This is a genomic window from Burkholderia sp. HAN2018, from assembly GCF_024704855.1.
In the GTDB taxonomy this organism is placed as follows: domain Bacteria; phylum Pseudomonadota; class Gammaproteobacteria; order Burkholderiales; family Burkholderiaceae; genus Burkholderia; species Burkholderia cepacia.
The window spans coordinates 1-57,225 of sequence record NZ_QOBB01000014.1; the positions used below are offsets into that span (position 1 = coordinate 1).

Here is a 57,225-nt window from a genome sequence, read left to right on the forward strand (position 1 = left end):
GCTCGGGCGCACGCTCGAGCGCCGCGGCGGCACCCGGGCGCGTCGAGCGCACCGACGCGCCGCCCCATGCGCCTTCCGGCGCGCCGAGGTTCACGGTCGCGGCCAGCGCCTTAAAGTTCTTGCCCCACGAGCCCGACCACGGCAGCCCCGTCAGGATGAACGCCACCGTGCCGGCCGCGAGCCAGATGCCGGCCGTCGCGTGGAGGTTTTTCCACAGCGGCCGGCCGCGCAGCGACAGGTCGGGCCGCAATGCGCGCCCGACGCGCGCCGTGCCGCGCGGCCACCACAGTGCGATCCCGGTGCCGATCATCACGAAGGTCCAGCACGCGGCGAGCTCCATCAGCAGTTCGCCCGTCTTGCCGAGCAGCAGCTTGCGATGCAGCATCCGGTCGATCTGCATGAAGCGGTTCTCGACGCTCAGCGTGCCGAGCACGTTGCCGTCGTACGGGTTCACGTACACGCTCTCGCGGCTGCCGTCGCGCAGCCGGAACACGTATTCCGCGCTGCGGTCCGGCGCGGTCGAGACCTGGACGGAAACCGGCGTCGCGCCGGCCGGGATCGCGGTGCGCGCGCGCGCGAGCAGCAGGTCGGGATCGAGGCGCGGTGTGGCACGCGGCTCGACGACGAGCCGGTGCGGATACAGCAGCGGCTCGATCTGCGGCTGGAAGCAATACAGCGTGCCCGTGATCGCGAGGATCACCAGGAAAGGCATGACGAACAGGCCGGCATAGAAGTGCCAGCGCCAGAGCGTCCGGTAACCCGCGTGGGCGGAATGGGCGGGCGAGAGGGCCCGCTCGACGGTGGTCGACATGGTGTCAGCTCCTCGTGTTCGTTGAGCGGCCACGCCGGCGCGTGCCGGCGGACGTCAACGTGCGTTGCGCCCGCCTGCACGCAGCGACGGAGCGGGCGGCGCGGCGCCATGCGCGGACGGTGCGCATGACGGCGTCGCCCGCGCGGTGCGGGCAGGCGGATGAACGCTTGAATCAGGTCGTATGAGACGAACGGCGTGCAGGCCCGTGCACATCGATGTGCGCGGGCCGCGAGGCGGAACCGTCAGCAGAACAGGGGAGGCGCGCGGGAAGGCGGGCGATCGTCGAAGATCGATCGCACGAACGGAAGAGAGGCGACGTGAATCCGGAAGCGCCGCGGTACGGCGGCCGGAAACAGCAGCACCAGCAGCACGAACGACGCGAGCGCCGTGAACAGCGCGGCGCCGAATGCGCACAGGCTGTCGCCGCCTCCGGCAGAAGCCGGGTTGTCGGCGTGCGCGTCATGCTTGAGCGCATCGGCGAGCGCGAGCGCATCGTTGGCCGGCGTGATCGGCGCGCCGGCATCGAAACGGGCAGCCAGCGCGGCCACGTCGACGATCAGCGGGCCGCGGCCCGAACACAGCACCACCGAGCCCGCATCCGGACCGTCCGGATCGAGCATCACGGCGCCCGACATCAGCGCGCGGGACAGCAGCGTCACGAGGAGGAACCCCCACAGAAGCTGTCGCGCGACGCCTGGCCGGAGCAGGAAGCGGCGAAGTGCGTTCATGGCGCGCGATTGTACCTCCGTTTGCGGTGCGGGGCCGCTCGTCGCGCTGATGCACGGCATCAGCCCGGCGTGCTGCCGGAAGCGGATGCGGCGCGCGCGCGGCGGCTATCCGGAACCGGGCGATCCGCTTTCCGGCGGCGCGTTCGCCGGGCCGTATGACCAGGAGCCGTCCGCGCGGGCAGTGAGCACGTTGCCCGAGCGCCGGTCGTAGAGATGCCACTGTTCGTCGGCCGGGTCGTCGCCGTACGGCCAGGTCGTCAGCTTGCCGCCTAGGTCGAAGTCGAACGCCCACGAGCCCGGCTGGGCGCGCGGCGCGATCGATTGCAGGATCTGTCCGTCGAGACGTTGCGCGGCGGCGGCGATGTCGCCGGAGCGGGATTCGCTATGCGCGAGTTCGAGACCGTCGAGCGCGATCGACCAGTGGCAGTAGCAGATCCACAGATGCCCGCTGCCGGCGACCGTCACGTGCCGCGACGCGAGCCTGTCCCGGGATGCCGCGGACAGGCCGGGCGAGCCGGCGAGCGGCTCCCTGACATGCAGCGCGGGCTGCCCGAATTCGAACGTGAGAAAGCTGCCCTGGCCTTTCGTCACGGACCAGGCCGGGGTGTCGCAGATGGCCGGCCAGATCCGGTCGAAGTCGGCGGCGTTCACGGCGTGCGTCTCGCGTCGGCGAAACCGGCCCGGGTGTCGTTCGCGGTGTCGTCATCGCCGGCGAGCAGATCGGACAGGTCGGCGGGCGACATGCGCCGCATCGCCCACTCGACGTCGCGATCGTAGCGGCGATCGTTCGGGTCGAGATGCTTTTGAGCCTTGCGCCCGTAGCGTTTCACGAACACGCCGAGCGCGCCGGCCAGCCGGGATGTCCGGTTCCTGATGCTCATGCGGCGAGATTATCGGGCATGCGCGCGAATCGGGAATGGCCGCCGCGGCCGTGCTTGCCGCCGGCGGCAGCCGCTGCGTCGTGCCGGCTCAGGCCGGATACGCATCGTCGACTTTCAGGTTCGCGAGGCGGAACAGCGTGCGCAGCGTCTGCGGATGAATGTCGCGATGCGCGGCGAGCGACGTCAGCATGAAGTCGAGCACCTTCGCGTAGCGGAGCAGCACGAGGCAGCGCGCGAGATCGGGCGTGCGGCCGCGCATGTCCTCGGCGAGGTGGACCATTTCGGTCGACAGCGAGCGCGCCATCTCGAGTTCCATCTGCTGTTTTTCGGTCCAGTCGGGCAACGGCTGTTCGAGCAGTTTCGCGAGAAAGAGCTGGAACGACGTGTCGGACGAATTGGGCAGCGCATCCATGAAGGGCCTCGTTGCTTGCGCGAATCGTTCGGGCGTATCCGCTGGACGCGCCCGAGGGTGGGTTTGTGTCCGCGCGATGACCGGCGCGGCTGTCTCGCCCGAATGGAACGCAGGTTCCGTACCAGCTCGGCGGGGCGATTGTCGAGCAATGTCGAGCGACGGGGCGATGCAGGGCGGCGAGTCCCGCCGGTACTGGATCGTGGCGGCGATCGAGGAGGCCGTCTACCTGCGCGGCGCGATGCATGTCGGGTGCGCGGGGCGGTCCGGCGAAGCGAAATGCTTCACGGATGTAACGTAACGCGGGGATAAATTGCGTCGCGCGTTCCATGGCGGGCCGACGAAACGGGCAGCCGCGCGCCTGCCGCCTGCGCCTGTCAGGCGTTCGGCCGGCCGGAGGCGGCGCTGCGGGATGGCCGCCGCGGCCGGCGAAAACCGGCGGCGAATGTGACGGGTGTTTCAAAACCGAGACGGATTCGCCCACGGCGAGCCGGCTGCACGACCTGTCCAACTGGCCCAGCGAATTGCCGGCCAATTGTCCATGGGCAGACGGCGCGCGTTTGCCAACAATGCGCTGATCATCCCTGCGAGGTTCGACATGAGCGTCCACGCTTTTTTCTCGGCCAACCTGCTGTTGGCCTACACGGCCTATTTCATCGGGACGGCCAGCCCCGGGCCGAGCAATCTCGCGATCATGTCGGTCGCCGCGAACCAGGGCCGCAAGGCGGCGCTCGCGTTTGCGCTCGGCGTGATTTCAGGGTCGATGGTCTGGGCGACAGTGGCGGCGCTCGGCGTGTCGGCCGCGCTGCTGGCGTGGTCGAAGCTGCTGGTCGCGATCAAGATCTTCGGCGGGTTGTACCTGATGTGGCTGGCATTCAAGTCGGGGCGCACGGCATGGTCGGGCAAGGCGGCGACGTCGCTGAACGCAGCGGGCGAGCAACGGCTGTCGCGTTTCTACGTACGCGGCGCAATGCTGCACCTGACCAATCCGAAGGCGATCCTCGTGTGGGTGTCGATCGTCGCGCTGTCGTCGAATGGCGCGGGCGCGTCGCACGGCGCCGTCGTGCCGGGCTGCCTCGTGATCGGGTGCCTGGTGTTCGGCGGTTATGCGCTCGTGTTCTCGATGAACGGCGCGCGCCGGCTGTACGTGCGCGGCCGGCGCGCGATGGAAGCGTGTCTCGCCGTCGTGTTCGGCGTGGCGGGGATTCGGCTGCTGGTGTCGAACGTGTAGTGCATGCGGCGGCCATGCGGGCGCACGGCCGCCGCAAGCGGCTCGCGAGTGAGCGAGCCGTGCCGCGCGGCCGCCGTACTCAGAAAATGAAGCCCGTGTTGATGAACTTCGACGTGTGATCCGACACGATCGAATCGAGCAGCTGCTTGCTGCTGTCGGTCTGCTTCGCCGCGACCATCGAGCGGATCGAGAACGCGCGCAGCGCGTCGCTCACCGACAGCGTGCCTTCCGCCGAATCCTTGCGGCCCGCGAACGGGAACACGTCGGGCCCGCGCTGGCACTGGCAGTTGATGTTCACGCGGCACACCTGGTTCACGAGCGGATCGACGAGCGCGCCGATCTGCACCGGATCGGAGCCGAAGATGCTGACCTGCTGGCCGTGATCCGACGTCGTCACGTAGTCGAGCGCCGTCTCGACGTCGTCGAACGGCGCGACCGGAATGATCGGCCCGAACTGTTCCTCGCGGTACAGTTTCATCCCTTCCGACACCGGGTACACGACGGCCGGATAGAACAGCGTCTTGCTGAACTCGCCGCCCGAATGGTTGACGACCTGCGCGCCCTTGGCCTTCGCGTCGTCGATCGCGTCCGTCATGTAGGCCGTGCGATGCATGCCGGGCAGCGGCGTGATGCTGACACCCTTCTCCCACGGCATGCCGATCTTCAACTGCTCGAGCGCGGCGGTGAAGCGCTTCAGGAATTCGTCGACGATCGAGCGGTGCACGAGCAGCATCTTCAGCGCGGTGCAGCGCTGGCCGTTGAACGACAGCGCGCCGAGCAGGCACTCCTTCACGGTGAGGTCGAGATCGGCGTCGGGCAGCACGATCGCCGCGTTCTTCGCGTCGAGGCCGAGGATCGCGCGCAGGCGGTGCGACTTCGGGTGCTGCTTCTTCAGGTGGTCGGCCACCTTGCTCGAGCCGATCAGCGCAAGCACGTTGATCTTGCCCGACGCGAGCATGTGCGGCACGACCACCGCGCCGGGCGCGTAGATCGTGTTGATCACGCCCTTCGGGAACGCGTCGCGGAACGCCTCGAGCAGCGGCTCGAACAGCAGCGTGCCGTATTGCGGCGGCTTGAACACCACGGTGTTGCCCATCAGCAGCGCGGGAATCAGCGTCGCGAACGTCTCGTTCAGCGGATAGTTGTACGGGCCCATGCACAGCACGACGCCGAGCGGCGTGCGGCGGACCTGGCCGATCGTGCCTTCCGCGATCACGAAGCGCGAGTTCGCGTTGTCGAGCTCCTTCAGCGCGTCGATCGTCTGCGTCATGTACGTGACGGTGCGGTCGAACTCCTTCTGCGAATCGGCGAGGCTCTTGCCGATCTCCCACATGATCAGGTTCACCACCAGTTCGCGCTGCGCGACCATCCGCTTGATGAAGTCCTGCATGCACGCGATGCGCTGCTCGACCTTCATCGTCGGCCACTCGCCGCGGCCCGAGTCGTATGCGCGCACCGCGGCGTCGAGCGCCGCGTCGCTTTCCGGCTCGCCCATCACGGGATAGCTGCCGATCTCGACCTGCTCGACGCTGCCGTCCGCCTGTCGCACACACACGGGCGACAGCACGGTCTTGGTCGCGCCGTCCCACGGGCGCAATTCGCCGTCGACGAGCGACACGCGCTGGTGGATCGGCGAAGTGAGCCGGTACTCGGCGGGGATGTCCTGAAAGGCGGGAAACAGCTGTTGCAGGGAAGCGGAATCGGGCATGACGGTCTCGTTTGACGGGGTGTCCGGGAAGGACGGGCGATGCGAATCCTGAGCTGAGCGATCCTCGATCCTGAATCGGCATGATGACGCGCGCACGACGAAGCGTCACGGGGAAACATGGCCGAATCAGCGAATGGAACCAGTTCCATTAAAAAGGAACGCCGGCATGAATGCAAGATTTGCCGAATCGTGCCGCATGCCTTGAAAGCATCCGGAAAGACTGTTGCCGAATGCTTGGTATAAGACGCCACAGGCACCCGCAAACGTTTCCCTGTGGCCGGATTGCGCGGATAATGGCTCGGCGCGGCGAAGAAAAAAATGAAGTGAACCTGAGAGCACACGGAGTGAAGAACAGAAGAAAATCCGCCGCACTGCCGATGCGAGGTCGGCTGCCCGGAGCGCCGGGTCGGGGTTGCCCGGTCCGGCGCGCACCGGACTTCGAATGCATGCCGTCTGCTTCGACGGATGCTTCGTGATCCTCTCCAGTCTCTTCGTCGTCAAATCCCGAATCCCGCCTGGCACCCGGTCCTTCATCGCCCGATGGGGGAGATGGAATTCTTTCGTTTAAATTACGTTCGGGCCGCACAAAAGCTCGAAACGGAAAGGTATTCGTCAGGAATACGGAGCGCTGAGCGCATGCACGTTGCGGGCAGGCGACACGTCGAAAAATTACTAAAAACACGAATCATTCTCGTTTAATATTTCGCTCCGTTACAAGTCGCGACAGAACGTCGCGGCTCGTTTCGAGCCGGTTCCGCCGGCCGGCAGCCACCCGCGCCGGCTGTGCGTCGGCCGGCGGATGCGACGGGGAGATCCCCCGCGCATCGTCTCCTTCACGGAACGCTTCGTCGGTCGATTCGCCGCGTGATGCGCGCGTTGGCCGGATGCGTTTTCGTTCGCCGTTTTTCCTTCAGCCCCTACGTTCACGATGAAACTCAACAAGAGCGCCTGCCATGCGCTTCTGATCGCCACGTCGCTGGCCGGCGCACGCACCTCGTTCGCGCAGGCGAGCGACACCGCGGCGACCCTGCCCGCGATCTCCGTCAATGCGGCTGCCGAGCATGCGTCGTACGACGGCGGCCACTCGCGCGCGGCGACCAAGACCGACATGTCGCTGATGGACGTGCCGCAGACGGTGAACGTCGTTCCGCACGCAGTGATCGAGGACCAGAACGCGACGTCGATGCAGGATGCGCTGCGCAACGTGCCGGGCATCGGTTTTTCGGTCGGCGACGGCCAGCGCGACCAGATCACGATCCGCGGCTTCAACAGCATCACGGACCAGTACGTCGACGGCATCCGCGACGACGCGCTGTATTACCGCGACCTGTCGAACGTCGATCGCGTCGAGGTGCTGAAGGGGCCGGCGGCCGTGCTGTACGGCCGCGGCTCGGCGGGCGGCATCGTGAATCGCGTGCTGAAGCGGCCGGAAGCGAACCCGGTGCGCGACGTGGGCGTGACGCTCGGCACGCGCGGCGAGCGGCGCGGCGAATTCGACCTCGGCTGGAACGCGAACGATGCGGCGCGTTTTCGCATGACCGGCGCGGCCGAGAACTCGAACAGTTTCCGCGACCAGTTCCAGCTCAACCGCCAGGCGATCGCGCCGTCCGCGCAGTTCAAGCTCGACCGCGACACGGTGCTGAACGTCGAATTCGACTACCTGCACGACCGCCGCACGTCCGACCAGGGCCTGCCCGCGTATCGCGGCCGGCCGGTCGACGTGCCGATCAACACGTATTACGGCTCGGCGGACGCGGCGAACAGCTCGTACAACGACATCTCCGCGAAGAGCGCGACGGTGTCGCTCGATCACCGCTTCAGCGATTCGCTGTCGTTTCACGGCGCGATCCGCGCGTACGACTTCTCGCTCGAACGCAAGAACTACGTGACGTACGAGCCGATCAAGACCGCCGCGCACCCGGTCGTGACGCTCGACCAGTCGACGCGCCAGCGCACCGACCACGGCATCGACGGCCTGTTCGAGCTCACGCAGAAGACCTCGCTGTTCGGCATGCGCCACGAACTGCTGTACGGGCTCGAGCTGTCGCAGCAGCAGAAGTTCGACACGATCTATAGCGTGTCGAAGGTCGCGACCTACGATCTGTTCAATCCGCAGCAGGTGATCCTGCCCGGCGTGCCGACCGGCGCGCGGGCGAAGACGAACGCGTCGACCGTCATCGGGCTCGCGGGCGTCTATGCGCAGGACCTGATCTCGCTGACCGAGCACTGGAAGGTGCTCGCGGGGCTGCGTTTCGACTACCTGAACCAGATCCGCCACGACTACACGTCGTCGAACGTCAACCTCGACCGTACCGATCACGCGTGGAGCCCGCGCGTCGGCCTGATCTACGAACCGCTCGACTGGCTGACGCTGTACGGGTCGTTCAGCCAGTCGTTCTCGCCGCTCGCCGATACGCTGATCAGTGCCGGCGCGTTCGCGAACGGCGCCGCGCTCGCGCCGCAGAAGACCACCGCGTATGAAGTCGGCTCGCGCTTCGACCTCGGCGGCAAGGCGACGGCGAGCGTCGCGCTGTTCGACATGCGCCAGACCAACCAGCAGATCGGCGACCCGAACAATCCCGGCTACGCGCTGCCGATCGGCACGCAGCACGTGCACGGGATGGAGCTGGGCTTCACCGGCGAGATCGCGCCGAAGTGGTCGGTGTATGCGGGTTATGCGTACCTGAACGGGACGGTCGACGGCTCGGCGCAATCGACGGCAGCGGGCGTCACGGTGGCGAGCAACACGCCCGGGCTGATGCCGCGCCACAGCGCGAACCTGTGGATCAAGCGCGAGCTGCCGTACGGCTTCTATGCGGCGGCCGGCATGCAGTTCCAGTCGGCGCGTTATACGTCGGCGAGCGATCTCGTCACGCTGCCGTCGTTCACCACGTTCAATCTCGGCGCCGGCTATCGCAGCAAGAAGGTCGACGTGACGCTCACGCTCGACAACCTGTTCGATCGTCGCTACTTCATTGCCGCGCACGGCAATGCCGACCTGTACAACATGCCCGGCGACCCGCGCACGCTCACCGCGACGGTGAAGTGGCATATGTAACGCTCGTCACGCGCATCACGCGGGCGTTGCGCGACAATGCGGGTCATCGTCACGATGGCCCGCCTTTCGCTCCCCATGATCCGCCAAGCGCTTGATGTATCGAACCTGACCGGCCGCGCCCGCACGTTGTGCGCCGTATTGTTGCTGGCGTGCGGCCCGGCCGCGGCGGGCGAGCAGCCGATCCTGGCCGATGCCGAGCCGGAATGCCACGCCGTGCATGTCGACCGGACGATCACGCTGTCGGGGCGTTACGCGGTCGATTACGACGACGAAGCGGTCGGGCCGGACGTGTGGTTCGAGGACGACGATGCGTCGGCGATGCGCTTGCCCGACCGCTCGCAACGTGCGGGCATGATCGTTTTCACGAACCAGGACGTTGCGCGACGCGGGCTGCGGCTGCCCGCCGCGCAGCCGCACGGCGTTTGCCTGCTCGACGGGCGCGCGACGCTCGTGATCCGCGATCTGTATACCGCGTGCCCGGGGCTGGAAACGCCCGATAGCGCGCGGCTGGTGAAAGTCGTCAAGGCCAGCGTGCCGGTGCGGCACGCCTGCAACGCCACCGCACGCTGACGCCACCGCGGCGTTACTCGACGTCCTCGTCATCCTCGTCATCCTCCAGATCGGCATCCTCCTCCACGCGCTCCGGCGCCGCATACGCGCTCGCCTGCTCGAGCAGCCAGCCGCGAAACAGCTCCAGCGGCTTGCTGTGGCTGAACTCCGTCGGATACACGAGGTAGTACGCCGAATCGCCGACCGTCGCCGCGTCGCACGGCACGACCAGGCCGAGCTGTTGCAACTGTTCCTCGACGAAGAATTTCGGCACGAGCGCGACGCCGAGCCCGGCCGCGGCCGCGCTGATCAGCATCGTGTGCAGCTCGTAGCGCACGCCCTGCATCGTGCGGATGTCCTCGACGCCGTGCGTCTCGAACCACTGCGCCCACGCGCCGGGGCGCGTCGTCGAGTGCAGCAGCGGGTAGGCGAGCAGATCCTCGACGCGCTCGACGGGCCGGTCGAGCAGCGCGGGCGAGCAGATCGGCACGACTTCCTCGCCGAACAGGTAGTCGGACGACGTACCGGGCCAGGTCGGCTTGCCGTAGTGGATCGCGGCCTCGAAGTGCGTGTCCTCGAACGAGAACAGGTCGGTGCGGCTGCCCATGTTCACGCGCACGTCGGGCGTGCGGTCGTAGAAGCTCTTGATACGCGGGATCAGCCAGTGCGACGCGAAGGTCGGCAGGACCGCCAGCTCCAGGTAACCGCCGCCGCTGCCGTGCGCGATGATCGACAGCGTGTCGCGGTCGAGCGCCTCCAGCGCGCGGCGCACCTGCGTGCCGTAGAGCTTGCCGGCGCGCGTCAGCACGACGCGCTGCTTCACGCGTGCGAACAGCCGCACGCCGAGGCTGGCTTCCAGCGTCGCGATCTGGCGCGAGACCGCGCTTTCCGTCAGGAACAGCTCCTTGGCCGCGTGCGTGAAGCTCTCGTGGCGGGCGGCGGCTTCGAAAGCCACGAGCGCGCCCATGTTGGGGATCTTGAATTTGCGCATGATGTTCGATTCGTCTGACGGTCAGGCCCGCGCGGCGTCGGGCGGAAGGCGGGGCCGAGGAACGGCTGATAATTCCAAAAACTCATCACGTATCAATTTAATCTCGCTTTACGCCCGGCTGCAACCCTTTGAATAATGCTCCCCACGCAAGGTCAGGCGCCCGCTGGGCAGCCGGCCGACGAGTTGCCGGCACGTTTGCCGGCGGTCCCCCGAGACGAGAATCCTGATGCGCAATCCGAATATCGAGAGCTTGCTGACGAAGCTGCTGGGACAGGCGAAGACCGACGCCCTGTTCTCGACCCTGAACATGCCGGCCATCCTCGAAGAATGGGAGGACGGCGTCGTGACGCGCGCGGAAATCGCGCAGGCGATGAACATGGCGCTGTTCGAAGGGCTGCTCGAGCGTTCGGCGAACGGCCGCGCGTACACGGCCGACGCGATCGAAAGCGGCGGCTCGGTCTATTTCGACCACGGTGCGCTGCGCACGGTGCGCTGGCCGCACACGGGCGCGCTGCCGCCGGGCGAGGCCGCGTTCACGCGCATCCTGCGTCCGCTCGGCTTCCGCCTGAACGGTCGTTACCCGCTCGACAAGCTCGGCATGACGGGCCGCGCGTATGCGCATGAAGACGCGCCGGACGAAATCGCGCAGTTCTTCGTCAGCGAACTGCATCCGGAACGTTTCTCGAAGGAATTCCAGCAGGCCGTGACGAACGTCGTCAGCTCGTCGCGCGATCCGCTGTCGCCGGCGGCCGTCGCGCTGCTGTGGGAAGTCGAGCGCGAAGGCTGGCTGTCGCTCGACGCCGCGCACGCGCTGCTGCCGGAGATCGTCGGTGCGTTCGCGCGCCAGCACGATGTGCCGAACGAACTCGACTACGAAACGCTGCTGATGGAATCGGCGGAAATGGCGTGGATCGCGACCGAAGGCAATGCGTTCAACCATGCGACCGATCGCGTGGCCGACGTGTTCAAGCTGTCCGACGACGAGAAGGCGAAGGGCCGGCCGATGAAGCCGGAAGTCGAGCGCTCGCGCTCGGGCCGCGTGTTCCAGACCGCGTATCGTGCCGACACCGTCGAGCGCGAGTTCCGCACGCGCGACGGCGGCACGGTGAAGCGCAACGTGCCGGGCTCGTTCTACGAGTTCATCACGCGAAAGCGCACGTTCGACCAGGCGGCGCGCCGCTGGGTGACCGACCTGCGTTTCGATGCGGGCAACGCGCAGGGCATCTTCAAGATGACGGCGAACGCGGCGAAGTAACGAAGCGAAAGCGGGGTACGCCGCTTTCGGAAGCAATGAGCCGATCGGGCAGGGCGCAAGGGCGTCCTGCCCGATTTGCGTTGGGCGGCGGCCCGCGATGCAACGCAATACGCGCGATCGGGCGAATGCCGGATCGCGGCGTCACGGTCATCGATGTGGTTGGGGAAAGTGGAAAGCGGCAAAGCGGCCGGCCCATGCCGCGCCCCGTGCCGTCAGAATACGTGCGTGATCAGAAAGAACAGCACCAGCAGCCCGACCGGCACGCCGAGCAGCCAGGCGATCAGGTATTTGCCCATGTCGTAGGTCCTGGTGGCCGCGACGCCGTCGGCGCCGCGGCGGTTGCATGAATGTGCTGTCGCGTCACAGCTCGCGGTCGAATTCCTTCAACTGCTTCTCGGCCGCGTCGCGGGCGATCCCGTACCGTTCCTGGATCTTCCCGGCGAGATACTCGCGATTGCCGTCGGCGACGGCCAGATCGTCGTCGGTCAGCTTGCCCCACTTGGCCTTCAGCTTGCCGGTGAGCTGCTTCCACTGGCCCTTGATCTTGTCCTCGTTCATCGTGTGCTCCTTGTCGTGCAGGGATAAAAAGCGCGGCGGCGTGCCGCGCCGGGAGGTCAGGCCTTCGCCTTCAGGCCGGATGCGTCGACGTGCTTCACGCCCTTGACCGCGCGCGACACGGCGATCGCCTTCTTCACGGCGGTCTTCGTCGGCAGCACGCCCGTCAGCGTGACGACGCCGTCGACGGTCTTCACGCTGATGTCGACGCTCTTCAGGCCGTCGGTGGCGGCCAGCTCGCCCTTCACCTTGGTCGTGATCCATGTGTCGGTGACGGGCTGGTTCGATTCGGTCTTCATGCCGTTGTCGGCGGATGCGTCCTGCGCAACCGCGTTCGTGAGCGGCGCGGCGCCGAGCAGGAAAGCCGCGCTGACGGCGAGCAGTGTCGAAAGGTGCGAGATTTTGTTCATTGATGTTCTCCTTCGATTGATGGGGTGAGTGGACCGATCGTCGAGCACGGATCGTGCCGCGCGATCGTGCCGCGCGTTACTCCCGCGTTACTCCATTACCCGGCGATCGGCGTGTCGTAGCCGGGCTCGCGCGGCGGCATGTCCGGGCGCGGCACGTCGGGCGGCAGCGGAACCGGCGGATCGGTGCCGGGCGGCGGTTCGGGCGGGTTGTCCGGAGGCGGTTCGGGCCGCGTCGGATCGGGTGTCTGATGCAGCTTCATCGTGCTTCTCCTCTGCGGTTCGGATGGCAGCGCATGAGCGCCGATGCAGAACCAGCGTACCGGGTCGAACGTGCACGGGCATCGCGCAAATTCACCTGATCGGCTAGTGCGTTTGCACGGGGGCGTCGTGACGGGGAGGGGGTGCGCTCGCGGGGTGCGGCGCGCGCAAAGCAGGCGCGGAGAATGCTTCCGGCATCGGCGGGATGCCGCACGGTGGCGGCACGCGGTGCGAATGTACTATGGCGATTAGTGCATCCGCGCCTGTCGCGCACGGATGCGGCGCGCGATCATCGCCACACGCGCCGGCCGGCGCGTGTCGACGAAGCGGCAACCGGGCCGGCGGTCATGCTGACGACATGGACAAGCATTCGATGAACGAACAGGTAAACGAACAGGTGCTGAAGTCGCATACCGACCGGCGCCAGCTGCACCAGATCATCGCGGGGCTCACCGAGGGCGTGATCCTGGTCGAACCCGACCAGCGGATCGTCTGGGCGAACGAGGCCGCGCTCGCGATGCACGGCGTGACCGAGCTGAAGGCGCTCGGCGAGACCGTCACCGATTACCGCGAGCGCTTCCGGCTGCGCTACCGGAACAACCATCCGGTGCGCGACGGCCACTATCCGATGGATCGCGTGATCGCGGGCGAGGAGTTCAGCGACGTGACGGTCGAAGTGGAATCGGCCGCCGACGAATCCGTGAGCTGGGTCCACCGCATCCGCAGCCTCGTGCTGACGAACGCGGCCGGCGAGCCCGACTGCCTCGCGCTGGTGCTGCACGACGCGACCGAATGGGCGAGCGCCGAGGAGCGCTTCGAGCGCACCTTCAACGCGAACCCGGCGCCGGCCGTGATCTGCCGGCTCGACGACCTGCGCTACGTGAAGGTCAACCAGGGTTTTCTGGACATGACCGGCCACGCGCGCGACGACGTGCTCGGCCGTTCGGTATACGAGCTCGACGTGCTCGAACAGGCCGAACGGCGCGAGCTCGCGATCGAGCGGCTCGGCGAAGGCGCGACGATTCCGCAGATGGAGGCCGTGCTGAAACTCGCGGACGGCAGCACGAAGGCCGTGGTCGTCGCCGGGCAGCCGATCGACATGAACGACGAGGCATGCATGCTGTTTACGTTCATGGATCTCGAGCCGCGCAAGCAGGCCGAGCGCGCGCTGCGGCAGAGCGAGGAACGCTTCGCGACGGCGTTCCGGATGGCGCCGGTCGCCACCGCGATCGTCACGGCCGACCGCTTCGAATTGCTCGACGTGAACGGCGCGTTCGCCGCGATGACGGGCCATGCGCAGGACGACCTGCTCGGCAAATCCGCGGAGGAAATCGGGTTGTGGGCCGAACGCGGCGCATGGCAGCGCATCGAAGGCCGGCTCGCGCGCGACGGCAACGTGCGCAACGCCGACGTGCAGATTCGCACGCGCGACGGTGACGTGCGCGACTGCGTCGTGTCGGCCGACCCCGTCGCGATACACGGGCGCGACTGCCTGCTCGTCGCGCTGCTCGACATCAGCGATCGCAAGCGCACGGAGATGGAACTCGTGTACGCGATCGAAACGGCGATGCAGGATGCGTCGTGGTTCAGCCGCACGCTGATCGAGAAGCTGGCGAACGTGCGGCGCGCGAACGCGCCGGATGCGGGCGCGCAACTGTCGGACCTGACCGCGCGCGAGCGCGACGTGTTCGACCTGCTGTGCCACGGTCTCGCCGACAAGGAAATCGCCGGCCGCCTCGGGCTCGCGCCGAACACCGTGCGCAATCACGTCGCGACGATCTACGCGAAGCTCGACGTGCACAGCCGCGGCGAGGCGATCGTATGGGCGCGCGAACGCGGAATCGTCGGCGCGGCCGACGCGAACGGCACGCGCGGCGCGAAGGCGGGCGAGAACGGCAAGGACTGACGCCGTCGGTACGAATGCACCATGCGCGCTGGTGCATCCGCATCTGCCGCGCGCGGCGCCCGCTTGCGATCCTGTCCATTCGGCGGCGCGGCGCTGGCCGTCATGCCGCCGGTTCTCCCCAACCATCGCAGGAGACGACCATGGACAGGAATCGGATCGAAGGCAAGCTCAAGCAGGTCAAGGGTTCGGTCAAGGAAGCGCTCGGCAAGGTCACGGGCGACCGCAAGACGGAAGCGGAAGGCGTCGCCGAACAGCAGGCCGGCAAGCTTCAGGAGCAGGCCGGCGAGGCGGCGGATGCGGCGCGCAAGCAGACGGGCGCCGATCGGCACTGACCGATAACGCGGCGCCGCGGGCGTCGCGGTGGCCGGCCGGGCCGTCATCGCAACGATGATGCGCTGCCGGCATGACCACGACCGGCCTTGATGGACGGGCGCCGGCGCCGCTTCCCATGAAAACTGCCTGCCCGCGGTTCACGGCTGCGCGGGCCGCGGGCAGGCCGCGCATGCGGAACTTGATGACAAATCCTCACTACATAGTTCCGATATTTCGTTTGCTGCACGGGTATTGGCTACCCACAATCCATTCACCTCTTTCGCGATGAAAGGCTCTTCGGAGACGGAGCCGCGGCGATCGACCGGCCGGGTGCGTCGCACGACGCCCCGGTAGCGGACGAGACGACCGGCACGCGAGAGGGTGTCGACGCGCGGTGGTCGCGCGTTGCATCCCGGCCCCCAGAACAAGGATTGTCATGACGTTCCGCATTCGTTCGCTTTCCGGCGTCGCATTGACCGCCGCGATTCTCGCGCTCCAGACGGGCGCGGCCCACGCGCAGGAGACGGTCGTCAAGGTCGGCGTTGCCGGCCCGCTGACGGGGGGCGGCGCCGCCTACGGCAAGGACATCGAGAACGGCGTGCGCATGGCCGTCGACGAGGCGAATGCCGCGCATCCGACGGTGGGCGGCAAGCCCGTGAAGTTCGTCGTCGCGTCGCAGGACGACCAGAGCGATCCGCGTACCGGCGTGCAGGCCGCGCAGCAGCTCGCCGACGCGCAGGTGGCCGTCGTGATCGGCCACTTCAATTCGGGCACGACGCTGCCCGCGTCGAAGATCTACGCGAAGGCCGGCATTCCGATGATCACGCCGTCGGCGACCAATCCCGACATCACGCGTGCCGGGCTCGGCACCGTGTATCGCGTGATCGCGACCGATACGCAGAACGCCGGCAACGCGGGCGCCTATGCGGCGAGCGTGACCAAGGCGAAGCGCATCGCGATCATCGACGACCGCACCGCGTTCGGCCAGGGCGAAGCCGACGAATTCGAGAAGGCCGTGAAGGCGAACGGCGGCACGATCGTCGCGCGCGAATTCACGAACGACAAGGCGGTGGATTTCAGCGCGCAGCTCACGAAGATCAAGAGCACCAACGCCGATCTCGTGTTCTTCGGCGGCCTCGACGCGCAGGCCGCGATGCTCGTGAAACGCATGCGCCAGCTCGGCATCCGCGCGCAGTTCCTCGCGGGCGGCGGCGTGATGAACGCGAACTTCATCAAGCTGGCCGGCAACGCGGCGGAAGGCGCGGCCGTGTGGGAATACGGGCAGCCGCTGTCGCGTCTCGCGAAGGGCAAGGCGTTCGAAACGAAATTCCGGCAGAAGTACGGTGTCGACATGCTCGCGTATGCGCCGTTCGCCTACGACGCGACGTGGATCGCGATCAACGCGATGCAGAAGGCGAACTCGACGAAGCCGGCCGATTTCAACGGCGCGCTGAAGGGCACGCGCTACGACGGCATCACGGGCACGATCGCGTTCACGAACACGGGCGACCTGAAGAGCCCGAGCTCGACGCTGTACGAGGTGAAGAACGCCGCGTGGCAGCCCGTCACGACGAAATCGGCGGATTGAACGCAACAGGCGCGCGCGGACTTTCGCGGCGCTGCCGGACGTGCTGAAATGCCATCGGCGATCGGTTGCGATCGCGGCGCACGCCGGTGCGGCAGCCGCACGAGTCCGCCCGCGCGACGCCGCGTGCGACGCGGCACGAACAACCCACGGGCGCGGCCGGGTGGCCGCGCCCTTCATGTGCAACTGGAGTCAGTCGTGAGTTCTCAAGTCGTCATCGTCGGCGGTGGTGTGATCGGCAGCTCGATCGCCTATTTCCTGCGCGCCACCGATCCCACGGTATCCGTGACCGTCATCGAGCGCGACCCCACCTATGCGAGATCGTCGTCGGCGTTGTCGGCCGCGTCGATTCGCCAGCAGTTCTCGACACCGCTGTCGATCCAGATGTCGCTGTTCGGCATCGACTTCCTGCGCACGATCGGCGAACGGCTCGAAGTGGACGGCCACCAGCCGTCGATCGACCTGCACGAAGGCGGCTACCTGTTCCTCGCGACGCCGGCCGGCGACGCGACGCTGCGCGAGAACCATGCGCTGCAGACGAGCCTCGGCGCGGATATCCGGCTGATGGATCGCGATGCGCTGCGTGCGAAGTTTCCGTGGCTGAACGTCGACGATCTCGTCTCGGGCTCATATGGCGTGAGCGGCGAAGGCTGGTTCGACGGCTACGGGCTCGTGCAGGCATTGCGCAAGAAGGCGCAGGCGCTGGGCGCGCGCTACGTGCCGTCCGACGTGACCGCGGTGGTGCGCGACGGCCGCAAGGTGACGCATGTGGTCACGGCCGATGGCGAACGTTACGCGTGCGACACGCTCGTCAACGCGGCCGGTGCGTGGGCCCGCACGCTGTCGTCGATGATGGGCATCGACATCCCCGTCCATGCGCGGCGCCGCAGCATCTTCAACGTGTCGTCGCCTGCCAGGCTCACGGATTGCCCGCTGCTGATCGACCCGACCGGCGTGTATTTCCGGCCGGAAGGGCGCACGTACATCTGCGGGACGTCGCCGAGCCCGGATCGCGATCCGGACGACCTGCCGCTCGACGAAGTCGACCACGACCTGTTCGACGAGGTGATCTGGCCGACGCTCGCGAACCGCGTGCCGGAGTTCGAGGCGCTGCGCGTGGAGAACTGCTGGTCCGGGTACTACGAGTACAACGTGTTCGACCACAACGCGATCATCGGGTATCACCCGGACCTCGACAACGTCGTGTTCGCGAACGGCTACAGCGGCCACGGGCTGCAGCAAGGGCCGGCGACGGGGCGTGGGGTCAGCGAACTCATTCTGGGCGGGCGTTACGACACGCTCGACCTGTCGTCGCTCGGTTGGGCGCGGGTGCTGGAAAACCGGCCGATCGTCGAAAAGAACGTCGTGTAGCGCGGCGTGCCCCGCCCGGTGTGGTGGGCGGGATTCTCCTTGTGTCTCGACTCATTGGCCCGACTGTGTCGGGCCTTTTTTGTTGCGCGTGTCAGCCGGCGCCGTAGATCGCGTCGCGCAGATCGATCGTGTACTGGCCGTTCATCCCTTCGTAAAGCGTGTTCGACAGCGACACGACGGTGAGCCCGCGGGCGCGGTCGACGAACCACGAATGCCCGTAGACGCCGCCCCAGCGCCACGTGCCCACGGATTCCGGCGATGCCGCCGCGAGCGGGTCGCGCAATACGGAGAACCCGATGCCGAACCCCGCGCCGGGCAGGTCGGGCAATTCGAGGTTGCCGGTGTGGGCGCGGCCCATCTCGTCGACCAGGTCGGCCGGCAGCAGCGAGCCGCCGCCCGCACGCAGCGTGTCCAGCACGTTCAGCACGTCGCCGGCGGTGCCGACCATCCCGGCGCCGCCCGACGGGAAGGCATCCGCGTCGAGCGCGCGCGACGGCGAATACGTCACGCCGACGGTTCCGTCGAAGATGGGCACGGTTTCGTTTTCGGCGAGCCGGTGCGGTTGCGGCGTGTCGTTGACGTAGGGCGTCGCGAGCCGCGCGGGATCGCGTGCGACGAATCCCGTGTCGCGGGCGCCGAGCGGGCGGAGCACGAGCGTATCGATGGCGTCGGCGAGCGGCAGCCCGCTGACGGCCTCGATCAGCGCGCCGACCACGTCGATCGAAAGCGAATAGTTCCAGCCGGTTCCCGGCGCGAACTGCAGCGGCACGCTCGCGATCCTGCGCAGGTTCTCGGCGAGCGTGATCGATGCGGCATCGAGCCCGTCGGAGGCGCCCGCGCGCGCATAGGGGCCGGTCGCGTCGGCTTCCGTGAAGCGATAGCCGAGGCCGGCCGTATGCGTGAGCAGGTGGCGCACCCTGATCACCGGCACGCTGCCGTCGTGCAGCGCCGGGCGGAACCCGGGCAGCCAGCGCGTGACGTCGTCGTCGAGCGACAGCTTGTGTTGCGCGACGAGCGCCATCGCGGCCGTCGAGACGATCGGCTTCGTCACCGATGCGAGCCTGAACTGCGTGTCCTCGCGCATCGGCGTGCGCGCTTCGCGATCGGCGAACCCGGCCGCGCGGCGATAGACGAGTTCGCCGTCGCGTGCGATCAGGACGACCGCACCAACGAGGCGATGTGTTTCGAGTTGACGGGACAGTACCGCATCGACGCGCTCGGCGAGTGCGGGATCGGTCGACGGCTGCCGGGATGATGCGCGGTTGGGGATCATCGAAGACTCTGTCGTGAAAGGTGAGCCGACATGGTAGGCGGCATGCCAGGGAAGTGGCGTTTATCCATACGTCGAACAGGGCTTCGTGCACCGCACCGGCCGACGCGGGCGGCCACGGGGCGGGGGATTCGACCGGGCGCCACGGCAGCCGCGTTGCGGTGCGTCACGCCGGACCTGCGCCGGGCGGCTGCCAAAATATGCCCCAAGCGGCGGGCGGCGTTCGTTAGAATCTGCTTTCGTCGAGGAAACAGCGCAATTGCATTGGGGCAGGGCGGTATCGCGTCACGGACACTGCTTGCCCGGAATTCATCGTTCATTTTTCACCGGAGGCGAGCATGCCAGGTTTACTTCCCGATGTTGACCGCGAGGGGCTCCTCGAATATTCGGTGGTGTACACCGATCGCTCGGTCAACCATATGTCGCAACGCTTTCAGGGCGTCATGCGCGACATCTCCGGCACACTGAAAAACGTCTACAACGCGAAGTCGGTCGTGATCGTCCCGGGCAGCGGGACGTTCGGCATGGAAGCCGTCGCGCGGCAGTTTGCAACGAACAAGAAGTGCCTGGTCATCCGCAACGGCTGGTTCAGTTTCCGCTGGTCGCAGATTTTCGACATGGGCAGCATTCCGTCCGAAACGACGGTGCTGAAGGCGCGCCCGGTCGAAGCGGGGCGGCAGGCCGCGTATGCGCCGGCCCCGCTCGACGAAGTGGTCGCCGCGATCAGGGAACACAAGCCGGATCTGGTCTTTGCGCCGCATGTCGAAACCGCGTCCGGGATGATGCTGCCCGATGCGTATCTGCGCGCGGTGGCCGACGCCGTGCATGCGGTCGGCGGCATGTTCGTGCTGGATTGCATCGCGTCCGGCACGGTGTGGGTCGACATGCAGGCGAGCGGCGTGGACATCCTGATCAGCGCGCCGCAGAAGGGCTGGAGCGCGTCGCCGTGCTGCGCGATGGTCATGCTGAGCCCGCTCGCCCGCGAGCGCATCGATGGCACGACCAGCACCAGCTTCGCGTGCGATCTCCGCAAGTGGCTGCAGATCATGGAAGCCTACGAGGGCGGCGGGTTCGCGTACCACGCGACGATGCCCACGGACAGCCTCACGACGCTGCGCGACGTGATGAAGGAAACCGAGGCATACGGGTTCGACAAGGTGAAGGCGGAGCAGCTCGAGCTCGGCAAGCGCATTCGCGCGCTGCTGGCCGACAAGGGTTTCCGGAGCGTGGCGGCTGAGGGCTTCGAGGCGCCGGGCGTCGTGGTCAGCTACACGGACGACGACGGGATTCGGTCGGGGAAGAAGTTCGCCGACGTGGGCTTGCAGATCGCGGCCGGCGTGCCGCTGCAATGCGACGAGCCGGAGGATTTCAAGACCTTCCGTCTGGGGTTGTTCGGTTTGGACAAGCTGCATGATGTCGACGGTGCGGTTGCGCGGTTTGCCGACGCGCTGGAGCGGATTCTCTAAGCCGCTTGGCGGACCTGGGCGAGGCCGTGGGCGGTGGGTGGTTGTACCCGCGGCCTGCCGCCTCGCCCGATTCGTCGTCATGGTCTCGGGCTCCGGGTTCGACGGACTCATCCGCGGCGGGGCCGATTCATTCGCCTGTACGGCTTACCTGAAAGGCTCGCATGGCATACATCGTTCGACACGAAGTTCCGCCGGTATCCACCTACATCGACATTCGTCTTGCCGCAGGGTTGAGCAGGAAGTCGGAACAGGCCGCGACGATCGGGTTGAAGAACGGGCTCTTCAGCGTCGTGGCTTACTGCGACGGTGTGCCGGTCGGAATCGGCAGGGTCATCGGCGACGGCGGCTGCTTCTTCGAGATCGTGGACATCGCGGTGTTGCCCGCTCACCAGAAGAAAGGCGTAGGTGACCTGATCATGCGGGCGCTGATGGGCTACGTTCACGAGAATGCGCCGCCGACCGCGTATGTCAGCCTGATGGCCGATCACGGCACACCGAAGTTCTATGAACGCTACGGTTTTCAGCCATCGTCGCTGCCGGAGAAGGCGGGGATGTTCCTGCGGATTGCGTAGCGTGCGGGAGGCCGATCATCGCGGGTGATCGCTGGCCGTCGACCGTGCCGGAAACGGTAGACGTGCACGCTTACCACCGCTCATCGCGGCGACGGTCCGGTCTTTCTTGAGTTTGTCGACACGCTTTTGCATTGAGCGCGCCTGCTTCTCATTGTCATGCTCACGGCCCCAGGCGGCGACGCGTTTGCTGCCGATGGCGAGCCGGTCAATTTCCTTTTCGTTCGGCGGCACGGCGCACCTGCGCCGCCGCGTCGGCGTCGGCGATCCGAATGGACCACAGGTCGGCTGGCGCCGTGCGTTCGGCAATACACAGCAATACGTAGCCGGGCTCGACTTTGTCGTTCGTGAGCGGCGGGCCGCTGTCCCGCGCGGCCACCGTGGCTTTCGTTGCGCTTCCAACGACCTCGGTGGAACAAGTTGGCACGACGCTGGCGGCAGAAGCATTCAGTGACCGCAATCAACGAAATCCGGAAGTTGGATTGCGTTGCTGGCGTGCAGCATCGAAACCGCTCGGGGTTGGTCGCAAGTTGACGCCGATTTTGCCCCGGCAATGCACGCCAATCCCGCTCCATTCGCCGCAATCAATTCGCAAGGATTGGCAATATCGGACTCGCCGGCCAATCGATGACTAATATGCGTGGCGACTTAGTGGAAGACGAAAAATATATTGGACGTCACGAAATGGATGTTGCATTGTTCACGCATTCGATGCGATCGCAGAAAATGAGCTGAGCGGTGTAGCGCCGCGAAAGCAGAGAACGTCATATGCGATTGCGGTCGTGGCTCCTGTTCCCGGAGTCGTGGCCTGGACGATCCGCGGCGTGCGCGACGCATGTGCGCGCGCGTGTGCAGGATCGGCGCAACAGACAAAGAAAAGCGGCGAAAAGGACCTGAGAAGATGAAGGAGACGCGACGGACGCGGGCGGCATTCCGGATCGGGCGCAAACCCGACCCGGCTTCGCCGCTACGCCCAGATCGAGATCTGTTCGACCGACAACGCGGTCGCGACGGCAGGGCGGCGGAGCATGCGCTCCGTATGCGCGGCCCAATGTTCGAACCCGCGCATGTCGAGCTTCAGCATGTTCCCCCATTTGAAAAATATCAGCAGCATCGGATCGACGATCGAGTAGTGCTCGCCGAGCGCCCAGTCGCGCGCCGCGAGCCGTTCGTCAATCTGCGCATACGCGGCGAGGATGCCCGCGCGGCCTTTCGCGCGAATGCCGTCGTGCGCAGCCGGGTCTTCGCTGAAACGCGACGGATGGAAGTTGAGCGCGACCGTTCCGGGCAACACTGACGCCAGCCAGTTCATCCACTCGACGGCACGTGCGAGGCCCATCGCGGTATCGGGCACGAGCCGCGCCTGCGGAAAGCGCAGCGCGAGATAGAGCAGGATCGCCGACGACTCCGTCAGCACTTCGTCGCCGGTGTGCAGCACGGGCACCTTGCCTTTCGGGTTGAGCTGCCGGAATTCGGCGCTCTGCGTCGCACCGTCCTTGATCGAGACGAGTGCGAGTTCGAATGGTTCGCCCAGCTCGCGCAGGATGACGTGCGGTGCAAACGAAAGATGGCCGGGGCAGTAGAACAGCGTATGAGTTGTCATATTGATTAAGTCTCCTATTTATCTCTGGTGGAGATGCTGACCGGGTTTGTCGTGTCGACGCGTCGCATGGTGCATGACGCCCGATCGAAAGTCAAAAGCGAAGGACGATGTGAAGGATCTTGCGGTTCGGTGAAGACGAAGCCGGCCAGTGCGATGCGCGCGGGCCGGGATGAACGTGCGTTTCTGGAGCGTGATCGTGATGCGGATGATGAGCCTCGACGAATTGATCGACAGCGTGAAAACGTTTCTGGCCGGGATCGACCCGGGCGCGCCGGCGCGCGTGACCGCGCAGACGAACCTGCTCGACGCCAACCTGCTCGATTCGCTGTCGCTTGTGCACTTCGTGCTGTTCATCGAGCAGACGCTCAGGATCGACATCCCGATCGGCGACTTCGTGCTCGACTCGATCGCGTCGGTCGCGGCGATCTACGACCACTACGTGCTGGGCACGTCGCATGCCGCGAGCGCGTCGCGATGACGCCGGACGACCTGCTTCGTGACGAGCCGTTCGCGTATTTCGCATACGGCTCGTGCATGAACCTCGCGAGCCTGTCGACGTCGCTCGGCTGCGACGCGGCGACGTACTTCGCAGGTGCGGCGCGGCTCGACGGCCATCGCCTCGCGTTCAATTACGCGTCGCTCAACGAGCCGGTCTGCTGCGCGAACATCGAGCCGGCTGCCGGTGCGATTGTCGAGGGCGCGCTGTACCGGCTGCCGATGCGCGTGCTCGACGCGCTCGAGCGTCGCGAAGGCGTGCATCTCGGCCGCTACGTCCGCTACGCGGTCGAGGTGCTGGCGCCGGGCGGGCAGCGCGTACATGCGCTGACGTATCGCGGTGCGGTCACGCTCGATTGCGACGCCGCGCCGAGCGCGCGCTACCGCGACCTGCTGGTTCGCGGGCTGGCCGACGCGGGCGTGTCGGCGGCGTATCGCGACCGCACGGTCGCCTACATGGCGGGGCTGCGCGATCGGCCGCCGCGTGCGGCATGACGGAATCAAGGCATCGAGCGCTCCACAAGAGCGCCCGATCCAGCGGTGCGTTCGCGACTTCGAACGTCGACGAGCGTTTTAAAGGCGCCCTAAGCGGGCATGTGAGCAAAAGGTTGAACATGAACAAGGCTTTCGACCATCCGCGCGTTTTGCGCATCTTGCGCGTTGCCTGCGACGCAGCGCCCGGGCACAACGACATACAACGAGCCCCCGGATCTGCGGCAACGCCACGAACGGACCTCGCGAGGCCGATGCGCACCTGATCTGCGCCCGCGAGCCGGATCGACACCCGCCCGGCGTGCCGCACACATGCGTGCGGCACGCGGCACCCCGCATGCGAGAACGCGCCGACCGGAGGAGGACGGCTCGCCGCCTTGTGCGCCGGATCGCGGGTGCCGCCGTCGGGCGACGCGTGCAGGACGCCGTGCGCAACGAATGACAATCGATCGCAAACAAGGAAAAAAATCATGGAGACGCTCGTATCGACCGTATTGCCCGCAGCGCGGGTGTCGGAAGACGCCGCCTATCGCAAGGTCGCGTGGCGGCTGATGCCGTTGCTGCTGTTCTGTTACCTGGTGTCGTATCTCGACCGCGTGAACGTGGGCTTCGCGAAGCTGCAGATGGCAGGTGATCTCGGGCTGTCCGACGCGGCCTACGGGCTCGGCGCCGGCATCTTCTTCTTCGGCTATTTCATCTTCGAGGTGCCGAGCAACCTGATCCTCCACCGCATCGGTGCACGCGTCTGGATCGCGCGAATCATGGTGACGTGGGGGGCGGTGTCCGCGCTGACGATGTTCGTCACGACGCCGACGGCGTTCTACGCGATGCGATTCCTGCTCGGCGCCGCCGAGGCCGGCTTCTTTCCGGGCGTGATCCTGTACCTGACCTACTGGTATCCGGCCCATCGGCGGGGGCGGATCACGACGGTGTTCATGACGGCCGTCGCGCTGTCGGGCGTCGTCGGCGGCCCGATTTCCGGCTACATCCTGAAGGCGTTCGACGGCATCAACGGGTGGCACGGCTGGCAGTGGCTGTATCTGCTCGAAGGGCTGCCGTCGATCGTCGCGGGCTTGCTCGTCTACGCGCTGCTCGACGACCGGATCGCGCAGGCGAAGTGGCTGAACGACGAAGAGCGCGCGCTGCTCGAACGCAACGTGAATGCCGAGGACGCGGTCAAGTCTCACCTGTCGCTCGGTGCGGTGCTCGCGAATCCGCGTGTGTGGCTGATGTGCGCGATCTACTTCTCGTTCGTGATCGGCCTGTACGGCGTCGGCTTCTGGCTGCCGACGCTCATCCATGCGACGGGCGTGGCCGATCCGCTGACGATCGGGCTGCTGTCGACGGTGCCGTATGCGCTTGCGGTGGTCGCGATGATCGCGATCGCACGCAGCTCGGATCGCCTTCGCGAGCGCCGCTGGCACCTCGCGGTGCCCGGTGCGATGGGCACGGTGGGGCTCGTGCTCGCGGTCGGCTGGGCGCATCAGACGGGGCTTGCGATCGCGGCGCTGACGCTCGCGACGATGGGCATCCTCACCGCGATCCCGCTGTTCTGGAGCCTGCCGACCGCGTTCCTCGGCGGCACCGCGGCCGCCGCCGGGATCGCGATGATCAATTCCGTCGGCAATCTCGCAGGCTTCCTCGGCCCTTACCTGATGGGGCTGCTCAAGCAACTGACCGCATCGAACGACGCGGGCCTCTACATGATGGCCGGCTGCATGGCGCTGGGCGGACTGCTCGCGCTGTCGCTGCCGAAAGCGCTGGTGAACCGGTAGCGATGCGCGGCTTTTCCCCCATGCACGGAGACAGGACATGATCCACAACGAACCCGCACTGTTCCCCGACCAGTCGATGGGCGCCTCGCCGCAGCGCTTTCGCGACGCGATGTGCCGCGTGGCGTCGGCCGTTCACGTACTCACGAGCGACGGGCCTGCCGGGCGCTGCGGCATGACGGCGACCGCCGTGCTGTCGGTGTCCGATGCGCCGCCGACGGTGCTCGTGTCCGTCAATCGCGGCAGCGTATCGGCGCAGCGGCTGATCGCGAACGAGGTGTTCTGCGTGAACACGCTCGGCGCCGCCGACCGGTTTCTCGCCGACGTGTTCGCGGGCCGGACCGCGCACGCGCGCGATGCGCGCTTCACGGTGGGCGAGTGGGGCGAGCTCGCGACACGCGCGCCGGTGCTGGCGAGCGCGCGCATCGCGCTCGACTGCCGGCTCGTCGCGTCGATGAGCGCGGCGACGCACGAGCTGCTGGTCGGCGAAGTGGTGGCGCTGCACCGTGCGGTGCCCGACGACGACACGCTCGTCTATCTGCAGCGGGAGTTCCGCGTCGTGTGACGACGCGTGCCGACAGGATGACCGACATGAAACGCGAAATCGTACTAGCCACCAACCGCTGCCGCGGCGAGATCCTCGCCGGCGGTTTTCGCACCGACGTCGCGCGCATCGCGCAGTGCGCACGCGCGCATCTCGGCGACTACGCCGACAACCCGCATGTGCGTGCGCTGCTCGTGGCGCTGGAGAACCGCTGCCTCGCATCGGGGCGCCTGCTCGATCTCACGTACTCGGTGGACCCGAGCTTCATCCTCGGGTTCTTCGACGTGCCCTACAACGCCGATGCGTTCCTCGAGGCGGCCGCGATCGCGCCCGTGCCGATTCCGCCGAGCGTGCTCGCGATCGCGCCGGACGGCAACGCGCTGCCGGTGCAGATCCGCATGTGCACGGACGGCTTTCTCAATCCGCTCGCGGTCGCGGTATTCGGCGAGAACTTCATCGACGCCGACCTGCGCGCGTATCACAAGGCGTATTACTTCATCGACAAGTTCGTCGAGCGCTTCAAGCGCCATACGCGCCCGGCAATCGAAGCGAACTGGTCGCCCACCGCGTTCCCGGATCTGCTCGCGGCGGACGACGAGCTGCTGACGCAGGCGAGTGCGATCTGGGTCCACCTGCACGAGTACCACCATCGCACGGGCTTCCTGCCGATCCCGGAGTACCTCGATGCGAAGAGCACGCGCAACGGTGCGGGCGCGGAGGAGTTGCGGGTCGACATCCTGTCGATCCTCGCGCTGTTCCGGCTGCGCTCGGACGACCGCGTGCTGCGCGCTTCGATCCAGTACATCCTGGCCGAGCGCCTGATCCGCTACCCGCTGCAGGCGCCGCCGCTCGACAACTACGACGCGCGCTCGTCGGTCGCGCTGTTTCATTACCTGTCCCGTCACGGCGTGATCGCGCAGCGTGGCGGTTCGCTCTATTTCGAAGGGGGCTACGAACGCCTGACCCAGGCGCTCAGGTCCATCGTGATCAAGCTGACGGCGCTCGAATACAAGCTCAGCGTGTCGTCCGATCTCGACCGGAGAAAGATCCTGTCGTTCGTGCTGCCGACGCTCGCGAAGAACGACAACAACTGGGGCGCGGCCGGCAGGCCGCATTGACGGCAGCCCGCTGCCCGCCCCATTTCGCAACGAATCAACCGAGGATCACGATGCCCACCTATCGTTCACGCACTTCCACGCACGGCCGCAACATGGCGGGCGCGCGCAGCCTGTGGCGCGCCACCGGGATGACCGACGCCGATTTCGACAAGCCGATCATCGCGGTCGTCAATTCGTTCACGCAGTTCGTGCCCGGTCACGTGCACCTGAAGGATCTCGGCCAGCTCGTCGCGCGCGAGATCGAAGCGGCCGGCGCGGTCGCGAAGGAGTTCAACACGATCGCGATCGACGACGGCATCGCGATGGGCCACGACGGCATGCTGTACAGCCTGCCGTCGCGCGAGCTGATCGCCGACAGCGTCGAGTACATGGTCAACGCGCACTGCGCGGATGCGATGGTCTGCATCTCGAACTGCGACAAGATCACGCCGGGGATGCTGATGGCCGCGATGCGCCTGAACATCCCGGTGATCTTCGTGTCCGGCGGCCCGATGGAATCCGGCAAGCTGACGTTCCGCGGCAAGCGCCGCGCGTTCGACCTGATCGACGCAATGGTGGTGGCGGCCGACTCCCAGGTGACGGACGACGAGGTGCGCGCGGTCGAGAACGTCGCGTGCCCGACCTGCGGCTCGTGTTCCGGGATGTTTACCGCGAACTCGATGAACTGCCTCGCCGAGGCGCTCGGGCTCGCGCTGCCCGGCAACGGCTCGGTGCTTGCGACGCATGCCGAGCGCAAGCGCCTGTTCATCGAGGCCGGACGCACGATCGTCGATCTCGCGCGCCGCTACTACGAGCAGGACGACGCGAGCGTGCTGCCGCGCTCGATCGCGACGCGCGATGCGTTCGAGAATGCGATGACGCTCGACATCGCGATGGGCGGCTCGACCAATACGGTATTGCACCTGCTCGCCGCCGCGCACGAAGGCGAGGTGCATTTCACGATGGCCGACATCGACCGGCTGTCGCGCCGCGTGCCGGTGCTGTGCAAGGTCGCGCCGTCGGTGCAGGACGTCCACATGGAGGACGTGCACCGGGCCGGCGGCGTGATCGGGATCATGGGTGAACTCGATCGCGCGGGGCTGCTGAACACGACGCTGCCGACCGTTCATGCGCCGAGCGTCGCGCACGTGCTCGCACGCTGGGACGTGATGCGCAATCGCGTCGATTCGGTGTCGCGCTTCTATCGCGCGGCGCCCGGCGGCGTGCGCACGCACGTCGCGTTCAGCCAGGACAACCGCTACGACGAACTCGATCTCGACCGCGCGAACGGCTGCATCCGCGATGCCGAGCACGCGTTCTCGCGCGACGGCGGGCTCGCGGTGCTGTTCGGCAACATCGCGCGCGACGGCTGCATCGTGAAGACCGCGGGCGTCGACGGCGGGATGCTGAAGTTCACCGGCACCGCGCGCGTGTTCGAAGGGCAGGAGGAGGCGGTCGAAGGCATCCTCGGCGGTGCGGTCGGCCCGGGCGACATCGTGATCGTCCGCTACGAGGGGCCGCGGGGCGGCCCGGGCATGCAGGAGATGCTCTATCCGACCAGCTACCTGAAATCGAAGGGGCTCGCGAAGCAGTGCGCGCTGATCACCGACGGTCGTTTTTCCGGCGGCTCGTCGGGGCTGTCGATCGGGCACGTATCGCCCGAGGCGGCGGAGGGCGGCGAGATCGGGCTGCTCGAGAACGGCGACGCGATCGAGATCGACATCCCGAACCGCTCGATCAACGTCCTCGTGTCCGACGACGAACTGCGGCGGCGCCGCGCGGCGATGGAGGAGCGCGGCGCGCGTGCGTGGCAGCCCGAGAAGCGGCAGCGCCGCGTGTCGGGTGCGTTGCGCGCATACGCGGCGATGACGACGAGCGCGGCGCGCGGCGCCGTGCGGATCGTGAAGGGCTGACCGTGCGGCCCGCCCCGAACCATCCGGCGGCCGATGCGCAGGTCGACACCGTGCTCGTCACGGGCGGCCGCGCGCCGGCTACGCATCACGGCTTCGTCAACCCGCCGGTGTATCGCGGCTCGACGGTGCTCGCGCCGAGCGTGGCCGACCTGCTCGGCTACACGCAGCCGTACGTGTACGGCCGGCGCGGCACGCCGACCACGGCCGCGCTGCAGGACGCGGTGCGCGCGCTCGATCACGGCGCGGGTGTCGTGCTGTGCCCGTCGGGGCTTGCCGCGATCACGACCGCGCTGTCGTCGTGCCTGTCGGCCGGCGACCATCTGCTGATGACGGATGCGGTGTACAAGCCCGCGCGCCAGCTGTGCGACGGCGTGCTGCGGCGCGCGGGCATCGAGACGACGTACTTCGATCCGCTCGCGTCGGTTGACGCGCTCGCCGCGCTGATCCGGCCGAACACGCGCGCGCTGTATCTCGAAGCGCCCGCGTCGCAGAGCATGGAGCTGTGCGACGTGCCGGCGTTCGCCGCGCTCGCGCGCGACCGCGGGCTCGTGGTGCTGTTCGACAACACGTGGGCGACGCCGCTGTTCTTCGACGCGTTCGCGCACGGCGCCGATCTCGTGATTCAGGCCGGCACCAAGTACCTCGCCGGTCATGCGGACGTGATGATCGGCATGGTGTCGGCGTCCGCGCGCGCGCTGCCGGCGCTCGAACAGTATCAGCGCGACACGGGGCAGTGCGTCGGCTCGGACGACGCGTTTCTCACGCTGCGCGGCATCCGGACACTCGGCGTGCGGCTTCGCCAGCACCAGGCGAACGCGCTGCGCGTCGCGCGCTGGCTCGCCGCGCGTCCGGAAGTGCGGCGCGTGTGCTATCCGGCGCTCGAGGACGATCCCGGCCACGCGCTGTGGGTGCGCGACTTCGGCGGCGCGACGGGGCTGTTCTCCGTCGTGCTGCGCCCGGCGCCCGCGCAGGCCGTCGCCGCGCTGCTCGAGGGGCTCGCGTATTTCGGGCTCGGCTATTCATGGGGCGGCTATGAAAGCCTCGCGATGCCGTTCGACTGCAGTGCGTACCGCACCGCGTCGCACTGGGACCCGGGCGGCCCGTGCGTGCGCTTTCACATCGGTCTCGAAAACGCCGACGACCTGATCGGCGACCTCGAGGCCGGCTTCGCCCGCTTCAACGCCGCGCGCTGACGCCGACACGAGCAGCACGCGCGCGGCCCGCACGTTTCGCGCCGCATTCCAATGACGAGGAGCCCCGTATGACGAAGCAACTCTGCCTGGGTGGATTCATGCGCCCCATCTGCCTGCACACGGCGTGGTGGCGGCACCCGAGCGCGCCGACGCTCGCGAACTTCAACTGGCCGGTGATCCGGTCGCTCGCGCAGAAGCTCGAGCACGCGTGCTTCGACGCGGTCTTCACCGCCGACCACCTCGCGGTGATGCCGATGCCGCCGAATGCGCTCAAGCGCAGCGGCACGATCACGTCGTACGACCCGCTCGTGATGCTGTCGGCGATCGCCGCATGCACCGACCGCATCGGCCTGATCGCGACCGGCACGACGAGCTACGAGGATCCGTACCTGCTTGCGCGCCGCTTCGCGTCGCTCGATCACCTGAGCGGCGGCCGCGCGGGCTGGAACATCGTCACGACGGTGAACCCGGAGGCTGCGCTCAACTTCGGTCTCGAGACCGCGCTGCGCCATGCCGAACGCTACGAGCGCGCCGAGGAGTTCTTCGACGTCGTGACGGGGCTGTGGGACGGCTGGTCCGATCACGCGCTCGTGATGGACAAGGAGGCGGGGGTGTTCTCCGATCTCGACAAGATCCGGCCGCTCAACCACAAGGGCAAGTTCTTCTCGGTCAAGGGGCCGCTGAACATCGCACGGCCCGTGCAGGGCTGGCCGGTGATCGCGCTTGCCGGTGCGTCGGAGGAAGCGCGCGACATGGCCGCGCGTTCGGCCGATCTGGTGTTCGGCAACGCGCGCAGCATCGAGACGGGGCGTGCGTTCTACCGCGATGTGAAGTCGCGCGCGGTCGCGGCCGGGCGCAACCCCGATCACGTGAAGATCCTGCCCGCCAACCAGGTGTATGTCGGCCGCACGCGCGCGGAGGCGCTGGCGAAGAAGCGCTACATGGACGATCTCGTCCACGTGGACAGCAACATCCCGAACCTGTCGATCCGGCTCGGCGTCGACTGCTCGAAGTTCGATCCCGACAAGCCGTTGCCCGAACTGCCGCACACGGAACAGGGGCAGGGCAACCAGCGCGAATGGGCGGCGCTCGCGCGCCGCGAGGGATTGACGGTGCGCGAGCTGGCGAAGCGGGCGGCCGAATCCGGCACCGGCGAGATGGTCGGCACCGCGTCCGAGATCGCCGACCAGATGGAGGAGTGGCTGATGACGGAGGCGTGCGACGGCTTCATCGTCGTGTTCTACACGGTGCCTGACGGCTACGACGACTTCGTGACGATGGTGGTGCCGGAGCTGCAGCGGCGCGGGCTGTTTCGCACCCGCTACGAAGGCACGACGCTGCGCGAACACATCGGCCTGCCGCGGCCGAAGAGCCCGCTCGACTGAGCGGCGCGTCGCCAGATTTCGTTCCGGGAGACCGCAATGACCCACGATTCACCCCGATCCACATGGATGACGACGCCGTACCGCCGCCGGCTCGGCGTGCTGAGCGACGCCGCACACCTGCCTTTGCTCGGCGACGGGTTATGCGGCGTCGAGCGCGAGACGCTGCGCGTCGATGCCGCCGGCCGGCTCGCGCTGACGCAACACCCGCACGCGCTCGGCGCGGCGCTCACGCACCCGTCGATCACGACCGACTACGCGGAGCCGCTGCTCGAGTTCGTCACGCCGCCGCAGCACGACGCGGCCGACGTGATCGAGCGGCTCGACGAGCTGCACCGCTTCGCGTGCCGCGCGATCGGCGACGAGCTGCTGTGGAGCCAGTCGATGCCGTGCCCGCTCGACGACGACCGCCGCATTCCGATCGCGTGGTACGGCACGTCGAACATCGGCATCCTGAAGCACGTGTACCGGCGCGGGCTGGCGTTCCGCTACGGCAAGGCGATGCAGTGCATCGCCGGGATCCACTACAACTATTCGCTCGCCGATGCCGTGTGGCCGCTGCTGCGCGACGTGCGCGACGGATGCGAGCCGGCCGGCCGCGACGCGCGCGACATGCGCTCGGCAGGCTATCTCGCCCTGATCCGCAATTTCCATCGCTACGGCTGGCTGCTGCTGTATCTGTTCGGCGCGTCGCCGGCGCTGTGCGCGGGTTTCGTCGCCGGCGACCGGCACGGGCTCGACGCGTTCGATGCGCAGACGCTGTACCTGCCGTACGCGACGAGCTTGCGGATGAGCGACCTCGGCTACCAGAACCGGGTGCAGGGCGCGTTCGCGCCGTGCCTCGACAACCTGCCTGCGTACCTGGACGGCCTCGCGCGAGCCGTCGCGCAGCCGTGCCCCGAGTACCAGGCGATCGGCGCGAAGCGCGACGGAGAATGGCTGCAGCTCAGCACGCACTTGCTGCAGATGGAGAACGAGTTCTATTCGTCGATCCGCCCGAAGCGCACGGTGCGCAGCGGCGAGCGGCCGCTCGATGCACTGCGCAGCCGCGGCGTCGAATACGTCGAGGTGCGCTGTCTCGACATCGATCCGTTCGCGCCGCACGGCGTCGCCGAGACGACGCTGCGCTTTGTCGACGCGTTCCTGCTGTTCTGCGCGCTCGACGACAGCCCGTGCCTCGCGGGTGCCGAGCAGGACGCGTGCCGGCGCAACTTCGCGGCGGTCGCGCGGGAGGGGCGGCGCCCGGGGCTCGAGTTGCAGCGTGGCGGCGAGCGCGTCGCGCTGCGCACGTGGGCGCACGAGTTGCTCGCGCGAATCAACGAGGCGGCCGGCGTGCTGGATCTGCAGCGCGGCGACACGCGCACGACCGCCGCGCTCGACGCGCAATACGCGAAGCTCGACGATCCGCGGGCGACGCCGTCGGCGCGCGTACTCGATGCACTGCACACGCTGCGCGACGATCCGGGCGGCGCGTGCTTCGCGTTCGGGATGCGGCAGACGCTCGCGCATACCGGGGCGTTCCGCGCGCGTCCGCTGCCGGCCGACGTGCAGGCGCGCTTCGACGCGATCGCGGCCGAATCGCTGAGCCGGCAGGCCGACCTGGAGCGCACGCAGATCGGCAACTTCGACGCGTTTCTCGCCGCGTATCACGCGGGAACGCTGAACCAGGAGTGCGGCGAGCCGACACATGGCGCGCACTGATACGGTCGCCGCCGTATCGAATCCATCTCACGGAGGACAGATGAGCAGTATCGCGGAAATGAAGACCGATCGCGGGTTCTCGGCGCGGGCGGCCGGCGCGGGCGCGCTGGCGTCGTTCGTCGGCTTTGCATCGACGTTCACGCTGATCGTGAATGCGCTGACGAACGTCGGTGCAACGCGCGCGCAGGCCGCGTCCGGCCTGATGGCCGTCTCGATCGTGATGGGGCTGGCCGGCATCGTGCTCAGCTACCGGACCCGGATGCCCGTCAGCGCTGCGTGGTCGACACCCGGCGCGGCGCTGCTGCTCGGCCTGGGCACCGTGAAGGGCGGCTATCCGGCCGCGGTCGGCGCGCTCGTGCTGACCGGCGTGCTGCTCACGCTGGCCGGGCTGTGGAAGCCGCTCGGCCGCGCGATCTCGAGGATTCCGCTGCCGATCGCCAACGCGATGCTCGCGGGGATCATCCTGAACCTCTGCGTCGCCCCGGTGCACGCACTCGAGCAGTATCCGCTGTACGTCGCGCCGATCCTGCTCGTCTGGGTCGTGATGATGCGGGTTCGCAAGATTCTCGCGGTGCCTTGCGCCGCGGTCGCGACGCTGGTCGTGATCGCGTTCATTGCGAAGACGGGGGGCGTCGGCGCGACCGGGATGTTGCCGCACCTTGCGCTCGTCGGGCCCGTGTTCTCGGCATCGACGATGGTGAGCGTCGCGGTGCCGCTCTTCATCGTGACGATGGCGTCGCAGAACATCCCGGGCGTCGCGGTGCTCAACGTCAACGGCTACCGGCCCGAAGCGTCGCGGCTGTTCACGGCCACGGGGCTGTGCAGCCTGCTCGCGGCGCCTTTCGGCGCGCCGCCGATCGGGCTGGCCGCGATCACCGCCGCACTGTGCGCCGGCGAGGAGGCCGGCCCCGACGAATCGCGGCGCTACTGGGCCGGCATCGTCTGCGGCGCCGCGTACATCGTGTACGGGTTCGCGGCGAGCGCCGCGACGCTGTTCATCGCGGTCGCGCCGCCGGTCATCATCGAAGCGGTTGCCGGCCTCGCGCTGATGAACGCCCTCGGCGGCGCGCTGCTCAACGCATTCACCGACAAGGACGCGCGCGAGGCCGCGATCCTGACCTTCCTCGTGACGATGGCGGGCCATGCGTTTCTCGGCATCGGCGGCGCGTTCTGGGGCCTGCTGACCGGCATCGGGCTGACGTTCGTGCTGCGTCGCGAGAAGGGCCGGTGATGCCGCGCGACGACGCGGCCCCCGCAGTTCTGCCATTCCCTTAAAAAAACGGAGAAGAGATGCAGCACAACATCGTGAAAGTGACCGCGACGCCGGTGTTCGCGCGCGGCGACGCGGAGATCGCCGGCGTGCGGTTGTCCGGCAAGCTGTCGGGCGTCATCGTCGAAATCGAGACGTCGCAGGGCGTGGTCGGCCACGGCTTCACGGCGATCACCGACGAGGCGGTCGTGGCCGCGGCGATCGATCACGTCGCCGCACCCAACCTGGTCGGGATGAACGTTGTCGAGCGCGAGCGGATTCTCGACAAGCTTTACTGGTTGTTATGCCCGCGCGGGCAGACCGGCTATGCGGGGCACGTGATTTCCGCGATCGACATCGCGGTCTGGGATGCGATCGGCAAGATCGCCGGGCTGCCGGTATGGAAAATGCTCGGCGGCGCGCGTCCGGTCGTGCCGCTGTACACGACGTTCGGCTTCGCGTCGCTCGAGCGCCCGGAGCTGATACATGCCGCGCGTGCGCTCGTCGGTGCTGGACATCGCCGCATCAAGATGATCGTCGGCTATCACGCGCTTGCGCGCCGCGACGAAGGGCGCTCGCTCGACCAGGTCGTCGCGGACGACGTCGCGCGCGTGCGCGCGGTGCGCGACGCGGTGGGCGCCGCCGCCGAGATTTACATCGACGCGAATTGCGGGCTCGACCACTATCACGCGCTGCGGCTTGCCGAGCGCGTGGCCGATTGCGGCATCGGTTTCTTCGAGGAGCCGATCGCCGAGAACGACCCCGCGAAGCTCGCCGACCTGAGAAAGCGCGGCGGCATTCCGGTCGCCACCGGGCAAAGCGAGGGGCAGTTGTTCCGGTTCAGGGATTTCCTCGTGAACGACGCCGTCGACATCCTGCAGCCAAACGTGTGCGTGTGCGGCGGGTTCTCCGTCGCGGCGCGCGCGGCCGCGCTCGCGCAGGCGTTCGGCGTGCCGATCGACAATGGCGGCACGTTCCCGTTCCACAACATGCATCTGCACGGCGGGCTCGCGAACGGCGGCTCGGTCGAGTGGCACGTCGTCGCGGTCGAGATCTGCCGGAACCTGTTTACCGGCCTGCCGGCCGAGCAGAACGGGACGCTGGCACTACCCGACACGCCGGGCCTCGGCTTCGGCATCAATCGCGATGGTGTCCGCGAATTCTCGTCGGGCCCGGGATCGCAGGGGCACGGCAAGGCGTGAGTGTCGGCCGGTGCGTCCGCCGGCGAGGACGCGCCGGCCGTGCGTCGACGGCTTCCCGCGCGTCGTCGCACGGCAAGTGGCCTGCCAATCCGCCCGGACATGCCAAAGCGGATCTGCCTGCGGCCGGCATCATGCCGAGGCCAGTGTCCGCACGATATTGATGAAGCTGGCAAGGACGTGCCCGATATCGCCTTTGCGCCAGACGAGGCCGGTTTCAACGACGAACGAGCCGTGTGCGAGCGGGCGATAGACGACACCCGTACGCCGCAGATTGCGCAACGATTGCGGCACCAGGGCGACGCCCATGCCGGCGGACACAAGGCTGACGATCGTCTGCATCTGGATTGCATCCTGACCGATGTGCGGGACGACACCGACGTCGCTGTAGCACTCCATGATCGCGTCGTAAAACCTCGGGGCGAGACGACGCGGAAAAATCACGAGCGGAAGGTCTGCCACTTCCTTCAGGTGAATCGGCACGTCGTCGGGTGCCGTCGACGCGGCGCTCGGCATCGCGAGCACGAGCGGCTCGCTCAGGAGCGGCAGATACGACAGCTCGGCCACGTAGCGTGGCGGCAACGGCGGAATGATCAGGCCCGCGTCGATGTGGCCCGCGACCAGCTCTTCGATTTGCACGTCGCTTGTCGCTTCGGTCAGTTGCAATCGCACCAGCGGATAACGCATGCCGAATTCGCGCAGCAGCGAGGGCAGCAGCCCGTAATCGGCAATCGAGACGAACGCGAGCGACAATCTTCCGGTCTCGCCGAGGGCGAGGCTCTTTGCCAGCGCGGGAAGCTCCTCGGCCGCGGCAAGCAGTTTCAGCACCGTCGGAAGCAACGCCTCGCCGACTGCCGTGAGCGCGACCGCACGCTTCGTGCGTGCGAAGAGCTCGACGCCGAGTTCGCGTTCCAGGGAGCGTATTGCCTGCGACAGCGGCGGCTGGGTCATCGAGAGGCGTGCGGCCGCACGGCCGAAGTGCCGCTCCTCGGCAACGGCCGCGAAGTAATACCACTGGCGAAGATCCGGGGGGAAGTTGGGCATTCGTTCGACCTGAAGCGGCTGAATGGTGATGAATCATATATTGGACCAGCGGCCTGTGGCGCATCGGGAGCCGGTTCGTTCTTGTGTGTGCGGGACGCATGAGCCGATGGCCAGGGCGCTGCTTTATGCGACGCAAACGCCAGGAAAGCCAGCCGGCAATTGATGGACCGGCGACGTGGAGCATGCGGACGGAAGCTACCGCGTCAGGCAATACAACACATCGGGACAACCTTCCTCGTTCCTGCTTCCGTCGTTATATGCAATGGCAACGAAACCATGCCGCTCATAAAACGCGGCAGCATCGCGATTCATCTGGAACGTATAGAGCTGGAGCTTGCCAACCGTCTGCGACTTCACCGATTCCAGGAGGGCGGAACCGATCCCTTGTCGTTTGAATTCGGGGTACACGTACAGCTGGTCGAGCCATGCCGCACCGTCAGCGATGACGTGTGCGGCCATGCCGACGATGCGATCGTCGTACATCGCAACGGTCACGTTGCCCGACGGGACAAGTACGTTGGCAATCCAGTCGCGGACGGCGGCTTCGGAGTGCGCGAGCGGCGCGTAGGATGCGAGCGCGTTGCGCGACCGCAGATACACGTCAGCCACCGCCGCGGCATCAGCCGCCGTCGCTCGGCGCAAGATCAAGGGCATGTATCGGTCGCTCCAGAAAATTAATTGCGTGCACAACGATAGCAGCAAGGAATCGAACCTCCAAGGTCGTTCGGCACGCTGCTGAAACTGTCGACATCGGAAGTCCGGTGCTGCTTGTCGAGTTTGCGCTACAGCGGTGAGATCGGGTTGCCGATTTGCTGCTTCATTCCGACATTCCCGTATCATCCGTCCGGTTCGCCGGGTCCCACGCGCCGGCGATTCCGCACACATGAAAGGACGAGCGATGAAGGTCGAAAGGCGCGGCCACGGTAAAGCGATCGGGCACGGCGACGCGGCGGATCCGAAGCGGGCCGGCATCGCACCCGTCACAAAGAGTACCGACCCGCGCGACTACCAGCATGCACCGGCCATCGCGGCCGTCATGCCGAAAGCATTTCCCAACGGCTTCGTCGTCGCGGAGCATCGGCACACGCGCGCGCAACTCGTCTACACCACGACGGGCATCGCCGAAGTCATCGCCTGCCGGTCGCTGTGGATGATCCCGCCGCATCGCGCACTCTGGATTCCGCCCGACCTGCCGCACGCGATGCGCGCACACGGGCAACTCGAAATGCGCACCGCCTACGTCGACCCGCGAGCCTGCCGATCCGCGTACCCGGATCAGCCGGGCCTGGTCAACGTTTCGCCGCTGCTGCGCGAGTTGATCGTGCGTGCATCGTCGTTCCCGGTCGAGGTCGATCCCGACGGACGCGACGCGCTCGTCATCCAGCTCATGCTCGCCGAAATCGAGTGGTCTCCCGAGCAACCGTTGCGGCTGCCGTCCGGTCAGGACCGGCGTCTTGCCCGGGTCTGCGACGCGATGCTCGCGAATCCGGCCGATCAGCGAACGCTGACGGAATGGGCCGACGAAGTCGGTGCGTCGAGCCGGACACTGGCCCGGCTGTTCACCGCCGAAACCGGGCTGTCGTTCAGCCAGTGGCGCCAGCAGGCCAGGATTTCGGCCGCGCGCCCGCTGCTGGCCTCGGGACGCTCCGTGATCGCCGTTGCGGCCGAACTCGGCTACGAAACCACGAGCGCCTTCTCGACCGTGTTTCGCCGGTTTGCCGGCATGACGCCCAGTGCGTACGCGAAACTGTCCGATTCCGCGTAGCAAACGTCCTTCCGGCAAACGCGGAGTGCGGCGCGCACGCTTATCGTGTCGGTCATCGAATCCACCGACCGAACGAGGTAAGCCGACATGACGCGACACGACATCGAATTCCTGTCCGAAGCCGCCACGCTGCGAGGCTGGTACTACGAACCGGCGCAGCGCATCGCCGGCACGCAAGCGTATCCGGCCATCGTGATGGCGCACGGCTTCTCCGGCGTGAAGGAACAGTATCTGGACCGCTACGCCGAGGTATTTGCCGCCGGCGGCTTTGGCGTGCTGCTTTACGATCACCGGAATTTCGGCGCGAGCGACGGGTATCCGCGTCAGGAGATCGACCCCGTGCAGCAGAAGCGCGGCTATCGCGATGCGATCAGCTATCTGCTGACGCGCCCGGACGTCGATGCCGCACGCATTGGCATCTGGGGCACCAGCTACAGCGGCGGCCACGTGCTCGAAGTCGCGGCCATCGACCGGCGCGTCAAATGCGTGGTTTCGCAGGTGCCGACGATCAGCGGATATCAGTCGGCGTTGCGCCGCACGCGTTCCGATCTGGTGCCCGCGGCGCTGGCTCGCTTCGATGAAGATCGCCGGCAGCGATTCGCGGGCGGCGTGCCGGCGATGTTGCCGGCAGTCAGCGCGGACCCCGCGACAGCCTGCGCGATGGCGGGCGCGGATGCGTACCGGTTCTTCACCGAGTCGGCGGCGCGGTGTGCGCCGAACTGGAAAAACGAAGTGACGCTGCGCAGCGCGGAGATGTCGCGCGAGAACGAACCGGGCCAGTATGTCGATCGCATCTCGCCAACCCCGTTGCTGATGATCGTGGCCAACGAGGATCTGCTGACGCCGACCGACCTGTGCCTCAAGGCGTGGGAAAACGCGCTGGAGCCGAAGCGCCTGCTCCAGATCAAGGGCGGGCATTTCACGCCGTATATCGAGCATTTCGACGAAACGAGCCGGGCGGCGGTGGAGTGGTTCACGCTGCATCTGTCCGGCGCGCGCTGACCTGACCGGTTGCAGCGCGTGAGTGCGGTGTCCGCGGCTTGCGCGAATGGCGATACCGCCAGCTTCGATGGTGCCCGCGTTTGCGGGGAAGGCGGCAAGGCATTCCGAGGCACGACTACATCCGTCGCTCGCCCGAAGCAACACCGGCGAACGGCACGCCGCGATGCCGCACGCGCTCGCGGACGATGTGTCGCCTCTTCGCCCGTACACGGCGGCGGTCGATGCTTCGTTATATGGAGTAATAGCTGTAATGTGGCCTGAAATTTTCTTTCCGGCGACTCGGGCTAGACTGGTCTCGCCTTGATACCCCCCCAAGGTGTTGTGTGTTCTCGGCTTGGCCCGTGCTTTCAGGTGCGGGCCAATTTTTTCGGGCGGGCGCCACCGGCCGTTCCGCTCCCGACCCTGCCGGCGAATGCGTCATCGGGCACCCCCGTTTCGCAGTAGCCATTCTTTCCGAACCCTTTCATGGAAGTCTGACGATCGACAATCGGTCGCAACGTCGTGTGCGATCGTCGGCTCTTGCCCGGATCATGACGACGTCAGGCAGCGCGGTATGACCGCTCGATGAGGGGTGAGCGGGATTCTCCTTGTATCTCGCTCGTTGGCCCGACCGTGTCGGGCTTTTTTGTTCGAGGTCGGGCAGGTGTGCCACCGATCGCTGCATGTGGCAACATCGCGGTGATTTGCACATCCGATCCGGGTGCCAGCAGATCCATCCATCCGAAGGGGGAGTCATGTTTGACCATGTCAAATTCGGCGTGAGCGACTTTGCAGCCAGCAAGACGTTTTTCCTCAGCGCACTTGAACCGCTTGGCGTCGTGGTGGTGGGTGAGGGCGATCCGTCGTACGGCATCGAGATGTCCCCGCCTGGCAAACCATCGTTGTGCCTGTTCCAGACGTCGGAGAAGCCGGCGCATCTTCACATCGCGTTCGTGGCCGACGACCGGCAGCAGGTCGATGCGTTCTATCGCGCGGCGCTGGAGGCGGGCGGGAAGGACAATGGCGCGCCGGGGCTGCGGCCGCATTATCACGCGAACTACTACGCGGCGTTTGTCATCGGGCCGGATGGGCACAATATCGAGGTGGTGTGTCATCAGGCGCAGGGGTGATGCCCTGTCGGGCAGCATGGGGCGGCGAGGCGGCTTGCAATGTCATGCGCGGATGGACGGCGGTCGACCGATGCCGTCGAATCGATGAGCGAACGCATGCTTCATGCGAGCAACGGAGCTTTCCGGGATGAGTGACATCGCCATTGACCTGCCTTTTCCCGTCATCGCGATTCTCATGGGGGCCATCTACTGGCCCGTGACGCTTTGCGTCGGCGCTGTCGGGCTGTATGTCGGCGTGACGCGTCTGCGCGGTATCGGGCGCGTTGTGTGCGTCGCCATTGCACTCCTGTTCATCGTTGATGCCGGCGCGGGGATCTATGAGGCTCTCCGGCAGGGCTTGAATGCTTCGCACTAGAGGCGTGTTCGGCGTGCGTGCGTGTACGCGTCTGAGGCGATTGCGGATGGACTACACTCGGCCGAAACTCGCTGCGTCGTGAGATCGACAAGCGGCAAATACGATACGAACACAATCCGGGGCGGGGAGCGCAAGCTTCCTGAAAGAGACGATGCCAATCAGCAAGTTGAAGGCCATGCCGGCGTTTCGCGCCGACGCACCGCTGCAGATCCGTCACGCTATCGCGCTCTTCACGATCGTCTGGCTCATCGAGGCCGGATTCGCCGTCTGGCTCACGATGCTGGGTTTCGACCAGGCTGGCGAAGTCCCCGCGGCGAAAGCCGTGCTCATGCGCAAAGGCGCTGCGATGATCGGGATCATCCAGGCCTTCTGGCTTTTGCTGAACGCGAGCCTGATCGTGGGCCTGTGCCAGCGACAAAAGCTGGCGCGTGTGCTGGAACTGGTGCTCACGGTCGTCACGACGATGGCCCTTCTCGTGATGGGGCTCCCTTTCAGGCTGAGCCTGATCGAAGTGGGCTTTCTCGCCAATGCGATCGCGACCGTGCTCATTTACACGGGCCCGTGTACGCGCTGGTTCCAGGCGGCAGCTTCATGAGAGCGTCGTGCCTTCGGCTGACCGGGCGAGTGCCCGCTGTCGAAAATACGGCTTGGCGAGATGACGGCTGTCGAGCCGCGACGTGAAGACGCCACGGAGAAACGGGCGATGACCTCGAAAAACATCCGCAGGGCAACGGCAGACGACGTACCGGTGCTGACCCGGATCCGGAACGACGCGCACGCGAAGAAGCTCGCGTACGGCGACCATGCGTGGGGCAAGGAAGGTGACGGATTTTCCGAGCGGTGGGTACGGAGCAACGTTTCTGAAAAGGACGTGTATGTCGTCGAGTTGGACGGCGCGTTGGCCGGAACGTTCTCGCTCGGCTTCGGCGAAGACCGGCATTGGGGGCCGCAGGCGCCGATCGCCGGTTACGTGCACGGGCTTTGCGTGCGGCGAGGCTTCAACGGGCTCGGGCTCGGCGGTTTCATGCTCGACTGGTGCGCTCGCAAGGTGAGCAGCTTGAACCGGCATTTTGTCCGGCTCGATTGCGCCGTCGAAAACGTGACGCTCTGCGCTTACTACGAGTCGCTTGGCTTCATTCGCGTGGGGTTGAAATCGGACGGGATTGTCTGGTCGCTGTACGAGAAACCCGCTGCTTGGCGTTCAACTGGATACGCCCCCTTCGATTTCCCTTGCACCTGACGCTACGTCAGCTTTTATGGTCGACACCGACGACCGGGAAAAAAATGCGACTGAAGATCGGCGATCTGGCGAAGAAGGCGGGACTGAGCGTCCGGGCCTTGCACCACTACGATGCAATCGGGCTGCTGTCGCCGGCGCAGCGCACGGACGGCGGCGCGCGCCTGTATGGGCGGGACGACCTCATCCGGCTGCATCGGATCGAGGCGCTGAAACGCTTCGGGTATTCGCTGCCGGACATCAAGGCGAGCCTCGACGGCCAACTGGCGGGTTCACCGCTCCAGCTTCTGCAGCGCCAGATCGCGGAACTCGATGCACAGGCGTCGCGCGCGCAGCGCCTGAGTCGTCACCTGCAATACATCGTGGACGTGATCGCCACCGGCGACGAGACCACGGCGACCGACTGGCTGAATGCTCTGGAGTGGATGAACATGATCCAAAAACACCTTGAAGACGACGAACTCGATGCGTTGCTGGCATCCGGGCCGGATACGATCGCGCCGACGGATCCGTCGTGGGCAGCGCTGATCGAAGAAGTTCGCGTTGCCCGGCAGCAGGCGCTGCCGGCCGGCAGCGAAGCCGCCCAGGCGCTGGCGTGGCGCTGGATCCGGCTCGTGGTCCGGATGACCCGCAACGACCCGACGCTCGCGACCAAGCTGATGGCCATTCAGCTCGACGAACCGCGTGCTCCGCAAATCGTCGGCATCACGGCGGAGATGCTGGCATGGATCGACGAAGCGTTCGTGCACGCGCGCTGCGCGCTGCTTGCGAAGCACCTCGACCCGACTCAGGCCGACGAGGTGCGGCGGCGCCAGTTCGCCGCCATGAAGCATCGAGCGTGGCCGGCGCTGGTGGTCGAACTGAGAGCGCAAATGGATGCGGGCGTCGACGCCGGCGCCGCACCGGTGCAGGCGATCGTCAAGCGCTGGCAGCAGCTGTTTCTCGACAGCTTCTGCGGCGACGACGCGGCGCTGGAAGCACGCGTGCGCGATGCGATGATGCGCGAACCGGATCTGCAACTGGGCATCGGCCTCGACGATGCGTTGCTTGCTTATCTGAACCGGGCGCATGTCGTCGGCCAGGACACGACGCCGATGAACGCCGGGCCCAAGCCGAGCGCGCTGCTGGTGGCCACGCAGCGGGCCGCGCACCAGCTGCTCGACCGGCCGCTGGTGCTTGACGATCCGGTCGCGCTGACCGTCCTCGGTGCGGCTGAGGCGCAAGCCCTGCGCGACAACCTCGACAAGTTCCGCCAGCCAATGACGGTGGGCATGCGCAGCACGGTGGTGGTACGCAGCCGGCTTGCCGACGACGTGTGGGCCGACGCGATCGAACGCGGCATCCGCCAGTATGTGGTGCTGGGTGCGGGGCTCGATACCAGCGCATACCGGCGAGCCGATGCGCCGGGGCGCGTGTTCGAGGTCGACCTGCCGGCGACGCAGGCGTGGAAGCAGGCCCGTTTGCGCGAGGCGGGCATGGCGGTGCCGCCGTCGCTGCGATTCGTGCCGGTCGATTTCGAGCGGGTCGGTCTCGCGCAAGGGCTGGCGCGCGCCGGTTTCGATGCCGATGCGCCGGCGCTGTTCAGCTGGCTCGGCGTGACGATGTATCTCGACGAGGCCGCGGTGATCGACACGCTGCGCTTCATCGCCGGGTGTGCCAAAGGTAGCGCGGTCCTGCTCGAATATGTGGTTCCGCTGTCGAGCCTGCCGCCGATCATGCGCATCGCGATGGAGCAGATGACGGCGCGATTCGCCGAGCGTGGCGAGCCGTGGAAAAGCTTTTTCGAACCCGACGCACTGACCGCGAGCCTTGCCGCGCTGGGCTTCAGCCACAGCAACACATGGACGCCGGACGAGTTGAACCGGCGCTACCTCGCGAATCGCGCCGACGGGCTGCACATCGGCGCATCGCCGGGGCGTTTGGTTCTGGCGACGGTCTGACGAACCGGCGCGAAGCGCATCGTCGGCCGCAACCGCCCGTTCGACAGAAGCGGCCGGATCATCGACAATTCGCGGCTATCAAAACATGAGAGAGAGGGCAGGTGCATGCGCAGGGTCGTCAAGTCGCTCGGGGTGATCCTGGGCATTTCCGTCGCCGGCATCGCGGGTGCGCAGGCCGCCCCGAGCGAACTGGCATTCCCGCGTTTCACCCAGGCGGAGGGCCGGCAGGATTCGGACGGGCTGCCGCTGTCCGGCGTGAAACTCTGCGTGCTCCCCGATCGTGCGCCGTGCTTCGAGATGCCGCCCGAGCCGGTTCCCCATTCGTCGAAGGAGCTTTACCAGTTCGGACTGATGCCGCGGTCAGAGCGGCTGCCGATTGCGTCGGGCGGCTCGTGGGTGTTCTTCTCGGGGATGTTTTCCGGCGGTGGCAGCGGGATGCTGGAGCGCGTGGCGATATTGCGTTATGGCGCGAACGGCAAGATCGAGAACCTGATGCCGGAAGTCACCCAGACGGAGACGGCCGATCGCGCGATGTGGAAGGTGCCGGACGTGTCGCCCTATCCGGTGTTCGTTCGGGCGGACTTCGTGTGGGCCGACGACGAGGATCATTTCGGCAAGCACTTTTTCGTCGTCGACGCGTGGACGTTCGATCCCGCCATCGGGCAGTACAGGAAGCGGTTTTCCTACCGCACCGCGAAGCGCTATGACCGCGGCGAGGGCTCGGATCATGTGTTGAGCGCCGAGCGTGCGGACATTCTGCGTCACCTCGCCGCCAGCAAGTAGCGCGCTGCCGGTGCGGCGCGTCTCCGCCGCCACGCGCGTGGGTTGCCGGCGGGGGCGAACCGCCGTTCAGGCGGCCGCCCGCAGCCTCATCGCTGCGCTTCCCCGTAAGTCTCCCTGCATACCTCGCGCAACGCGTCGACCAGGAGATCCCGCGCCGGCGAGCGCGAATCGGCGGCGCGGGTAAAGAGCGCGATGGGCGGGAGCGTCCAGACCAGCGAGTACGGCACGATCGCCACGCCGGCGATCCGCACCAGTTCTTCCGCGATGTCGGCGGGCACGATCGATACGGCCTCGTCGCTCGACGCGATCATCTCGCCGATCAGCTTGGACGAGTAGCTTTCGACGATCGGAACGGGCGGCGGGATGCCGGCCGACAGGAACAGGTCGGTGACCTGCTCCCGCATCGGCGTATGCGGGGCGCCGAGAATCCAGTCGAGCGCGTGCAGCTTGTGCCAGTCCAGCGCGGTGCGGGCCAGTTTCGCGGCAAGACGCCGGCTCGCGATCATGCGCGGCTGCTGCTGGTACAGCACTTCGAAGGAAACCTGCCCCAGGTCGATCGCCGACGACGCCCGCCCGATCACGATGTCGACGCTGTGGTCCTTGAGTTGCAGCAGGAGCTGATCGCTGGTGCCTTCGTGAATCGTCACGGTCAGGCGCCGTTCCATGCGCGCCTGCAACCGCTTGAGCGCCGCCGACAGCATCTGCCCGGAAATGAACGGAATCACGCCGATGTGCAGGTGGGCCGCATGCCCGGCGGCGACGGCCTCCATTTCTCGGGCGAGGTGGTCGAGATCCTTGATCATCGCCTTCGCCCGCTCGAGCACGACCGCGCCGAGCGCGGTAGGCCGCATGCCGCGCGACGAGCGTTCGAAGAGCGGCGTGCCGAACATGCTCTCCAGCTCGGACAGCGCGTTCGTCACGGCCGGCTGGCTGCTGGCCATGTGCTCCGCGACACGCGTCAGCGACCCGTGCTGCTGGATCTGCAGCAACAGCACCAGGTGCCGCATCTTCAGGCGCGCGCCCAGCCGCCTGACCACGTCGTTCGCGTCAAAAGTCATTGACTGGTCACGTATTCATCATGAAAAAGTGATGGAGCGATATTAAAACAGAATCATCACCTTATGGTGGATCCCTAGAATCACCTTCATGGATCGCGCCGGGACTGGCCTGGCGCCCGTGCCCGGATCGAAAAACATGAAACAGACTGAGACACAGCAGCAGGCAGCGTTCGACTATCACGAATTTCCGACCCCGGGAAAGATCTCGGTCGTCGCCAGCAAGCCGCTCGTGACGCAGCGCGATCTCGCGCTGGCGTACACGCCGGGCGTGGCGGGCGTGTGCGAGGCCATCGCCGCCGATCCGCTGCAGGCGCACCGCTTCACCAGCCGCGGCAACCTGGTCGGCGTGATCACGAACGGCACGGCCGTGCTGGGTCTCGGCAACATCGGCCCGCTCGCGTCCAAGCCGGTCATGGAAGGCAAGGCCGTGCTCTTCAAGAAGTTCGCGGGGATCGACGTCTTCGACATCGAGATCAACGAAACCGACCCGGACAAGCTGGTCGACATCATCGCGGGCCTCGAGCCCACCTTCGGCGGCATCAACCTCGAGGACATCAAGGCGCCCGAATGCTTCACGGTCGAGCAGAAGCTGCGCGAGCGCATGAAGATTCCGGTCTTCCATGACGATCAGCACGGCACCGCCATCACTGTGTCCGCCGCGTTCATCAACGGGCTGAAGGTCGTCGGGAAGTCGATTTCGGAAGTGAAGGTCGTGACGTCGGGCGCAGGGGCCGCCGCGCTGGCCTGCCTGGACCTGCTGGTCGACCTCGGGCTGCCGGTCGAAAACGTCTGGGTGACCGATATCGAAGGCGTCGTCTATCGCGGGCGCACCGCGCTGATGGACCCGGCCAAGTCGCGCTTTGCGCAGGAAACCGATGCGCGCAAGCTGGCCGACGTCATCGGCGGCGCGGACGTGTTCCTGGGCCTGTCGGTCGGCGGCATCCTGAGTGCCGAGATGCTGAAGGAGATGGCGCCGCGCCCGCTGATTCTGGCGCTGGCCAATCCCACGCCGGAAATCTTCCCGGAACTGGCGCATGCGACGCGCGACGACGTCGTCATCGCGACGGGGCGCTCGGACTACCCGAACCAGGTCAACAACGTCCTCTGTTTCCCGTACATCTTCCGCGGCGCGCTGGACGTGGGCGCGACGACGATCACCCGCGAAATGGAGATCGCCGCGGTGCACGCGATCGCGGGGCTGGCCGAGGAGGAGCAGAACGAAGTCGTCGCGGCGGCTTATGGCGCGTACGACGTGGCGTTCGGCGCGCAATACCTGATTCCGAAGCCGTTCGACCCGCGCCTGATCGTCCGTATCGCGCCGGCCGTGGCGAAGGCGGCGATGGAAGGCGGCGTGGCGAAGCGCCCGCTGACGGATCTCGACGCGTATGTCGAGCAACTGCAGCAATTCGTCTACCACTCCGGCGCGTTCATGAAGCCGCTGTTCGCGACGGCGCGCCGGCTGGTGCGTGACGGCGGCAAGGCACGGATCGTCTTCACCGAAGGCGAGGACGAACGCGTGCTCCGCGCGGTGCAGGTGATCGTCGACGAGAAGCTGGCGCGTCCGATTCTGGTCGGGCGCCCGGAAGTGCTGCTGGCGCGCATCGAACGGTTCGGCTTGCGGATCCGGCTCGGCCAGGATGTCGAGGTGACGAACCCCGAGTACGACGAGCGGTTCCCGCAGTACTGGACGACGTATTGGGAGCTGCGCTGCCGGGACGGCATCTCGAAGGAAATGGCGCGGGTCGAGATGCGGCGCCGCCTGACGCTGATCGGCGCGATGATGGTGCGGCTCGGCGATGCGGACGGGATGATTTGCGGCACGGTCGGCGAATATCACAACCACCTGCGGTTCGTCGACGAGGTGATCGGCAGGAAGCCGGGTGCGTCCACGTATGCGGCGATGAACATCCTGTTGCTCGATCAGCGGACGGTCGCGCTGGTGGACACGCACGTCAACGACAATCCCGATGCCGAGCAGATCGCGGAATTCACGATTGCCGCGGCTCGTCAGATGGAATGGCTGAACCTCACGCCGAAGGCGGCGTTGCTGTCGCGGTCGAACTTCGGGTCGGGGAGTGCGGCGTCGGGCGTGAAGATGCGCCGGGCGCTGGAGATCATCCGGGAGCAGGCGCCCGATATCGAGGCGGACGGCGAGATGCATGGCGACTGTGCGCTCGACGAAGGCTTGCGGTCGAGGCTGCTGCCGATGTCGCCGCTGAAGGGGGCGGCGAACCTGCTCGTGTGCCCGAACGTGGATGCGGGGAATATCGCTTACAACCTGCTCAAGACGGAGGCGGGCAGCAATGTGGCGGTGGGACCGTTCCTGTTGGGCGTCAACGCGCCGGTGAATATTCTGACGTCCAGTGCGACGGTGCGGCGGATCGTCAACATGACGGCGTTGACGGTGATCGAGGCGAACCGGAACGCGTCTGTTTGAGCGGAAACCGGAAGGGGGCGAGTTCACCGGACGGGGTGTGGTTCGGGGGGATTCGCCCCTTCGGCGATTGATTTCTAGTCGTGCCCGTCGACGTTGACTTCATCGAGGCCCCATGTGGCCGCAAGATGATCGCGCAAGGTCGCGAGAATCTCGTCCGATAGCGCCGGCAATCCCCGCGCGGTGGCTCGGGCGAGGATCAACCCGCCCACCATTGTCGACAGCATCGAAATTGCGCGAACCCGGTCCTCGGGTTCGATCTGCGCAGCCTCGGTGCCATCGGGCCTCCGCTGCGCGAATAGCGTCATGTAGCGCCCGATGCCTTGGGCGAAAGCGTCCGAGATCGCACCCGTTTCGCGTGCCGCGTCTGCCGCGAGCGCGGCCACCGGGCAGCCTTGGCCGATGCTGTCGCGATGCTGCGGCGACAAGTAATTCGCGACTCCAGCTCGAAGGAACCCGTCGGCGTCGGTGTTCGCATCGGCATCCGGTGTCTCCAGCTCGGAGAGTTTCCACTCGAACGCGTATTCCGCGGCCTCGGCCGCCAGCGCATCCTTCGATTCGAAGTGCCGGTACAGCCCGCCGTGGGTGAGCCCGGCCTCGCGTGTGATGTCGGCCACCCCCACGCCGGTGAAACCGCGCTCGCGGTACAGCCGGGCCGCGGCCTGCAGGATGGCCAGGCGGTTTTCGGCCACCTGCGTTTTCGAGACTTTCATGAAGATCCTTTCGTGCGCATGGCATTGCGTGTTGATGACAATCATACTCAATACTGTATGATGTCGATCATCATCAATAGATCGACCAGGACAGAATCCATGCACATCACGCCCACTGCGAACCGCCGAATCGTCGTCACCGGCATGGGAATGGTCTCGCCGCTGGGTTGCGGAGTCGAGCTGGTGTGGCAGCGGCTGCTGGCCGGCCAGTCAGGCTTGCGCCTGCTGCCGGATGCGATGACGGCGGACGTCGCGGCCCGCGTGGGCGGTGTGGTGCCCGATGTGCACGAGGATGCGTGCGGCGGCTTCGACATCGACCGCTTTGTGTCGACCAAGGACCAGCGCAAGATTGACCGCTTCATCGCCTTCGCGCTCGCCGCCGCGCAAGAGGCACTCGCGCAGGCGCAATGGGCGCCGGCCGACGAAGTGTCCCAGCAGCGCACGGCCACGGTCATCGCGTCGGGCATCGGTGGATTTCCGGCGATCGCGGGCGCGGTGCGGACGACCGAGATGCGCGGACCGAAGCGTCTGTCGCCATTCACGATCCCCTCGTTCCTCGTCAACCTTGCCGCGGGACACGTGTCGATCAGGCACGGCCTGAAGGGGCCAATGGGCGCGCCGGTGACCGCTTGTGCCGCGAGCATCCAGGCCATCGGCGACGCGGCACGGCTGATCCGCTGCGGCGAGGCCGACATCGCGGTGTGCGGTGGCGCCGAGGCCGCAATCGATCGCGTCAGCCTGGGCGCCTTCGCCGCAGCGAAGACCTTGTCCACCGGCTTCAATGACACGCCAACCCGCGCATCGCGGCCCTTCGACCGGACTCGCGACGGTTTCGTGATGGGGGAAGGCGCCGGCATGCTGGTGATCGAATCGCTCGAGCACGCGCTGGCGCGCGGCGCCGTCCCCCTGGTCGAACTCATTGGGTATGGCACCAGCGCCGATGCGTTTCACATTACCTCCGGCCCCGAAGACGGCAGCGGCGCGCGACGCTCGATGCAGGCGGCGCTGACGCAGGCCGGCCTGACCGCGTCCGACCTGCAACATCTCAACGCTCACGCGACCTCGACGCCGGTCGGCGACCTGGGCGAATTGGCCGCGGTGCGCGACCTGTTCGGCGTCGACCTCCCGCTCGCCATCACCTCCACCAAGTCGGCGACGGGCCACTTGCTGGGCGCGGCCGGTGGCGTAGCGGCGATCTTCACCGCCCTGGCCTTGCGCGATCAGGTCGTCCCGATGACGCTGAACCTCGAACAGCCGGACGCACTCGCCGAGGGCCTGGACATCGTGCACGATGCGCCGCGGCACATGCCGATCGTTCACGCGATGGCCAACGGTTTCGGCTTCGGCGGCGTGAACGCCAGCCTCGTCTTCAAGCGTTGGGGAGCTTGATGTCGCCCGCGTCTGCGAAGCCTGCCGGGCGCCAATGGCCCGGTCGGCTCCTCGATCGGCGATCGGTTCACGGTCCAAACGCTCAGCGGACGCCTGAAGTCCAGGCCATTCGCCGAAACCCTTCGGTACACGGTCTGATCGGAATATTCAATTGAGCTTCTGCTCTCGGCATCGGCGAATGTGCCGGCGTACGTCGGCTTCGGGTCGATCACGGCCCGTGGTGGCGTGACGGCGAAGCAATCTCAGGCCTGATTCGACGCTGGCCGAGAGATCAGGGTTTTGACTTACTCGCCTGATCTGACTCTGGCGACGGACATTCCGACGCGGCCCTGGCGAGCGGCTCCCTTCACGCTGCCGCGCTTGTCAGTCGAAATCCGTTGCTGCCGGCTCGGGATGTCCGCAATCGTTTGCAAGCAACCACCCGGACATCGGCATTACCCGTGGACGCCTCTGTCGCGTCTCCGCACCCCGCGCCGATTTAATCAGTATTTCGTAACAATCACCCGTCGCGACACTCCGGATAGCTTGCTTTCGATACCAATCCTAACGAAGTTTTAGGGCTCGCTACTTCGCGTATCGTCCGATAATTATCTTTTATTTTCGTCTAAAATCGCGCTTCCTCTTACTTTATAACGGAAAGCGTTTTGAAAGGACTGACGAAAAATCTCTCGCGCACGGCCATCGCCGCATGCGTCGCTTATGCCGGGCTCATGCCTTTATCCCGGCCCGCCGAAGCCCAGGTCGAACCTCTGAAGAATCCCGTCTACGGTGTGACCCTCGACGACCTGACCAAACTGGACGCCATCGTCGCGTCGCTGCAGAACCTGCCGTACAAACCCACCGTGCGTGTCGTGTTCGATCCGGATACGTCGGCCGCCGACTACTACGCGCCTCTGCTGCGCCTGCACGCAGTCGCGTACGTGATGGGCGAAGTCTACGATTCCTACTATTTCCCGACGGACCTCACCACGTACAAGGCAAGAACGCAGGAACTGGTGTCGCAGCTGAAGAACACCGTAGACGTCTGGGAGATCGCGAACGAAATCAACGGTGAATGGCTGCGTAACAACCCGAGCGGCACGAATTCCGTGGTCAACTCGCAAGAGCAGCAGATCGGCCAGATGGTTGCGGCGGCCAACCAGATCGTCAAATCGAACGGCGGCAAGACGGCCATCACGCTGTACTACAACGACGACAGCAAGGGCAACAACTGCTGGGAGAAGCCGCAGGATTACTGGAAGACGTGGCCGACCGCGTTCCTGTCCTCGACGGTCCGCCAGCAGGCCGACTACGCGTTGTTCAGCTACTACCCGTATCAGGATTGCCCGGGGCTGAACCCGACGTGGAAGAACGATTTCGCGGCGCTGGAAAGCATCTTCCCGAACGCGAAGGTCGGCTTCGGCGAAATCGGCACCTCGGATATCTCCGCGCCCGCATCGGTGCAGCAGAACCTGATCAAGACCTACTACCCGATGGTCAACAGCATGACCGATCCGCGTTTCATCGGCGGATTCTTCTGGTGGAACTACGCCGAGCAAATGCTCCCGTATTCGACGAGCTCGTACTTCCAGCTGTTGCGTCAGACGATCATCACGCTCAAGGCGCCCAACTAAGCGAAAAGCGCCATCCAGGAGCAAGCGTCAGCGTCGTTGGTTAGAACCACAATGTCGCGCGTACCACGAGACCACGTGCGCGTGCCGCTGACGTCAATCCGAACCGGTATTGCACCGTGACATCCAGATAGCTTGCCGGCGCGCTGTACCGCCCTTCGCGAAACCAGTACCGCAACTGGATGCCGGGCCCGGCGCCGATCGCCGTCTTTTCCGGCTGTCGATTGTCGTGATCGCCGGCCACCGCGGCGTGCGGGTAGATGGTCAGCCGATCGCTGATCATCGGCAAACGCCAGGTGTGCCCGTAACGCAACTCCGAATAAATGATGTACCGGCCCGCGCTGATGAAGTACGCGCCTTCGACATATGCCTGCCAGCTGCGCCAGCTCGGTTCGGTCACCCGCAGGTCGGTCCCGGCCTCCGACGAATAACCCACGCGCATCAGCCAGTCCGTCATCGACAGGCTGCCGACGTGGAACAGCCGCTCGGCGGTCAGCACGACGTTCTGGTCGGGCAGCGGCTTGTAGCGCGCGCCCACCGAACCCTGCACGGTCGGCATGCCGGTCACGTTGCCCGTCCCGTCGTAGGCCGTGCCGTATCCACGCACGAAGAACTGGAAGATGCGGCCGTTCTGATAGCCGATCTTCGGCGGCTGCCAATACGCTTCGATACCCGGCTGCAACACGCTGATCGTGCCTTGCGGGCCGAACGCGGCCGACTGGTACGGCGCGCTCAGCACGAACCCCCAGGTGCGCTGAAGCTGCTCGACTTCCCGTCGATAGCCGAACTTGTGCTGCGCATCGAATTTGTGTTCGTTCTCGTCGGCGTCGAGGCTGTGCTCGAACAGGTCGATGGACTCGTCGTTCAACCCGATCCGCTTGGCGGCATAACCCGCGTCCGCGTAGTTCATCGCGTTGCCGGCGCCGCCGGCGAAGCCCTCCTGGAATGCGTCGAGTGCCTCGCGATCCTTGTGGTCGCGCAGCAGGTCATAGGCTTCCTGCAACTTCTGTTGCGCGGTATTGTCCACCGGCGCCTGGGCGGGCTGGTCTTCCTGCCGCGCCTGCGCCGCGATCGACGCGGCCATGTTGCGCTCGCCTTCGGTCGTCGCATCGTCGGCCGCGAGGTCCGCCATCCGGATCGCGGTATCGCGGTCGCCCGCCTGCAGGCTCAACTGCGCGATGCGCAACTGCACCACGGCCGATTTTTCATCGGCGAGCGGTGCCAGCGCAATGCCGGCTTCATGCGGACGATTCGCCGCGAGCGCGCTGTCCGACCAGGCGAGACGCAGGTTGCGCTGCTGCTCCTTGCTCCATTTCCCGGTTGCGACGGCGGCCGAGAAATCGCTGCAGGCGACGTCGTAGTGCATCTGCCGCTGCGCCAGGTAGCCATGCTGCGCACGCACCGCCGCACTCTTCGGAAAACGAACCGTCAGCGATTCCACCAATGCGTCCGCTTCGTCGACCTTTCCTTCCCGCCTGTATACGTCGACGAGCAGCAGCCCGAGCTGTTCGCTACCGGGCTGAATCCTGATGGCGCGCGACGCATACACTTCCGCGAGGGGCAGGTCGCCGGCATTGATCGCCTTGTAGGCGCTGTCGGCGAGCCGGTAGGCTTTGGGCGTCAGCGGCTGCGCGGCGAAGGCCGGCGCCTGCCACGCCAGCGACACGGCGATCGCCAGTGCGCTCAACCGTGCACAGCGCTTGAGGCCGGCCGCGATCGGGGGTTTCGAATGCTTCATGCCTGTTCTCCCGACGGTTTCGTCACGAGGGCGCCTTGCTGCGCCGCCGGGTCGCCGTCGCGTACGCGGGCGAGTTCGACGAAGCGCGAGTGCCGGGAGAGTTCGGCGGCAATCTCCGCATCGCAGGCGATGAAGTAGGCCACGTTCGATCGGGCGCCGCGCCGCACGACATCCTGCTCGTCCGGCGTGAGCGGTCGCCCGACCGCGACGTTCAACGTGCCGTCTTCCGCGGTCGAAAACGGCACGGCGTGGTATGCGTACTGGAGCTCGAATGCCAGCGAATCCGCGAAGTGGCCCACCGCGACGTTGCCGAGGCTCACCCGGGGCAGTTCGGCTTGTTCGGCGATCGCATCCGCGAGCGATTCGGCGGATATCGCGCAGCCTTCGACCAGCAGTTCACCGAGCCGTTTGCCGCAGGTCAGCTGCTTGTCGAGGCTCGCCTGCAATTGCTCCAGCGTGACCACGCCCCAGCCGACCAGGATCTCGCCGACTTTCATGCGTGCTTTCCCGAGCGCTTCGTTCGACAGGTAGGTATGGCTGGTCTTGTCCCAGGCGATGGGCTTGCCGGTCACCAGGTGGCCGATATAGATGCGCCACGCGCGGCAAACCGCGTAGAAATTGATCAGGTTGTTGACGAACATCCGCGGGATCGACAGCAGCCCCTGGGTCGGGCCGTTCAGCTTGCTGACGAAGTGGAAACGCTGCCCGGCCCGCGCGAACAGCATGGCGGTGTTGATCCACAGCAGCGGCGCGACCCAGTGGCTCGCCATGACGAGCGGGGCGCCGACGGGGATGACATGGATGGATCGCTGAAGTGCGCCGAGCAACAGGAAGTTGATCAGCACGCCATAGGCAATGACCGAAAACAGCGAGGTCACGATGCCCTTGCGATCGTGGAAGAACATGTATCGGGTGAGAAGATTGCCTTTCCAGCCGAGTTGCTCCCAGCCCTGAAAGGCGATGCCGAGGATCCAGCGCGTGCGCTGACGGTACGCGGTACGAAATGTTTTCGGAAAATACTCGCGCGTGGCCAGCAGGTTGCGATTGGCGACGCTACCCGTTGCGCGTCTTTCCGCTGCATCGCGCGTGATGCCCGTCAATGGAATGCATGCAAAGGTTTCCTTCATCCCCAGGTCTCTCAACCGGAAGCTGAAGTCGTAATCCTCGGTCAGCGAACTGGTGTTGAACGGCGCGCCGTTGCGTTCCTTCATCGCCGCTTCGATCGAGCGCCTGCTATAGCACGATGCAACGCCCGCGCCCGGGACGATGCCGGTCAGGCGGGCCCGAACCGGCACGTCCTTCTGGTGCGTTTCGCTGAAGTCGTCCAGGTAGCATCCGGCGACGAACTCGTTCCATTTTCGCGGCAAGGACAGCACGGGAAGCTGGACCAGGTCGCTATCCGCGACCGCGTGGTTGAGGTACTTGAGTTCGACCGGATGAATGACGTCCTCGCAGTCGTGCATGACGACGCCCGCGAATTGAATTCGGTGGACTGCTTCGTAGCGCAGGATCGCTTCGACGATCCAGTTCAGGCAGTCCGCCTTGCAGGTCGGCCCGTCGTTCATGACGGTCGCGCGCGTGACCCTGCCCGGGTACCGGCGGACCATCCGCTCGACCTCGGCCGTGGTTTCGGCATCGTTGTGATAGGTGCCGACGAATATCACGTAGCGCTCGTACTCGAGGGTCGCCAAGGTGTTTTCGATCATCTTGGCGATCACGTCGTATTCCTTCCAGGCCGGAACCATCAGCGCCAGATGCCGTTCTTCCAGCGCGCGCAGCATGCCGATATCGATCGTTTGCGATTTTTCACGACGCAGGATGCGCCGGATTTCAAACGACCAGTAACAGGCATCCAGCGTGAGGTCATCCAGTGTGCTTACCAGGATGACAATTGCGGTCACAATGGCGACAAGGTTAAGTGCGTATAAGTACGCACTCCAAATCATGTTATCCATCATTTTTTCCGCGCTTTTATCTTGTATTTGATTATTTCCCCTCGTATCGACGAAAGACGAAAGTTCCCCGTCCTCGCCGGCCCCGTCACGTCCACTCCGTGGCTTGCGCCGCGCGAATTCCCGCCGCTCGAAAAAGCCGGCAGCACGCGAGCTTTCTCGATGTGGTCACGTTGCATCGCGAACGATGCAACGTGTTCAGTGGATGACTTTTTGACAGCCCGTTTCCCGCTTGCCTGCCTGCCTCCGTCCCTGCATTCCTGATCGCCTGCCGCCGCTCTCCACCCGACGCTTGCGCAGTGCCCCCGAGCACCGACTCCGCAGCACACAGCTCATGTAGCAAGTCGTGCGCCATCGCTGCGCGACCCTTGACGTTACGTGCATCGCAGGGGGCCGCACGGGATTGGCCTGCCGAATCCGAGCCAAATGTTTCAGTGCTGAAACACGCCGTCGATCGACCGGATGACACATCGTTTTCCGACCCTCTGCCGGGCTCCGATCGTCGCTTTCGGGAAATCGCCGCACGATTCCGGCGGTGACCAGCCGGATAAACCGACGTCGAACCGGAAAGCCGGTGCTTCAGTCGTCATTGCACATGCATGTCACCGGAGGAAATTTTCGCGTTGCGCTCCGCGAAGCTCGGCGATTGACTGGTTTTCCCTGAATCGTACGAACAGGGTTCGCGCGTTTGTCCGATTAAATTCATGACACCGCCGCGTTGCATGCCTGAAACGTTTTATCGGCCCAATTTTCGAGTGGCGTCGATGCATGAATTTCACTCCCTTGGCGCATGCCCATTTGCGACCGATGGTACGGATCTAGCTTGAAAGTAAAGCCATCTCCTCCCGGATTTATTTGTCTGGTTTCAATTGCGCAGCAAAAATTAACGACATGGCGCCCCGATTCCGGAGGGTGATTCTCGATGCTCGTCTCGCGAGCGAGATGAACTTATTTTGCATATCAAAGGATGAAAATCATGCCTTCGCATCGCAATGAATCTTTTCGAAACGGGTTGAGCATCGCCGGATCACTCGTCGCATTGATCACCACGTTCGCCATCGCCGTCGGCGTTCAGGATGCGAATGCGCAGGCGACAGGCAACGCTTCCGTCATGAACATCAAGCCGCCTCCGC

53 protein-coding genes (1 of these 53 only partly in view) are annotated in these 57,225 nt (G+C 66.2%); 33 read left to right on the forward strand and 20 right to left on the reverse strand.

Annotated features, from left to right (window positions below; all coding sequences use genetic code 11):
* The 5 genes from DPV74_RS05280 to DPV74_RS05300 all read right to left on the reverse strand — a co-directional run.
* Positions 1-811 (reverse strand): PepSY domain-containing protein (locus DPV74_RS05280; RefSeq protein WP_162922955.1); only part of this gene is annotated, 811 nt, incomplete at its 3' end.
* Between the two features lie 242 nt (positions 812-1,053).
* Entirely contained in the window at positions 1,054-1,539 is a 486-nt protein-coding gene (locus DPV74_RS05285; RefSeq protein ID WP_027789774.1) for a hypothetical protein, read from the reverse strand.
* Positions 1,540-1,644: 105 nt separating this feature from the next.
* Entirely contained in the window at positions 1,645-2,190 is a 546-nt protein-coding gene (locus tag DPV74_RS05290) for a hypothetical protein (protein WP_119336699.1), read from the reverse strand.
* Positions 2,187-2,420, reverse strand: a complete 234-nt coding sequence (locus DPV74_RS05295; RefSeq protein ID WP_119336700.1) for a hypothetical protein — start codon at positions 2,418-2,420, stop codon at positions 2,187-2,189. Before DPV74_RS05295 ends, DPV74_RS05290 begins: the two co-directional genes overlap by 4 nt.
* A gap of 88 nt (positions 2,421-2,508) precedes the next feature.
* Positions 2,509-2,832, reverse strand: a complete 324-nt coding sequence (locus DPV74_RS05300; RefSeq protein WP_021162626.1) for a hypothetical protein — start codon at positions 2,830-2,832, stop codon at positions 2,509-2,511.
* 595 nt (positions 2,833-3,427) lie between these two features.
* Here DPV74_RS05300 and DPV74_RS05305 point away from each other — a divergent pair.
* Entirely contained in the window at positions 3,428-4,060 is a 633-nt protein-coding gene (locus tag DPV74_RS05305) for a LysE family translocator (RefSeq protein ID WP_059687693.1), read from the forward strand.
* A 79-nt stretch (positions 4,061-4,139) separates the two neighbouring features.
* Here DPV74_RS05305 and DPV74_RS05310 read toward each other — a convergent pair whose 3' ends face one another.
* Positions 4,140-5,768, reverse strand: coding sequence for an NADP-dependent glyceraldehyde-3-phosphate dehydrogenase (locus DPV74_RS05310; RefSeq protein WP_119336701.1), 1,629 nt, complete (start codon positions 5,766-5,768; stop codon positions 4,140-4,142).
* A gap of 928 nt (positions 5,769-6,696) precedes the next feature.
* Here DPV74_RS05310 and DPV74_RS05315 point away from each other — a divergent pair.
* Positions 6,697-8,826 (forward strand): TonB-dependent siderophore receptor, encoded by a 2,130-nt coding sequence (locus DPV74_RS05315; protein WP_060085677.1) that lies wholly within the window; start codon positions 6,697-6,699, stop codon positions 8,824-8,826.
* Positions 8,827-8,901: 75 nt separating this feature from the next.
* Positions 8,902-9,396, forward strand: a complete 495-nt coding sequence (locus DPV74_RS05320; protein WP_240439929.1) for a hypothetical protein — start codon at positions 8,902-8,904, stop codon at positions 9,394-9,396.
* Between the two features lie 13 nt (positions 9,397-9,409).
* On the opposite strand, the gene DPV74_RS05325 is transcribed toward DPV74_RS05320, so the two are convergent.
* Positions 9,410-10,366: a LysR family transcriptional regulator gene (locus DPV74_RS05325; RefSeq protein WP_119336703.1), complete on the reverse strand. Its 957-nt coding sequence runs from the start codon at positions 10,364-10,366 to the stop codon at positions 9,410-9,412.
* Between the two features lie 226 nt (positions 10,367-10,592).
* Here DPV74_RS05325 and DPV74_RS05330 point away from each other — a divergent pair, with 226 nt between their 5' ends.
* The gene (locus DPV74_RS05330; protein WP_027789766.1) at positions 10,593-11,621 is read left to right on the forward strand and encodes a DUF1338 domain-containing protein; all 1,029 of its coding nucleotides are present in this window, start codon (positions 10,593-10,595) and stop codon (positions 11,619-11,621) included.
* A gap of 360 nt (positions 11,622-11,981) precedes the next feature.
* On the opposite strand, the gene DPV74_RS05335 is transcribed toward DPV74_RS05330, so the two are convergent.
* The 3 genes from DPV74_RS05335 to DPV74_RS05345 all read right to left on the reverse strand — a co-directional run bounded on the left by DPV74_RS05335 (position 11,982) and on the right by DPV74_RS05345 (position 12,846).
* A complete protein-coding gene (locus tag DPV74_RS05335; protein ID WP_021162617.1) occupies positions 11,982-12,179 on the reverse strand; it encodes a CsbD family protein in 198 nt (65 codons plus the stop codon).
* Between the two features lie 56 nt (positions 12,180-12,235).
* The gene (locus DPV74_RS05340; protein ID WP_119336704.1) at positions 12,236-12,586 is read right to left on the reverse strand and encodes a BON domain-containing protein; all 351 of its coding nucleotides are present in this window, start codon (positions 12,584-12,586) and stop codon (positions 12,236-12,238) included.
* Between the two features lie 95 nt (positions 12,587-12,681).
* On the reverse strand, positions 12,682-12,846 hold the full coding sequence (locus DPV74_RS05345; RefSeq protein ID WP_021162615.1) for a hypothetical protein: 165 nt from the start codon (positions 12,844-12,846) through the stop codon (positions 12,682-12,684).
* 371 nt (positions 12,847-13,217) lie between these two features.
* Here DPV74_RS05345 and DPV74_RS05350 point away from each other — a divergent pair, with 371 nt between their 5' ends.
* From DPV74_RS05350 to DPV74_RS05365, 4 genes are all read left to right on the forward strand, one after another.
* On the forward strand, positions 13,218-14,750 hold the full coding sequence (locus tag DPV74_RS05350) for a PAS domain S-box protein (RefSeq protein ID WP_119336720.1): 1,533 nt from the start codon (positions 13,218-13,220) through the stop codon (positions 14,748-14,750).
* Positions 14,751-14,890: 140 nt separating this feature from the next.
* Complete coding sequence (locus DPV74_RS05355) at positions 14,891-15,082, forward strand: CsbD family protein (RefSeq protein WP_027790671.1); 192 nt, start codon at positions 14,891-14,893, stop codon at positions 15,080-15,082.
* 416 nt (positions 15,083-15,498) lie between these two features.
* Complete coding sequence (locus DPV74_RS05360; RefSeq protein WP_027790672.1) at positions 15,499-16,650, forward strand: branched-chain amino acid ABC transporter substrate-binding protein; 1,152 nt, start codon at positions 15,499-15,501, stop codon at positions 16,648-16,650.
* A 195-nt stretch (positions 16,651-16,845) separates the two neighbouring features.
* Positions 16,846-18,018, forward strand: coding sequence for an FAD-binding oxidoreductase (locus DPV74_RS05365; RefSeq protein ID WP_059692821.1), 1,173 nt, complete (start codon positions 16,846-16,848; stop codon positions 18,016-18,018).
* 91 nt (positions 18,019-18,109) lie between these two features.
* Here DPV74_RS05365 and DPV74_RS05370 read toward each other — a convergent pair whose 3' ends face one another.
* Entirely contained in the window at positions 18,110-19,291 is a 1,182-nt protein-coding gene (locus tag DPV74_RS05370; protein WP_091920372.1) for a serine hydrolase, read from the reverse strand.
* A gap of 335 nt (positions 19,292-19,626) precedes the next feature.
* Between DPV74_RS05370 and DPV74_RS05375 the strand changes: the two genes are divergently transcribed.
* Both DPV74_RS05375 and DPV74_RS05380 read left to right on the forward strand, forming a co-directional pair.
* The gene (locus DPV74_RS05375; protein ID WP_027790675.1) at positions 19,627-20,754 is read left to right on the forward strand and encodes an aminotransferase class V-fold PLP-dependent enzyme; all 1,128 of its coding nucleotides are present in this window, start codon (positions 19,627-19,629) and stop codon (positions 20,752-20,754) included.
* A gap of 161 nt (positions 20,755-20,915) precedes the next feature.
* The gene (locus DPV74_RS05380; RefSeq protein WP_059692827.1) at positions 20,916-21,326 is read left to right on the forward strand and encodes a GNAT family N-acetyltransferase; all 411 of its coding nucleotides are present in this window, start codon (positions 20,916-20,918) and stop codon (positions 21,324-21,326) included.
* 15 nt (positions 21,327-21,341) lie between these two features.
* Here DPV74_RS05380 and DPV74_RS05385 read toward each other — a convergent pair whose 3' ends face one another.
* The 3 genes from DPV74_RS05385 to DPV74_RS05395 form a co-directional block, all read right to left on the reverse strand.
* On the reverse strand, positions 21,342-21,557 hold the full coding sequence (locus DPV74_RS05385) for a hypothetical protein (RefSeq protein WP_205571889.1): 216 nt from the start codon (positions 21,555-21,557) through the stop codon (positions 21,342-21,344).
* Entirely contained in the window at positions 21,532-21,702 is a 171-nt protein-coding gene (locus DPV74_RS05390; RefSeq protein ID WP_257942954.1) for a hypothetical protein, read from the reverse strand. The genes DPV74_RS05385 and DPV74_RS05390 overlap by 26 nt, the downstream gene beginning before the upstream one ends.
* A 588-nt stretch (positions 21,703-22,290) precedes the next feature.
* Positions 22,291-22,926, reverse strand: coding sequence for a glutathione S-transferase family protein (locus tag DPV74_RS05395; RefSeq protein ID WP_059692831.1), 636 nt, complete (start codon positions 22,924-22,926; stop codon positions 22,291-22,293).
* 169 nt (positions 22,927-23,095) lie between these two features.
* On the opposite strand from DPV74_RS05395, the gene DPV74_RS05400 reads away from it, so the two are divergent.
* The 11 genes from DPV74_RS05400 (at position 23,096) to DPV74_RS05450 (ending at position 35,966) form a co-directional block, all read left to right on the forward strand.
* Positions 23,096-23,404, forward strand: a complete 309-nt coding sequence (locus DPV74_RS05400) for an acyl carrier protein (RefSeq protein ID WP_059692833.1) — start codon at positions 23,096-23,098, stop codon at positions 23,402-23,404.
* Positions 23,401-23,916 carry a gamma-glutamylcyclotransferase family protein gene (locus DPV74_RS05405; RefSeq protein ID WP_060171511.1) on the forward strand — a complete coding sequence of 172 codons (516 nt, stop codon included), beginning with the start codon at positions 23,401-23,403 and terminating at the stop codon, positions 23,914-23,916. Before DPV74_RS05400 ends, DPV74_RS05405 begins: the two co-directional genes overlap by 4 nt.
* 467 nt (positions 23,917-24,383) lie before the next feature.
* The gene (locus DPV74_RS05410) at positions 24,384-25,688 is read left to right on the forward strand and encodes an MFS transporter (RefSeq protein ID WP_034196018.1); all 1,305 of its coding nucleotides are present in this window, start codon (positions 24,384-24,386) and stop codon (positions 25,686-25,688) included.
* Between the two features lie 37 nt (positions 25,689-25,725).
* Positions 25,726-26,250, forward strand: a complete 525-nt coding sequence (locus DPV74_RS05415) for a flavin reductase (RefSeq protein ID WP_119336706.1) — start codon at positions 25,726-25,728, stop codon at positions 26,248-26,250.
* Positions 26,251-26,276: 26 nt separating this feature from the next.
* Positions 26,277-27,347 (forward strand): DUF6421 family protein, encoded by a 1,071-nt coding sequence (locus DPV74_RS05420; protein WP_225723293.1) that lies wholly within the window; start codon positions 26,277-26,279, stop codon positions 27,345-27,347.
* A 50-nt stretch (positions 27,348-27,397) separates the two neighbouring features.
* Positions 27,398-29,239 (forward strand): dihydroxy-acid dehydratase, encoded by a 1,842-nt coding sequence (gene ilvD / locus DPV74_RS05425; protein ID WP_060085665.1) that lies wholly within the window; start codon positions 27,398-27,400, stop codon positions 29,237-29,239.
* A 2-nt stretch (positions 29,240-29,241) separates the two neighbouring features.
* Positions 29,242-30,432: a cystathionine beta-lyase gene (metC, locus tag DPV74_RS05430; RefSeq protein WP_119336707.1), complete on the forward strand. Its 1,191-nt coding sequence runs from the start codon at positions 29,242-29,244 to the stop codon at positions 30,430-30,432.
* A 68-nt stretch (positions 30,433-30,500) separates the two neighbouring features.
* Positions 30,501-31,817: an LLM class flavin-dependent oxidoreductase gene (locus DPV74_RS05435; protein WP_021156686.1), complete on the forward strand. Its 1,317-nt coding sequence runs from the start codon at positions 30,501-30,503 to the stop codon at positions 31,815-31,817.
* A 66-nt stretch (positions 31,818-31,883) separates the two neighbouring features.
* A complete protein-coding gene (gshA, locus tag DPV74_RS05440) occupies positions 31,884-33,515 on the forward strand; it encodes a glutamate--cysteine ligase (protein ID WP_162922959.1) in 1,632 nt (543 codons plus the stop codon).
* A gap of 40 nt (positions 33,516-33,555) precedes the next feature.
* A complete protein-coding gene (locus DPV74_RS05445) occupies positions 33,556-34,746 on the forward strand; it encodes a benzoate/H(+) symporter BenE family transporter (protein WP_119336708.1) in 1,191 nt (396 codons plus the stop codon).
* A gap of 59 nt (positions 34,747-34,805) precedes the next feature.
* The gene (locus tag DPV74_RS05450) at positions 34,806-35,966 is read left to right on the forward strand and encodes a mandelate racemase/muconate lactonizing enzyme family protein (protein WP_119336709.1); all 1,161 of its coding nucleotides are present in this window, start codon (positions 34,806-34,808) and stop codon (positions 35,964-35,966) included.
* Between the two features lie 129 nt (positions 35,967-36,095).
* On the opposite strand, the gene DPV74_RS05455 is transcribed toward DPV74_RS05450, so the two are convergent.
* Positions 36,096-37,007 (reverse strand): LysR family transcriptional regulator, encoded by a 912-nt coding sequence (locus DPV74_RS05455; RefSeq protein WP_119336710.1) that lies wholly within the window; start codon positions 37,005-37,007, stop codon positions 36,096-36,098.
* Positions 37,008-37,202: 195 nt separating this feature from the next.
* The gene (locus tag DPV74_RS05460; protein WP_162922956.1) at positions 37,203-37,661 is read right to left on the reverse strand and encodes a GNAT family N-acetyltransferase; all 459 of its coding nucleotides are present in this window, start codon (positions 37,659-37,661) and stop codon (positions 37,203-37,205) included.
* A 244-nt stretch (positions 37,662-37,905) separates the two neighbouring features.
* Between DPV74_RS05460 and DPV74_RS05465 the strand changes: the two genes are divergently transcribed.
* The 8 genes from DPV74_RS05465 (at position 37,906) to DPV74_RS05500 (ending at position 45,198) form a co-directional block, all read left to right on the forward strand.
* Complete coding sequence (locus DPV74_RS05465; RefSeq protein WP_119336711.1) at positions 37,906-38,772, forward strand: helix-turn-helix domain-containing protein; 867 nt, start codon at positions 37,906-37,908, stop codon at positions 38,770-38,772.
* An 87-nt stretch (positions 38,773-38,859) separates the two neighbouring features.
* Positions 38,860-39,774, forward strand: a complete 915-nt coding sequence (locus tag DPV74_RS05470) for an alpha/beta hydrolase (protein WP_059654031.1) — start codon at positions 38,860-38,862, stop codon at positions 39,772-39,774.
* A gap of 734 nt (positions 39,775-40,508) precedes the next feature.
* Positions 40,509-40,883 (forward strand): VOC family protein, encoded by a 375-nt coding sequence (locus tag DPV74_RS05475; protein WP_027790692.1) that lies wholly within the window; start codon positions 40,509-40,511, stop codon positions 40,881-40,883.
* A 127-nt stretch (positions 40,884-41,010) separates the two neighbouring features.
* A complete protein-coding gene (locus DPV74_RS05480; RefSeq protein WP_119336722.1) occupies positions 41,011-41,238 on the forward strand; it encodes a hypothetical protein in 228 nt (75 codons plus the stop codon).
* A 151-nt stretch (positions 41,239-41,389) separates the two neighbouring features.
* A complete protein-coding gene (locus tag DPV74_RS05485) occupies positions 41,390-41,833 on the forward strand; it encodes a hypothetical protein (protein ID WP_162922957.1) in 444 nt (147 codons plus the stop codon).
* A 108-nt stretch (positions 41,834-41,941) separates the two neighbouring features.
* Positions 41,942-42,478 (forward strand): GNAT family N-acetyltransferase, encoded by a 537-nt coding sequence (locus DPV74_RS05490; protein WP_119336723.1) that lies wholly within the window; start codon positions 41,942-41,944, stop codon positions 42,476-42,478.
* A 44-nt stretch (positions 42,479-42,522) separates the two neighbouring features.
* Positions 42,523-44,415 (forward strand): SAM-dependent methyltransferase, encoded by a 1,893-nt coding sequence (locus DPV74_RS05495; RefSeq protein WP_119336713.1) that lies wholly within the window; start codon positions 42,523-42,525, stop codon positions 44,413-44,415.
* A 105-nt stretch (positions 44,416-44,520) separates the two neighbouring features.
* Positions 44,521-45,198, forward strand: coding sequence for a hypothetical protein (locus DPV74_RS05500; protein ID WP_119336714.1), 678 nt, complete (start codon positions 44,521-44,523; stop codon positions 45,196-45,198).
* Between the two features lie 86 nt (positions 45,199-45,284).
* Here DPV74_RS05500 and DPV74_RS05505 read toward each other — a convergent pair whose 3' ends face one another.
* Complete coding sequence (locus DPV74_RS05505) at positions 45,285-46,256, reverse strand: LysR substrate-binding domain-containing protein (protein WP_021156700.1); 972 nt, start codon at positions 46,254-46,256, stop codon at positions 45,285-45,287.
* A 136-nt stretch (positions 46,257-46,392) separates the two neighbouring features.
* Here DPV74_RS05505 and DPV74_RS05510 point away from each other — a divergent pair, with 136 nt between their 5' ends.
* Entirely contained in the window at positions 46,393-48,693 is a 2,301-nt protein-coding gene (locus tag DPV74_RS05510) for an NADP-dependent malic enzyme (RefSeq protein ID WP_027790699.1), read from the forward strand.
* Between the two features lie 74 nt (positions 48,694-48,767).
* Here DPV74_RS05510 and DPV74_RS05515 read toward each other — a convergent pair whose 3' ends face one another.
* Complete coding sequence (locus tag DPV74_RS05515; RefSeq protein ID WP_060085763.1) at positions 48,768-49,403, reverse strand: TetR/AcrR family transcriptional regulator; 636 nt, start codon at positions 49,401-49,403, stop codon at positions 48,768-48,770.
* Positions 49,404-49,502: 99 nt separating this feature from the next.
* Here DPV74_RS05515 and fabF point away from each other — a divergent pair, with 99 nt between their 5' ends.
* Positions 49,503-50,792, forward strand: a complete 1,290-nt coding sequence (fabF, locus tag DPV74_RS05520) for a beta-ketoacyl-ACP synthase II (protein ID WP_119336715.1) — start codon at positions 49,503-49,505, stop codon at positions 50,790-50,792.
* 710 nt (positions 50,793-51,502) lie between these two features.
* On the forward strand, positions 51,503-52,405 hold the full coding sequence (locus DPV74_RS05525; protein ID WP_226113421.1) for a hypothetical protein: 903 nt from the start codon (positions 51,503-51,505) through the stop codon (positions 52,403-52,405).
* Positions 52,406-52,445: 40 nt separating this feature from the next.
* Here DPV74_RS05525 and DPV74_RS05530 read toward each other — a convergent pair whose 3' ends face one another.
* On the reverse strand, positions 52,446-54,140 hold the full coding sequence (locus tag DPV74_RS05530; RefSeq protein WP_060171486.1) for a bacteriophage N4 adsorption protein A: 1,695 nt from the start codon (positions 54,138-54,140) through the stop codon (positions 52,446-52,448).
* A complete protein-coding gene (locus tag DPV74_RS05535; protein ID WP_226228224.1) occupies positions 54,137-56,095 on the reverse strand; it encodes a glycosyl transferase family protein in 1,959 nt (652 codons plus the stop codon). The genes DPV74_RS05530 and DPV74_RS05535 overlap by 4 nt, the downstream gene beginning before the upstream one ends.
* A 964-nt stretch (positions 56,096-57,059) precedes the next feature.
* Here DPV74_RS05535 and DPV74_RS05540 point away from each other — a divergent pair.
* Positions 57,060-57,225, forward strand: partial view of a hypothetical protein gene (locus tag DPV74_RS05540; RefSeq protein ID WP_081076474.1) — the 5' portion only. Its footprint extends 140 nt past the window's final position; 166 of the gene's 306 nt are visible here — the first part of the coding sequence; its start codon is at positions 57,060-57,062; the stop codon falls past the right edge of the window.

Coding starts and splice junctions, on each gene's coding strand:
- DPV74_RS05490 (WP_119336723.1), top strand. CDS start 41,942: ATGACCTCGAAAAACATCCGCAGGGCAACGGCAGACGACGTACCGGTG.
- DPV74_RS05450 (WP_119336709.1), top strand. CDS start 34,806: ATGCAGCACAACATCGTGAAAGTGACCGCGACGCCGGTGTTCGCGCGC.
- DPV74_RS05295 (WP_119336700.1), bottom strand. CDS start 2,420: ATGAGCATCAGGAACCGGACATCCCGGCTGGCCGGCGCGCTCGGCGTG.
- DPV74_RS05375 (WP_027790675.1), top strand. CDS start 19,627: ATGCCAGGTTTACTTCCCGATGTTGACCGCGAGGGGCTCCTCGAATAT.
- DPV74_RS05380 (WP_059692827.1), top strand. CDS start 20,916: ATGGCATACATCGTTCGACACGAAGTTCCGCCGGTATCCACCTACATC.
- DPV74_RS05510 (WP_027790699.1), top strand. CDS start 46,393: ATGAAACAGACTGAGACACAGCAGCAGGCAGCGTTCGACTATCACGAA.
- DPV74_RS05495 (WP_119336713.1), top strand. CDS start 42,523: ATGCGACTGAAGATCGGCGATCTGGCGAAGAAGGCGGGACTGAGCGTC.
- DPV74_RS05410 (WP_034196018.1), top strand. CDS start 24,384: ATGGAGACGCTCGTATCGACCGTATTGCCCGCAGCGCGGGTGTCGGAA.
- DPV74_RS05485 (WP_162922957.1), top strand. CDS start 41,390: ATGCCAATCAGCAAGTTGAAGGCCATGCCGGCGTTTCGCGCCGACGCA.
- DPV74_RS05525 (WP_226113421.1), top strand. CDS start 51,503: ATGCCTTTATCCCGGCCCGCCGAAGCCCAGGTCGAACCTCTGAAGAAT.
- DPV74_RS05420 (WP_225723293.1), top strand. CDS start 26,277: ATGAAACGCGAAATCGTACTAGCCACCAACCGCTGCCGCGGCGAGATC.
- DPV74_RS05415 (WP_119336706.1), top strand. CDS start 25,726: ATGATCCACAACGAACCCGCACTGTTCCCCGACCAGTCGATGGGCGCC.
- DPV74_RS05330 (WP_027789766.1), top strand. CDS start 10,593: ATGCGCAATCCGAATATCGAGAGCTTGCTGACGAAGCTGCTGGGACAG.
- DPV74_RS05320 (WP_240439929.1), top strand. CDS start 8,902: ATGATCCGCCAAGCGCTTGATGTATCGAACCTGACCGGCCGCGCCCGC.
- DPV74_RS05470 (WP_059654031.1), top strand. CDS start 38,860: ATGACGCGACACGACATCGAATTCCTGTCCGAAGCCGCCACGCTGCGA.
- DPV74_RS05335 (WP_021162617.1), bottom strand. CDS start 12,179: ATGAACGAGGACAAGATCAAGGGCCAGTGGAAGCAGCTCACCGGCAAG.
- DPV74_RS05480 (WP_119336722.1), top strand. CDS start 41,011: ATGAGTGACATCGCCATTGACCTGCCTTTTCCCGTCATCGCGATTCTC.
- DPV74_RS05315 (WP_060085677.1), top strand. CDS start 6,697: ATGAAACTCAACAAGAGCGCCTGCCATGCGCTTCTGATCGCCACGTCG.
- DPV74_RS05530 (WP_060171486.1), bottom strand. CDS start 54,140: ATGAAGCATTCGAAACCCCCGATCGCGGCCGGCCTCAAGCGCTGTGCA.
- DPV74_RS05500 (WP_119336714.1), top strand. CDS start 44,521: ATGCGCAGGGTCGTCAAGTCGCTCGGGGTGATCCTGGGCATTTCCGTC.
- gshA (WP_162922959.1), top strand. CDS start 31,884: ATGACGACGCCGTACCGCCGCCGGCTCGGCGTGCTGAGCGACGCCGCA.
- DPV74_RS05340 (WP_119336704.1), bottom strand. CDS start 12,586: ATGAACAAAATCTCGCACCTTTCGACACTGCTCGCCGTCAGCGCGGCT.
- DPV74_RS05360 (WP_027790672.1), top strand. CDS start 15,499: ATGACGTTCCGCATTCGTTCGCTTTCCGGCGTCGCATTGACCGCCGCG.
- DPV74_RS05535 (WP_226228224.1), bottom strand. CDS start 56,095: ATGGATAACATGATTTGGAGTGCGTACTTATACGCACTTAACCTTGTC.
- DPV74_RS05405 (WP_060171511.1), top strand. CDS start 23,401: ATGACGCCGGACGACCTGCTTCGTGACGAGCCGTTCGCGTATTTCGCA.
- DPV74_RS05505 (WP_021156700.1), bottom strand. CDS start 46,256: ATGACTTTTGACGCGAACGACGTGGTCAGGCGGCTGGGCGCGCGCCTG.
- DPV74_RS05350 (WP_119336720.1), top strand. CDS start 13,218: ATGAACGAACAGGTAAACGAACAGGTGCTGAAGTCGCATACCGACCGG.
- DPV74_RS05395 (WP_059692831.1), bottom strand. CDS start 22,926: ATGACAACTCATACGCTGTTCTACTGCCCCGGCCATCTTTCGTTTGCA.
- DPV74_RS05515 (WP_060085763.1), bottom strand. CDS start 49,403: ATGAAAGTCTCGAAAACGCAGGTGGCCGAAAACCGCCTGGCCATCCTG.
- DPV74_RS05435 (WP_021156686.1), top strand. CDS start 30,501: ATGACGAAGCAACTCTGCCTGGGTGGATTCATGCGCCCCATCTGCCTG.
- DPV74_RS05455 (WP_119336710.1), bottom strand. CDS start 37,007: ATGCCCAACTTCCCCCCGGATCTTCGCCAGTGGTATTACTTCGCGGCC.
- DPV74_RS05465 (WP_119336711.1), top strand. CDS start 37,906: ATGAAGGTCGAAAGGCGCGGCCACGGTAAAGCGATCGGGCACGGCGAC.
- DPV74_RS05445 (WP_119336708.1), top strand. CDS start 33,556: ATGAGCAGTATCGCGGAAATGAAGACCGATCGCGGGTTCTCGGCGCGG.
- DPV74_RS05300 (WP_021162626.1), bottom strand. CDS start 2,832: ATGGATGCGCTGCCCAATTCGTCCGACACGTCGTTCCAGCTCTTTCTC.
- fabF (WP_119336715.1), top strand. CDS start 49,503: ATGCACATCACGCCCACTGCGAACCGCCGAATCGTCGTCACCGGCATG.
- DPV74_RS05310 (WP_119336701.1), bottom strand. CDS start 5,768: ATGCCCGATTCCGCTTCCCTGCAACAGCTGTTTCCCGCCTTTCAGGAC.
- ilvD (WP_060085665.1), top strand. CDS start 27,398: ATGCCCACCTATCGTTCACGCACTTCCACGCACGGCCGCAACATGGCG.
- DPV74_RS05355 (WP_027790671.1), top strand. CDS start 14,891: ATGGACAGGAATCGGATCGAAGGCAAGCTCAAGCAGGTCAAGGGTTCG.
- DPV74_RS05475 (WP_027790692.1), top strand. CDS start 40,509: ATGTTTGACCATGTCAAATTCGGCGTGAGCGACTTTGCAGCCAGCAAG.
- DPV74_RS05460 (WP_162922956.1), bottom strand. CDS start 37,661: ATGCCCTTGATCTTGCGCCGAGCGACGGCGGCTGATGCCGCGGCGGTG.
- DPV74_RS05400 (WP_059692833.1), top strand. CDS start 23,096: ATGAACGTGCGTTTCTGGAGCGTGATCGTGATGCGGATGATGAGCCTC.
- DPV74_RS05285 (WP_027789774.1), bottom strand. CDS start 1,539: ATGAACGCACTTCGCCGCTTCCTGCTCCGGCCAGGCGTCGCGCGACAG.
- DPV74_RS05345 (WP_021162615.1), bottom strand. CDS start 12,846: ATGAAGCTGCATCAGACACCCGATCCGACGCGGCCCGAACCGCCTCCG.
- DPV74_RS05325 (WP_119336703.1), bottom strand. CDS start 10,366: ATGCGCAAATTCAAGATCCCCAACATGGGCGCGCTCGTGGCTTTCGAA.
- DPV74_RS05370 (WP_091920372.1), bottom strand. CDS start 19,291: ATGATCCCCAACCGCGCATCATCCCGGCAGCCGTCGACCGATCCCGCA.
- DPV74_RS05305 (WP_059687693.1), top strand. CDS start 3,428: ATGAGCGTCCACGCTTTTTTCTCGGCCAACCTGCTGTTGGCCTACACG.